53 protein-coding genes, 1 tRNA gene and 1 pseudogene (1 of these 55 running past the window's edge) are annotated in these 57,671 nt (G+C 39.8%); 25 read left to right on the forward strand and 30 right to left on the reverse strand.

Going from position 1 to position 57,671, the window contains the following annotated elements; all coding sequences use genetic code 11:
- Positions 1-184: 184 nt before the first annotated feature.
- From B2400_RS15795 to B2400_RS15810, 4 genes are all read right to left on the reverse strand, one after another.
- Complete coding sequence (locus B2400_RS15795) at positions 185-430, reverse strand: hypothetical protein (protein WP_293934809.1); 246 nt, start codon at positions 428-430, stop codon at positions 185-187.
- Positions 431-535: 105 nt separating this feature from the next.
- Positions 536-1,852, reverse strand: coding sequence for a hypothetical protein (locus B2400_RS15800; protein ID WP_149526038.1), 1,317 nt, complete (start codon positions 1,850-1,852; stop codon positions 536-538).
- A gap of 4 nt (positions 1,853-1,856) precedes the next feature.
- Positions 1,857-3,893 carry a hypothetical protein gene (locus tag B2400_RS15805; protein WP_293934812.1) on the reverse strand — a complete coding sequence of 679 codons (2,037 nt, stop codon included), beginning with the start codon at positions 3,891-3,893 and terminating at the stop codon, positions 1,857-1,859.
- A gap of 29 nt (positions 3,894-3,922) precedes the next feature.
- Positions 3,923-4,594 (reverse strand): hypothetical protein, encoded by a 672-nt coding sequence (locus B2400_RS15810; protein ID WP_149526040.1) that lies wholly within the window; start codon positions 4,592-4,594, stop codon positions 3,923-3,925.
- Positions 4,595-5,042: 448 nt separating this feature from the next.
- Between B2400_RS15810 and B2400_RS15815 the strand changes: the two genes are divergently transcribed.
- Together B2400_RS15815 and B2400_RS15820 are read left to right on the forward strand one after the other, a co-directional pair.
- A complete protein-coding gene (locus tag B2400_RS15815) occupies positions 5,043-5,462 on the forward strand; it encodes a hypothetical protein (RefSeq protein ID WP_187773833.1) in 420 nt (139 codons plus the stop codon).
- On the forward strand, positions 5,446-5,997 hold the full coding sequence (locus tag B2400_RS15820; protein ID WP_149526042.1) for a hypothetical protein: 552 nt from the start codon (positions 5,446-5,448) through the stop codon (positions 5,995-5,997). Before B2400_RS15815 ends, B2400_RS15820 begins: the two co-directional genes overlap by 17 nt.
- 117 nt (positions 5,998-6,114) lie before the next feature.
- Here B2400_RS15820 and panD read toward each other — a convergent pair whose 3' ends face one another.
- From panD to B2400_RS15835, 3 genes are read right to left on the reverse strand one after another with little or no spacing between them, the layout of a single operon-like run.
- Positions 6,115-6,483, reverse strand: coding sequence for an aspartate 1-decarboxylase (gene panD / locus B2400_RS15825; RefSeq protein WP_149526043.1), 369 nt, complete (start codon positions 6,481-6,483; stop codon positions 6,115-6,117).
- 17 nt (positions 6,484-6,500) lie between these two features.
- Entirely contained in the window at positions 6,501-7,550 is a 1,050-nt protein-coding gene (locus tag B2400_RS15830; protein ID WP_149526044.1) for a DUF6695 family protein, read from the reverse strand.
- Complete coding sequence (locus B2400_RS15835; RefSeq protein ID WP_286652457.1) at positions 7,547-8,524, reverse strand: PLP-dependent cysteine synthase family protein; 978 nt, start codon at positions 8,522-8,524, stop codon at positions 7,547-7,549. The genes B2400_RS15830 and B2400_RS15835 overlap by 4 nt, the downstream gene beginning before the upstream one ends.
- Positions 8,525-8,700: 176 nt before the next feature.
- On the opposite strand from B2400_RS15835, the gene B2400_RS15840 reads away from it, so the two are divergent.
- The gene (locus tag B2400_RS15840; RefSeq protein WP_149526046.1) at positions 8,701-9,003 is read left to right on the forward strand and encodes a hypothetical protein; all 303 of its coding nucleotides are present in this window, start codon (positions 8,701-8,703) and stop codon (positions 9,001-9,003) included.
- Between the two features lie 16 nt (positions 9,004-9,019).
- Here B2400_RS15840 and B2400_RS15845 read toward each other — a convergent pair whose 3' ends face one another.
- Both B2400_RS15845 and B2400_RS15850 read right to left on the reverse strand, forming a co-directional pair.
- Positions 9,020-9,208 carry a ribbon-helix-helix domain-containing protein gene (locus B2400_RS15845; RefSeq protein WP_149526047.1) on the reverse strand — a complete coding sequence of 63 codons (189 nt, stop codon included), beginning with the start codon at positions 9,206-9,208 and terminating at the stop codon, positions 9,020-9,022.
- Between the two features lie 41 nt (positions 9,209-9,249).
- Entirely contained in the window at positions 9,250-10,122 is an 873-nt protein-coding gene (locus tag B2400_RS15850) for an SPFH domain-containing protein (protein WP_293934818.1), read from the reverse strand.
- A gap of 263 nt (positions 10,123-10,385) precedes the next feature.
- Between B2400_RS15850 and B2400_RS15855 the strand changes: the two genes are divergently transcribed.
- Positions 10,386-10,458 (forward strand) — tRNA-Lys (locus B2400_RS15855).
- A gap of 144 nt (positions 10,459-10,602) precedes the next feature.
- On the opposite strand, the gene B2400_RS15860 is transcribed toward B2400_RS15855, so the two are convergent.
- Positions 10,603-11,046 (reverse strand): hypothetical protein, encoded by a 444-nt coding sequence (locus B2400_RS15860; protein ID WP_293934820.1) that lies wholly within the window; start codon positions 11,044-11,046, stop codon positions 10,603-10,605.
- Positions 11,047-11,099: 53 nt separating this feature from the next.
- Positions 11,100-11,498: a hypothetical protein gene (locus B2400_RS15865; RefSeq protein WP_293934822.1), complete on the reverse strand. Its 399-nt coding sequence runs from the start codon at positions 11,496-11,498 to the stop codon at positions 11,100-11,102.
- Positions 11,499-11,987: 489 nt separating this feature from the next.
- Here B2400_RS15865 and B2400_RS15870 point away from each other — a divergent pair, with 489 nt between their 5' ends.
- From B2400_RS15870 to B2400_RS15885, 4 genes are all read left to right on the forward strand, one after another.
- A complete protein-coding gene (locus B2400_RS15870) occupies positions 11,988-12,197 on the forward strand; it encodes a chloride channel protein (RefSeq protein ID WP_286652190.1) in 210 nt (69 codons plus the stop codon).
- Between the two features lie 47 nt (positions 12,198-12,244).
- Positions 12,245-12,688 carry a DinB family protein gene (locus B2400_RS15875; protein WP_293934825.1) on the forward strand — a complete coding sequence of 148 codons (444 nt, stop codon included), beginning with the start codon at positions 12,245-12,247 and terminating at the stop codon, positions 12,686-12,688.
- 51 nt (positions 12,689-12,739) lie between these two features.
- Positions 12,740-13,360 (forward strand): hypothetical protein, encoded by a 621-nt coding sequence (locus tag B2400_RS15880; RefSeq protein WP_293934828.1) that lies wholly within the window; start codon positions 12,740-12,742, stop codon positions 13,358-13,360.
- A 165-nt stretch (positions 13,361-13,525) separates the two neighbouring features.
- Positions 13,526-14,440: an NADP-dependent oxidoreductase gene (locus B2400_RS15885; RefSeq protein ID WP_293934830.1), complete on the forward strand. Its 915-nt coding sequence runs from the start codon at positions 13,526-13,528 to the stop codon at positions 14,438-14,440.
- Between the two features lie 264 nt (positions 14,441-14,704).
- Here the strand turns inward: B2400_RS15885 and B2400_RS15890 are convergent, their stop codons facing one another.
- Together B2400_RS15890 and B2400_RS15895 are read right to left on the reverse strand one after the other, a co-directional pair.
- Positions 14,705-16,279 (reverse strand): ADP-ribosylglycohydrolase family protein, encoded by a 1,575-nt coding sequence (locus B2400_RS15890; RefSeq protein WP_293934833.1) that lies wholly within the window; start codon positions 16,277-16,279, stop codon positions 14,705-14,707.
- A 296-nt stretch (positions 16,280-16,575) separates the two neighbouring features.
- A complete protein-coding gene (locus B2400_RS15895; RefSeq protein ID WP_293934836.1) occupies positions 16,576-17,904 on the reverse strand; it encodes a MutS-related protein in 1,329 nt (442 codons plus the stop codon).
- A gap of 279 nt (positions 17,905-18,183) precedes the next feature.
- On the opposite strand from B2400_RS15895, the gene B2400_RS15900 reads away from it, so the two are divergent.
- Positions 18,184-18,909 (forward strand): metallophosphoesterase family protein, encoded by a 726-nt coding sequence (locus B2400_RS15900; RefSeq protein WP_293934839.1) that lies wholly within the window; start codon positions 18,184-18,186, stop codon positions 18,907-18,909.
- A gap of 3 nt (positions 18,910-18,912) precedes the next feature.
- On the opposite strand, the gene B2400_RS15905 is transcribed toward B2400_RS15900, so the two are convergent.
- On the reverse strand, positions 18,913-19,479 hold the full coding sequence (locus tag B2400_RS15905; protein WP_293934842.1) for a hypothetical protein: 567 nt from the start codon (positions 19,477-19,479) through the stop codon (positions 18,913-18,915).
- Positions 19,480-19,744: 265 nt separating this feature from the next.
- Here B2400_RS15905 and B2400_RS15910 point away from each other — a divergent pair, with 265 nt between their 5' ends.
- The 3 genes from B2400_RS15910 to B2400_RS15920 all read left to right on the forward strand — a co-directional run bounded on the left by B2400_RS15910 (position 19,745) and on the right by B2400_RS15920 (position 25,046).
- Positions 19,745-21,604, forward strand: a complete 1,860-nt coding sequence (locus B2400_RS15910; protein WP_293934845.1) for a heparinase II/III domain-containing protein — start codon at positions 19,745-19,747, stop codon at positions 21,602-21,604.
- Positions 21,605-21,686: 82 nt separating this feature from the next.
- Entirely contained in the window at positions 21,687-22,937 is a 1,251-nt protein-coding gene (locus B2400_RS15915) for a glycoside hydrolase family 88 protein (protein WP_293934847.1), read from the forward strand.
- 258 nt (positions 22,938-23,195) lie between these two features.
- On the forward strand, positions 23,196-25,046 hold the full coding sequence (locus B2400_RS15920; RefSeq protein ID WP_293934850.1) for a glycoside hydrolase family 2 protein: 1,851 nt from the start codon (positions 23,196-23,198) through the stop codon (positions 25,044-25,046).
- Positions 25,047-25,126: 80 nt separating this feature from the next.
- Here the strand turns inward: B2400_RS15920 and B2400_RS15925 are convergent, their stop codons facing one another.
- Positions 25,127-25,933, reverse strand: a complete 807-nt coding sequence (locus B2400_RS15925) for a hypothetical protein (protein ID WP_293934853.1) — start codon at positions 25,931-25,933, stop codon at positions 25,127-25,129.
- Positions 25,934-25,946: 13 nt separating this feature from the next.
- Positions 25,947-27,494, reverse strand: a complete 1,548-nt coding sequence (locus tag B2400_RS15930; RefSeq protein ID WP_293934855.1) for a TPM domain-containing protein — start codon at positions 27,492-27,494, stop codon at positions 25,947-25,949.
- Positions 27,495-27,708: 214 nt separating this feature from the next.
- Between B2400_RS15930 and B2400_RS15935 the strand changes: the two genes are divergently transcribed.
- Both B2400_RS15935 and B2400_RS15940 read left to right on the forward strand, forming a co-directional pair.
- Complete coding sequence (locus tag B2400_RS15935) at positions 27,709-28,272, forward strand: DUF4230 domain-containing protein (protein WP_293934858.1); 564 nt, start codon at positions 27,709-27,711, stop codon at positions 28,270-28,272.
- 23 nt (positions 28,273-28,295) lie between these two features.
- Positions 28,296-28,895: a class I SAM-dependent DNA methyltransferase gene (locus B2400_RS15940; protein WP_293934860.1), complete on the forward strand. Its 600-nt coding sequence runs from the start codon at positions 28,296-28,298 to the stop codon at positions 28,893-28,895.
- Here the strand turns inward: B2400_RS15940 and B2400_RS15945 are convergent.
- The 3 genes from B2400_RS15945 to B2400_RS15955 all read right to left on the reverse strand — a co-directional run bounded on the left by B2400_RS15945 (position 28,892) and on the right by B2400_RS15955 (position 32,088).
- Positions 28,892-30,100, reverse strand: a complete 1,209-nt coding sequence (locus B2400_RS15945) for an MFS transporter (protein WP_293934862.1) — start codon at positions 30,098-30,100, stop codon at positions 28,892-28,894. The genes B2400_RS15940 and B2400_RS15945 overlap by 4 nt on opposite strands.
- A 232-nt stretch (positions 30,101-30,332) precedes the next feature.
- Positions 30,333-31,280, reverse strand: coding sequence for a DUF5106 domain-containing protein (locus B2400_RS15950; RefSeq protein ID WP_149526073.1), 948 nt, complete (start codon positions 31,278-31,280; stop codon positions 30,333-30,335).
- A gap of 124 nt (positions 31,281-31,404) precedes the next feature.
- The gene (locus B2400_RS15955; RefSeq protein ID WP_293934865.1) at positions 31,405-32,088 is read right to left on the reverse strand and encodes a hypothetical protein; all 684 of its coding nucleotides are present in this window, start codon (positions 32,086-32,088) and stop codon (positions 31,405-31,407) included.
- 273 nt (positions 32,089-32,361) lie between these two features.
- On the opposite strand from B2400_RS15955, the gene istA reads away from it, so the two are divergent.
- Positions 32,362-34,056, forward strand: coding sequence for an IS21 family transposase (istA, locus tag B2400_RS15960; protein WP_293934868.1), 1,695 nt, complete (start codon positions 32,362-32,364; stop codon positions 34,054-34,056).
- Positions 34,057-34,082: 26 nt separating this feature from the next.
- On the forward strand, positions 34,083-34,799 hold the full coding sequence (gene istB, locus B2400_RS15965; protein ID WP_149524271.1) for an IS21-like element helper ATPase IstB: 717 nt from the start codon (positions 34,083-34,085) through the stop codon (positions 34,797-34,799).
- 264 nt (positions 34,800-35,063) lie between these two features.
- Here the strand turns inward: istB and B2400_RS15970 are convergent, their stop codons facing one another.
- Entirely contained in the window at positions 35,064-35,702 is a 639-nt protein-coding gene (locus tag B2400_RS15970; RefSeq protein WP_293934871.1) for an MraY family glycosyltransferase, read from the reverse strand.
- Positions 35,703-36,416: 714 nt separating this feature from the next.
- Between B2400_RS15970 and B2400_RS15975 the strand changes: the two genes are divergently transcribed.
- The gene (locus B2400_RS15975; RefSeq protein ID WP_149526096.1) at positions 36,417-37,307 is read left to right on the forward strand and encodes a DUF3078 domain-containing protein; all 891 of its coding nucleotides are present in this window, start codon (positions 36,417-36,419) and stop codon (positions 37,305-37,307) included.
- A 115-nt stretch (positions 37,308-37,422) separates the two neighbouring features.
- Here B2400_RS15975 and B2400_RS15980 read toward each other — a convergent pair whose 3' ends face one another.
- Positions 37,423-39,039 carry an ABC1 kinase family protein gene (locus B2400_RS15980; RefSeq protein ID WP_246172217.1) on the reverse strand — a complete coding sequence of 539 codons (1,617 nt, stop codon included), beginning with the start codon at positions 39,037-39,039 and terminating at the stop codon, positions 37,423-37,425.
- 194 nt (positions 39,040-39,233) lie between these two features.
- Here B2400_RS15980 and B2400_RS15985 point away from each other — a divergent pair, with 194 nt between their 5' ends.
- Both B2400_RS15985 and B2400_RS15990 read left to right on the forward strand, forming a co-directional pair.
- Complete coding sequence (locus B2400_RS15985) at positions 39,234-39,851, forward strand: hypothetical protein (protein ID WP_149526098.1); 618 nt, start codon at positions 39,234-39,236, stop codon at positions 39,849-39,851.
- Between the two features lie 454 nt (positions 39,852-40,305).
- Positions 40,306-40,896 carry a YceI family protein gene (locus B2400_RS15990; RefSeq protein ID WP_293934876.1) on the forward strand — a complete coding sequence of 197 codons (591 nt, stop codon included), beginning with the start codon at positions 40,306-40,308 and terminating at the stop codon, positions 40,894-40,896.
- A gap of 267 nt (positions 40,897-41,163) precedes the next feature.
- Here B2400_RS15990 and B2400_RS15995 read toward each other — a convergent pair whose 3' ends face one another.
- Positions 41,164-42,021 carry an aminotransferase class IV gene (locus tag B2400_RS15995; RefSeq protein WP_286652021.1) on the reverse strand — a complete coding sequence of 286 codons (858 nt, stop codon included), beginning with the start codon at positions 42,019-42,021 and terminating at the stop codon, positions 41,164-41,166.
- Positions 42,022-42,046: 25 nt separating this feature from the next.
- Positions 42,047-43,078, reverse strand: a complete 1,032-nt coding sequence (locus tag B2400_RS16000) for an RluA family pseudouridine synthase (RefSeq protein WP_293934881.1) — start codon at positions 43,076-43,078, stop codon at positions 42,047-42,049.
- A 95-nt stretch (positions 43,079-43,173) separates the two neighbouring features.
- On the opposite strand from B2400_RS16000, the gene B2400_RS16005 reads away from it, so the two are divergent.
- From B2400_RS16005 to B2400_RS16030, 6 genes are all read left to right on the forward strand, one after another.
- Positions 43,174-44,100, forward strand: a complete 927-nt coding sequence (locus B2400_RS16005; protein WP_293934883.1) for a 1-aminocyclopropane-1-carboxylate deaminase/D-cysteine desulfhydrase — start codon at positions 43,174-43,176, stop codon at positions 44,098-44,100.
- A gap of 58 nt (positions 44,101-44,158) precedes the next feature.
- On the forward strand, positions 44,159-45,445 hold the full coding sequence (locus B2400_RS16010; protein ID WP_293934886.1) for a BamA/TamA family outer membrane protein: 1,287 nt from the start codon (positions 44,159-44,161) through the stop codon (positions 45,443-45,445).
- Between the two features lie 86 nt (positions 45,446-45,531).
- Positions 45,532-47,625 carry a TonB-dependent receptor gene (locus tag B2400_RS16015; RefSeq protein ID WP_293934889.1) on the forward strand — a complete coding sequence of 698 codons (2,094 nt, stop codon included), beginning with the start codon at positions 45,532-45,534 and terminating at the stop codon, positions 47,623-47,625.
- A gap of 27 nt (positions 47,626-47,652) precedes the next feature.
- Positions 47,653-48,228: a Crp/Fnr family transcriptional regulator gene (locus B2400_RS16020; protein ID WP_293934892.1), complete on the forward strand. Its 576-nt coding sequence runs from the start codon at positions 47,653-47,655 to the stop codon at positions 48,226-48,228.
- A gap of 62 nt (positions 48,229-48,290) precedes the next feature.
- Positions 48,291-48,731 (forward strand): carboxymuconolactone decarboxylase family protein, encoded by a 441-nt coding sequence (locus tag B2400_RS16025; RefSeq protein ID WP_293934895.1) that lies wholly within the window; start codon positions 48,291-48,293, stop codon positions 48,729-48,731.
- 294 nt (positions 48,732-49,025) lie between these two features.
- On the forward strand, positions 49,026-49,337 hold the full coding sequence (locus tag B2400_RS16030; RefSeq protein WP_149526107.1) for an antibiotic biosynthesis monooxygenase: 312 nt from the start codon (positions 49,026-49,028) through the stop codon (positions 49,335-49,337).
- Here the strand turns inward: B2400_RS16030 and B2400_RS16035 are convergent.
- The 7 genes and pseudogenes from B2400_RS16035 to B2400_RS17905 all read right to left on the reverse strand — a co-directional run.
- Complete coding sequence (locus tag B2400_RS16035; RefSeq protein ID WP_293934898.1) at positions 49,322-51,085, reverse strand: ATP-binding protein; 1,764 nt, start codon at positions 51,083-51,085, stop codon at positions 49,322-49,324. The genes B2400_RS16030 and B2400_RS16035 overlap by 16 nt on opposite strands.
- Positions 51,082-52,206: a sensor protein KdpD gene (locus tag B2400_RS16040; protein ID WP_293934901.1), complete on the reverse strand. Its 1,125-nt coding sequence runs from the start codon at positions 52,204-52,206 to the stop codon at positions 51,082-51,084. The genes B2400_RS16035 and B2400_RS16040 overlap by 4 nt, the downstream gene beginning before the upstream one ends.
- A gap of 14 nt (positions 52,207-52,220) precedes the next feature.
- A pseudogene (locus B2400_RS16045) lies at positions 52,221-53,300 on the reverse strand (porin).
- Positions 53,290-53,877, reverse strand: a complete 588-nt coding sequence (locus tag B2400_RS16050; RefSeq protein ID WP_293934904.1) for a potassium-transporting ATPase subunit C — start codon at positions 53,875-53,877, stop codon at positions 53,290-53,292. The pseudogene B2400_RS16045 and the gene B2400_RS16050 overlap by 11 nt, the downstream one beginning before the upstream one ends.
- A 10-nt stretch (positions 53,878-53,887) precedes the next feature.
- Positions 53,888-55,897 carry a potassium-transporting ATPase subunit KdpB gene (gene kdpB, locus B2400_RS16055; protein WP_293934907.1) on the reverse strand — a complete coding sequence of 670 codons (2,010 nt, stop codon included), beginning with the start codon at positions 55,895-55,897 and terminating at the stop codon, positions 53,888-53,890.
- A 10-nt stretch (positions 55,898-55,907) separates the two neighbouring features.
- Positions 55,908-57,596 (reverse strand): potassium-transporting ATPase subunit KdpA, encoded by a 1,689-nt coding sequence (kdpA, locus tag B2400_RS16060; RefSeq protein ID WP_149527704.1) that lies wholly within the window; start codon positions 57,594-57,596, stop codon positions 55,908-55,910.
- Between the two features lie 11 nt (positions 57,597-57,607).
- Positions 57,608-57,671, reverse strand: partial view of a potassium-transporting ATPase subunit F gene (locus B2400_RS17905; RefSeq protein WP_149527705.1) — the 3' portion only. It continues 14 nt past the right edge of the window; the window shows 64 of its 78 coding nt (coding positions 15-78); the start codon falls outside the window, past its right edge — the gene reads right to left on this strand; it ends in the stop codon at positions 57,608-57,610.

Raw genomic sequence — 57,671 nt, forward strand, 5'->3', positions numbered from 1 at the left:
GTATTTAGTAGTTAGTACTTATTATTAAGACTTAGAGCTACTTATTAAAGGTGCATGTTTTGATTTGAGAGAAGATGGGAATTGCTGAAATTCTTTGTCTATTTTTTTGATTTTCTGCACTACCCTAAAAGAAAAAGAGGTTATCTGCAATAGATAACCTCTTTTTATATATTTCTCAAAACCATTAATTGTACCAATGTACGCTTGTATGGTGATGTCTTCCGTTATGGCCGCGATTGCCGTTATTCCCCTTCTTGCCTTTATATTTTTTCTTTTGTTGTCCTGGAGCAAAATGCTTAGCAGATTTTTTACCGTAAATCTTTTTTGCCTGCCCTGGAGGCATCCCGTGTGGGTGATGTCTGTGGCTATAACAAGACGCTGCTGTCAAAGCTAACATAACCACCATTATTAATCCAATTATCCGTTTCATAAGCATGTGTTCTATTAATCTAGTAGATGTTACCAAATACTCTGCCATTTATTACAAGAATTCGGTAGTTTCTTAATTTAATAGACTTGCTAACCGCGAAAAGGATTAATCATTTAATAACTGGAATAATGCATGAATTTTTTCTTTGGGCAAAATCAGATAGCCATGTAATTGCATGGTACGTTGATCTCTTGCGCGTCCTTCCAGTTTAATTTTTTGCCAACGATCAAAAAATGGAAGCCAACTAAGATGTCTGGTCACTGAAGGCGATTTTGAATAGTTTAGATTAAAAACAAGCTTCGCTTTATCGAAAATAGTATCTGTAGAGCCTTCTTTCCCAGTGAACAAACTGATCAAATCAGCTTGATTAGACTTATTGAATTTATAGAAAAGCTTTTCTGGTAAATAACCTAGCAGATGAGGCGATGCTTTTAAGCGTAGCAATAGATTCGGAGCATCTATCTCCTGAAGCTGTACAACTTCTTTCATCTCGAAATTATCATCATATTCATAAGAAACAATGCTCTCTTCCTGTTTAACATCTTGAGCAAGCCAATGTAAATCTGCATAACCGCCATAATACTGATAAATGCTATCAACAGGGACATTCAAGCGATGCAATAAACTGTCTTGCGCTTTTATCCATTCACTTAAGTCGGCATCTAAATAAGCACTCAATACTGCATTGGGTATTGGTTTGAGTTGTTTTGGTGCATCGGATAATCGCCATTTATCAGATTTCAGTAAACCATCTACATGGACACTACCATTTAAGAAGTCGAACGTAAACCAGTTTTTGTCGACATTTGACCAAAGGATATCACCTTTGCGATCTTCGGTATGTTGCTTAGACCAGTTTAGGGCATTCACCCAGGTGCTTTGATTATCTTGTAATAAAGCTCTCAGCTTAGGCGACTGATCGGTACTATCTCTGCCGATGGAAAACGCAATACGTTCATCGTTCATCAGTAATGCTAAGTTTTTCTTTTGAAAATAAGAAAATCCACCCTCTACAGCGGTCGAAACTGAATCTAAATCGATCCTCATATTCGATTTTAAAAATCGCTTAAACCGATTGATATCGCTTACTCGTTGTACCGTATAATATTGATCGGATTCTTTCTTATCGGAAAATAAAAATAGCGTAGATGGGATGGCCAAGCCTGTTTCCCACAATTTCGGTTTCTTGACGCGAGTGCTGTCTCTTTTTCCGAAGAAATAAGTATTCGGGTTACTTATTGCATTGCCCATTAGTTCCGATACCAACCCGTCCACATTTAACTGTATTAAAGCTTGTGTATTTGATGGAATCATAAGATCCTTTGCCTTCGAAGCACGAATCTCCTTATAGATAAAAAGACTTATAGCTAGCACAGCTATAAGTCCAGTTAATATGATGAACGTCTTTTTTAACCACTTCATTCGCTTAGTCTTCCAAATCTAAAGTCCAATTTTCGATTAAATTTACTAAAAATGATAATGCGTTTTTCTGTCCTTCCGGAAATTCTATCGAAAGTTCACCTTGCATAGAATTGCCTTTGACTTTTGAACCTACCATATAGATATTTCCATATTTGGACAGATCATCTACTGATTTCTGAACCGAACGGTGTACTGGAATATCAAGGTCGGTTAACATTGCTGGTAGTTTCGGCGTATTAAATAAGGCTACAACTGGGTTTTTCTTTACCAAATTGATGAAATCTCTATCACCGGTCGCTCGGAAAGAACCATCTTTAATTGCCTGCAACTTCGTTAAGTCATTGCCCATAAACACGATACCCTTGTCGATTAATAGGTAAGGTTTAATCGTTTCACGAGAGCTTACTTTGAACTCATATATTCCATCGTGATCGATCAATCCTTCTTCGCGCAAACCAATCTTCACAATTTTTTCAAAGATGCTTACGTCGTCAGACGAGAACATCCAAAGAAAATCAGGTACTGCTTCGGTTTTAGTACGTTCAACTTCCGTATAGTTATAATCCTCATCGTATTCGTAGTCGGTATAGGTAATTTCCTTGTTTGTCACGCCATTTAAAACAATCAGGTTATCTCCTTTAAAGACTTTCGCAATGGCTTTCTCATCCAATAGGATCGCGAAGGAAGTCGCGAATACATCGACGATTTCAGAATAGCGATTGTCGTTATCTTCCCCAAATACACGGGTGACGATTTTCGGAAGATGCTTTAAGTATGCTTCTGTATTAAGATTTAAAGTAAGAAAACCTAAGGCGTTTTTATCCAAATATTTATAGAATTTAGGATTAAACTTGTTTTGATAGATTTCTTTATAATACTTCGCCATCGTTTTATCGAACGCCAAGTCACCTTTCAAGCTCAATTTGTTACCCTCGATAACAGCAGCACCGCTGACAGACTTATAACCGTAGTCGAATGCTGGGCGCATTCCTAGGGTGCTGTAGAGCATATCTGTTGGATAGTAATACTTGTAAAAGTCTGCTATATGGTCCATCTCGAAACGGATCAGTTCATTGTCCTTAATATTACGTAGGTTCTTCGAAGTATGGCGTTCTACTTTACCAGCGATAATATCGTTTATCTTTAGATCAACCCAACCGCTCACCAATACATTTTTTATGGAGTCATTGTGGTTTTCAATCTTGCGATATTCCAAATAGTAATCATCCTGATACTCGTCGCGTTCCAAAACCGAATCAACGTATGCATATTCATCTTCTTCAGTTTCCATGGTTGCAGGAGGTATTCCTGCTGGTGGCGGTGCGACCATTATCCCTACTTCAACTCCTTCCGCAGCCTCTTCTGCAGCTTCCGCAGCCTCTTCTGCAGCTTCAGCTACGGCCTCAACAGCAGCTTCTTCCTCTTCTTCCTCCCAAGCTTCCCACTCTACTTCGGTTGTATCTGCGGGAATTACTGGCGGACCTGGTATTCCAAATTCCTCAGCAATGGGATCCCCTTCGTGTTCCAGGAAACCATAGCGCTGCTTAATATCATCTCGCTTGAAGTAATTGTCCATAGCAAGACCTCCTAAGATATAGATGGTATTGTTATCCCAACTGATACGTAACGTTTTATCCGAGCTGTAGATGGTCGGTAAACCATTGACTTGTACAATTTCCTTCTCTTTGGGAAGCAATGCTTCAAATTTAGCTTTATCAGATAGCGGGAACAGTGCTCCCAAATACTGGACGCTATCCGTTGTAATTGAATTGATGTAGGCATTTGCGCGGATATCTATTCCCATTTCTTGGATATCTTTTGTTCTCAATGGGTTGTTTTTACCCATCACATTGTTAAAGAATCCTGTGCGTGATAGAATGCGATTAACTTGCTCGGCATCAACATGTTTAAAGAATGCTTTACCATTGATTGCAAGAACAAAGTTCGATTCGCCAGGAACCTTATTGATCAAATCTTGGGAAAAAACTGGGCTTGCAAATCCGATCGCCCCAGCAATCAATGCCATCTTTAATTTATTCATATGTATATCTTGTTAATTTTTATCTGGAATTATTGTAATACTATACTGTTTGCCAAATTTACCTGACCGGAAATAAGGCTTGGAATGCTTGTTTTTAGCATGACCGCTTTCTTATTAGGTGATATTTTCGCAACACTGCTAGCCTGCTTTGCCACGGAACGATCGAAGCGATAAATGCTCGTATAGAAAGCTTGATCGAATGACTTACGATTTTCAGTTTGAAGTTTTGAGAACTCTTTTTTCGCGTCAGCACTATGCTTGTAGCTTCGAACAAAGGTTTTAGTCTTTGTATCATAGGCATAGCTTGTATTCTCGTTAAAGCGAGATTTAAAATGGGTGCCTAAGGTTTTAGTGTAGGCGTTTAAAGCTTGAACATTTTGAAAATCACAAGAAATACTAGCTATATAATTATTGAAATCTAAACGATAATTGACGTTCGAGATGCCTTTGGTATTCTTAAGTAGATTTACCATCGTATTTACTTCTTTCCGGATTTCTGACTCCGAAGGGATTTTAATGCCATCTATTTTGTCCAGCTTCATGAGCGAAGCAGCCTTAGTCTTGCTCTTGCTAAGGTTTAAAGTTCCCTTTATGGTACCCGATCCATTTGCTTTCATATCGATTTCCTCGACGATATCAAAACAAGAACTCAGGCTAAAACAAGCAACAAAAAGTAGTAATCCAATTAGTAATTTTTTCATAGAATTTGAATCTAAACGAAAGTACAAACATTTATATAATGCTGAAATCACTGTTTTCAGTGAGTTTTTAAACTTAACAATAAAAATGTGAATTAAATCTCTCTTAGTTGACATATTTATATAATCTAAACAGAGAAAACTGAGAAAATTAACGAATTAAGCTAGCAAACTATCTACATGTAGAAGGGATACTACATTCCACTTCGATATTCCCATGCATCGTAGCCAATATTCTACTATATCGGAAACATTTTGAAAGCCGACAAACTGAATTTAATTATTTTGATACTTTTATCCGATAACAACAATAGATTGCTTGAAAAAGTCTTCCGCTATTGTTGCTGCCGGTGAAAATACACTATGGAATACAAGGGTAAACCATGGAGAATCTCTCCACTAAATAATAATTAAAATGAAATATTTCGTAAAAAACGGAAATGAGTACAAGATGAAAACACCGTGGGGGCTATATTCTCCGATAGTCGGCGGTTTTGCATTAATGACGATTCTGAGTTTTGTTAAAGCGCCAGAATCTACTTTATTTTGGTGGCTTTTAGCTATGACAATTTTCCTGATCATTTCTTTTCTAAGAAGATGTTTTATCATTGATCTGGATAAAAAACACATCAAAGTTAGACAAGGACTTTTCGGAATTGGCGACACTATTCTTATAGACAATCAAGAGGGCTTCACGGTGCATGAAATGAAACAACTGTTCATTACAACTAATGTAAGTCTAATGGCGCGTTATGTCAACAACAAGGGAAAGTATCGCGAAATACAACTTGCACAAGGAATTTCGAAAAAAATGATTCAAAATCTCCTAAATGAAGTGGAGGAAATATTAAGCAATGAGCATCAAGGATAAACTAAATCTTATTAGGCAAATTGATTCTATATCGTTTCAGCCCAACAAGGGTATCAAAAGAAATCTATATTGGTCGGCTGTTGTCGGTTTTATTGCTTTCGTTGCACTGACGATATTCTGGCAGCAATTAGGCGTGGGTGGTCGGTTAGTTTGCGGATGTATCATTGCATATGTTATCATTTTTGGATTTATTGATATTACCTTTCGTCTACATGTGCGCTATACATTCGACAAAGCCAGCAATGCTATTTATAAGGAGAATCCGATTTTGGGTAAGCATAGAATCATGAAATTGGATGAAGCGACGATTTTTCAGAGTTCTGAAGTCGGCGAGTGGCACTATAGCCTGGGCAGAAGGAAGAAGGAATTCCTAAAAAGTTATACGATAAGTCCGTCATTTTTCGAAAGGAAAGCTTCAGAATTAGAAGCCGAAGAATACGAAAGAGAAATTTTAGTGCCGATAATTGAACTTATCGGTGGTGACAATGTTCTTTCACCCCATTCCGCCAGAAAGGCAGCAACAAACCATAAATAAGGTTATTTGAATTTAAACAAAATTGGGAGAGCTCGCTCTCCCAATTAAAATTTTAGACCTTTCCGGTAAGCATTATTACTACTTTTCTTGATCAGTCGACTATAAGAACGAATTCTGCTAGTACTCGTATTTTTCAACCGATTTGATCTGGTTATTTCCTTCCGTGAAAACTAAAGTTGGCTGATAGGAATCCGCTTCATCCGGGCTCAGATTGATAAAAGAAAGAATATGCACCGTATCGCCTACTTTCGCGTGTAGGGCTGCACCTCCATTCATACAAACCTCACCAGAACCTCTTTTCCCAGGTAGTACATAAGTCATAATACGACTTCCATTAACGGCATTGTTAATATAGACTTGCTCGTATTTCAAGATACCTGCTGCGTCTAATAAATCAGCGTCAATCGTGATTGAGCCATTGTAAGCAACATTTGCTTCTGTCACTTTAACCGTATGAATCTTTGCTTTTAATAGGGTTACTTCCATTGATAAATGTATTCTTTTTAAATTGATTGTTTTATTTGATTGCTATGCACTTCTTTCGCAAGAAATGTAATGTTATTTTCTACTTGTTTGATGATATGCTGCTTATAGTGAATATCATAAGTAAACTCAAAGTTAGCTAAACTATCGAACTTCCCTATAGGATTCACAGCAACGGTATAATCAACAGCACCTTTGTAATTGTACTTTGTAATTTCATAGTGGTCCCCTTGCTCCGAAAGCGCGAACCAACAGCCCTCTCCCAGCCCACCGAGCCAGGTGGCATGTTTTGGAACATGCGCCGGACGAGCTGGCTCGCCCAGCAAGCCTAGAACAGCATCTTGTGGGAGATCTTTTGATCGTTTGCTGGAAAAATTATCAGTCAGTTGATTGACTTGAAATTTCAACGACTCCTTACGGTTCATTTTCCATTCCTCTAAATGTTGCTTTGCATAACAATATACAATGCCATCTAGGTTAGCATTGACTACATTGCTCGTAGGGCTAGCCTTTAGCGACTCTGGGTATAATATTTTTGAAATCCGCTGGTCGTCCTGCATCATCCCTTCGACAAGAATTTGAGCAACATAGCGTGAACAACTGTTATTTCTAGCGGCTAAAGCGCCGTAAAGTACTGGCCCCTTGTTGACCAAGGCTTCTGCATATGCCGCTGCTTTCTGAAAGCTTATATCTTGAGACACAGAACATAATAGTCTTCCTCCGCCATGTGTTGCTTCTTCCATCATCGAAAGTTCTGCTAGAATCTCCTCTAAGTTCATCAGCTCTTTCGCAGTGGAAAATTGGGCAAGGGTATGTACTTTCAGTCTAGGATCGAATGCTGCCGAGCGCGCGCGTCCGTAGCCACGGGGACAGATGTATCGACCAAAGTCAAAGTACTTTACTTGTCCAGAATTTCTTTCAATCAGCAAGATAGCCGCATGTCCAATCCTGAAGTTCAAGTTTTTTACAATACCTAATGCTTTCAACACTTTAAACCACAATTCATCACCCCGCGCCGTTTGATCTGGCCAGGCAATGGGAATAGCGATATCTTGATAGGTATGCATCATAATATATCAAATGCTTTAGTGGTTTCCTGTTGATTGTTATTGTATAATTTCTGTAAATAACGATCTCCATGATCTGGAAAATATAAAACAACATGATCATCATGCTTAAAGTTCATGTGACTCAAGTTCTGCTCGACAGCAGCCAACACTGCCGCACTGGAGAAGCCTATCAATTGATCCGTATCAGCTCTATAATCTTGCGCAGCGCGCTTTGAAGATTCTGCGTCTATTTGATAAATTGCATCAACCGCCTGTACATCGAAAGTTCCTGGTATAAAAGTTCTACCAATCCCTTCGATCGCGTCGTGAACTACACCCGTGTTTTCTACTTTACCATGTTCTAGAAAAGTTTGATATACGGAGTTCGTAGGCTCCACGCCTAATATTTTAATATTTTTCTTTTGTTCCTTCAAATATCTTCCGATTCCTGAAATAGTACCGCCTGTACCAACTCCTGCAATCACGTGGGTGACTTGATGATTGGTCTGCTCCCATATCTCCGGACCGGTTGTTTTATAATGTGCCTTTATGTTCGCTGAATTGTAATATTGATTAGTAAAATAAGCGTTCTCGTGGTTGGCTGCGTAAGCCTGCGCTTGATACTGAGTTGAATTGAATACATGTAAGCCAAATGAGTTATCACAGATTTCAATGGACGCCCCATATGCTTCCAATAACGCCCTCTTTTCTTCGGAACAGGACTTAGAGACGAAAATCTTTGCTCTGCATCCCAATTCTTTAGCCATCAGAGCGATACTGATTCCAGTATTCCCGCTACTCGCCTCCACAATTGTCCCTCCGGGCTGTATTTTATTCCCTTTGATTGCCTCTTCTAACATAAAATACGCAGCCCTGTCCTTAGATGACTTCCCAGGATTGCAGCTTTCATCTTTGATATAGATGTTGGTGCTGAACTTATTGGATAAGTGCTCACATCGTCTCAAAGGTGTATTGCCAATTTTTTTTTCGATCAAAATGCTTGTTAAGTTTAAATTTGATTTCTCTGTAAATAAACGTGTATTACCTGATATTATTTCACAAAAATCATTCTACAGAATTAATAACAATTAATTCGTTACAAATGTTCTTCATTTTGGTCCATGTTTTTCATTACACCGATTTTTCATAGATTTGTTTCAAATGAAAGCATATGAAACCAAAAACCATCATAGTAGCTATAGTTTTAGCGCTCCTAATAGTTATCTTATTCAATAACAAAGAAGAAGCCAGTTTTTGGTTATTTGGGGAAATTAGAACGTCGAAGTTATTCATTCTAGGAGTCTTTTTCCTGATTGGTGTTGTCGTAGGCGGAATTCTGTTCCGGAAAAAAAACAAGCATCCGAAAGAGTATGGAGTCACAAATCCCCATGCGCCGATACAGTCCGACGAAGAGTTTTTAGGTCAGGATGATGGTTTGTCGGATGAAGACCGGGAATATATCCGTAGAGATTAAACAAATAAAAAAGCGATCAGGAATTATCCTGATCGCTTTCTTTTTTAGATTTAACATTTGTTTTTTTTAGCCTTCCAGCTTTCTGAAGGCTGGAATGGATAAGGTATTCGACTTGGCCATTGACACTTCTGAATTCATCGTGCGCCCACTTTTCCAATTGTTTATATAGTTCGTCATCAACACGGATTACAAAACTCTTCTTCATGATATCATTTTTTTAAATCGTAGCCTACTCCGGCCAACTGTCTAGTTATATAGTGTTCCAGCATTGACTACGGGCTGGGCCGCCTTCTCGCCGCATAATACGACCATCAGGTTGCTTACCATAGCTGCTTTTCTCTCATCGTCCAACTCCACAATATTTTCCACAGACAGCTTCTTCAAAGCCATATCGACCATTCCCACAGCACCCTCAACAATCTTTGCTCTAGCGGCAACAATAGCGGTAGCCTGCTGGCGTTGAAGCATAGCGCCAGCGATTTCTGCAGCATAGGCTAAGTGAGTTATGCGGGCTTCTTCAACGATTACACCAGCTTTCGCTAAACGCTCCGTCAATTCCTTTTCTAGGATGGCATTTACTGCATCTCCGCCTTCGCGTAAAGTAATCTCGGCATTTTCGTCTTCAAAGTTATCATAAGCAAAGCTTACCGCCAAGTGGCGAACTGCAGCCTCACTCTGCACGCGTACATAATCGTTATAGCTTTGCACGTCATAAGCTGCTTTGAAGGTATCTCCTACTTTCCAAACGATTACAGCAGCAATCTCGATTGGATTACCCATCTTATCATTCACCTTTAGGGTATGCCCCTGTAGATTTTCTGATCTTAAGCTTATTCGTTGTGCCGTAAAGAACGGGTTGATAAAAAATAGTCCGTTGTCTTTAATAGTTCCCTGATATTTACCGAACAAGTTCAATACCCTTGAGTGATTGGGATTTACAATCAATAGTCCCTTGATGATTACAATGAACACAATGAACGCTAAAAATACTAGAATAAGTCCTAACATTTTATTGTCTGTTGTGACGGCCATGTATAGGGAATACACTCCTCCTGCAACTGTTAACAATAAGATTAACAGTGCTAAATAGCCTGATGCGGGTTTGATAATTCTTTCCATCTTATTAGATTAAAGTGATATTAATTTGATATCACTAATATATCAAATATTTTACAAGAATTATGTATGTGGGTGTAATTATTTTTTAACTCCGCTATTGAAGAAGGTGGTTCACAGCAGCTTTAAAGCATGAAATTTTATTCCTTTTAAAATGAGGGACTTTCGACTTTTTTGTAAAAAAAAGCTGCTCAGAATTTGCAATTAAAGGCAAAAGCGCTACCTTTGCATCACTTCAAACAACGAAGGGTACTACAAAAGTACAAGATTCCGTAGCTCAGCTGGTAGAGCAATACACTTTTAATGTATGGGTCCTGGGTTCGAATCCCAGCGGGATCACAAAAAAAAGCTTCAATCATAAATTGAGGCTTTTTTTGTGACCGCCGGATGCCAAGCGAAGCGCTCTGGGCGTTAGATTGTATCTGAAAAAATGATTAGTCGTTATTATTTTTCTTAAGAGCAGTCTCCAAGCATAAAAAACGCTTAATTCTTTTGTTCACAAAATGTGGCCAGATGTATAAGTGCTTTTATCAAACGTTTATGAATGCCAGAATCTCCCCCTTTGATCGGTATGTTCGATGTCTTTTCATTGGTATCATCCAATAAGTTAGTTTGTTTAATAATGCGTTTATCCGCACTAATATATAAGCCTACAAAGGCTTCCTCTTCAACAGTCCATTTTTTTGCTTCACTTGGGTTAAAATTATATTTATAAAGAGGCTTGTCATTATCATCATTCTTTTCGATAAAAGTAATACTACATGGAGTTACAATAACGTCTATGAATGAATAACTTACTATTCCACCAGTACCTCCGTATTCTTCTAAATTCTCTTTAATCCATGCTATGGTTTCTTCTTTGGTTTGAGCAAAGCCTGTTAGATTAAATAGCAATAGCATTGCTGTGATGATTGTTTTAGTATTCATATTATTTGAATTTTATGGTTTTTTTCAGAAATTCCGATAAATTCTATTAGCATTTACTTATAATACTTGTGCAATTTTTCATATTCTGCATCATTATAAATAAACATAAGGTTAGCGGAATACCATAATTGAATTTTTCCTGATTCATACATAATGACTCTCCAATCTTCATCATCAATAGCCTCATAGGCATCATAAACCAAGTATCTTCCTTCATGATCTTGCTCTAACCTCCTATTTCTTAAGGTCAGTTTAAACAGAAGTTCTCCATCGTGGCTCATCGTGGCATTGTTTTTTCCATCCCAAGTAAAGACGGCTCTTTTTTTAAAAACTTTATTTACCCCATTGTAAATTCTTAAGTGATAATCAAAGATTAATTCTGATTCTTGTGCGTTGGCAAATGCAAAAAAGCATACCAATATAGCTGTGAAAATTGTTTTTGATGTTTTCACGATATTAAATAATTCTCTCTATGTGCTTAGCAAAAATAATTTTTAAGCATTTATCAAAAAATAACTAGAGGTAGTCATTTTTATAACTTGTCGACTATGGATTGTAGCTAATAAAGCTCTCCTGTGGTAAACATTCTGGTTTTTGATTAGTACCTTAGTTCATGATAGTGATTATATAGTCTTGAGAACTAAGGTTTAGTTAAGTTTAAAAAACTGTGGACTTGTGTGTCAGTCCACTGAATTTGGATTTCTCATTGAAGGACTTTAACTTTAGTATCTGAACTGAGCTTGCAGGACTATTGGGAGGTGGTTTGCGCCCCCCCCACAGTGTGGAATTGCCCATCGTTTTCCTGAACAGCTCAGTTTCAATCACTTCATAAATATTAACTTCTCATTCTTTATTCTTACTATTCTTACAGTTGGTTTAATGCCGCAGTTGTTACCAACGTGAGATAGGATACCAAAAAAACTTCTATCCTATTTTAGAGTATAAACTTTGCTGTAGTTGGCGCCGCTGCTACCTTATCTGCATCGATTTATGCGCCATTGACAGCCCTAGTATTGGTTTGTAATTTAGTTCCTAATGGATATCAACTTTTTGTTCCCATTCTGATCGCAACTTTTGCAGCGAAATACTTCGCTAGATTAATCTTACCGTACAATATCTACACTTACGATTTCCATCTAAACAAGGGATAAGTAATAGAAAGAATTCTTTATCTTCATGTCTAATAAATGCACCAAACATGAAAGATTTCTTTAAAGAACTTCTAGAATATAGCTCCTATTACAATCGACAGTTAATTGATGTTATAAATCAAGACCCTTCACAAGTTTCTGAAAAAACCACTTCTTTAATGAGCCATATGCTGAATGCACATTACATCTGGAACTATAGGATTGCTGGAGAAAAACCATTATTTGCAGTATGGCAGAATCAACCGAAGGAAGTCATGCTGGAAATCGAGTTGACGAATTTCAAGTCTAGTGAAGATATTTTGGAGAACTATGCATTAGACCATATTGGCATATACACAAATAGCCAAGGACAGCAATTTGAACGCAATGTTCGCGATATACTGTTTCATATCATCAACCATACAACTTATCACAGAGCGCAAATTGCAAGCGATTTTAAAGTAATTGGTTTAACTCCTCTCCTGAACGCTTACATTCATTACAAACGTTAAGTAAGGTTTTAGAATTCCTTGAATGAATGGACATAAAATTACCTCAATATCATGAAGCATCTTGAATCACATTTTATCGAGCTGTATTCAAAATACGGAACCGATAATAAACTTATCAAACAGTATTGGACTGCGCTAAAGCATCAGTATCTTTCCAACGGAAGATACTACCATAACTTACACCATATTGAAGCAATGCTAACAGAATTGGAAGCGGTAAAGGAAATGCTAGTGAATATTGATTTAATCTGGTTTGCTGTATTTTATCATGACGTTATTTACACACCCCAATCTAATAGTAATGAGGAAGATAGTGCTATCTATGCGAGAGAGCGACTAATCAATACAAGCCTAAATAATAAACAAATCGATCTAATCGTGGCGTTGATTTTAGCTACAAAAAAACACGAGCTTCACCAAGAATCTGACTTCAATTACCTAGTTGATGCAGATCTTAGCATTTTGGGGAAGCCCTGGGAAGATTACTTGCAATACACAAAAAATATACGGAAAGAGTATGCGATATATCCTGACATAATTTATCTGTCCGGACGTCGTAAAGTCTTAAATCACTTTTTAGCCAAAGACCAAGTTTTTAAGACTCATTGGTTTCAGGAACGATACGAGGAACAAGCGAGAGCCAATATAGCAAGAGAATTGGCATTATATTGATGTGTAAGGATAGATCCTTTAAATAATACTTGAACATTAATCTATTTACTCCAGCACTGTAATTTGCTCTAAACTAGTTACCCCCAGTAAACTAGTAACCCTCAAGTAAGCCATGCTACATCAAAAAATCTGATAGTTACCTTTGTATATCGAAACGAAAATAAAATGGAAAACAACACCCATACATCTAAAGTACTTATCGCAAAATCATATGGACCATCAGATGTCCTAGATTTTCAGGAAATCACATTCGATACCCTACCACAGGGCTTTGCAAGAATCCGTGTCAAGGCAGCAGGGATCAATCCCATCGATGCAAGACGCATGACCGGCGAGTTTAAGCACGCTGGATTACCGCAAACATTCGGTACAGAATTCACCGGAGAAATCATTGAGATCGCAGACGACCATAGTGATTTTAAAGTAGGTGATGCTGTTCTGGGCTCTGGAAATGGTTTTACCCATGCTACGGTAATCGATGTTCCTGTTGGAAACCTTATTCGTCGTCCCGAAAATATCGCGTGGGAAGTAGCAGGCTCTATTGCTGGTGTTGCACAAACAGCAACAACAGTGCTTGATGAAATTGGACCTATCAAGTCATTATTAGTACATGGCGCGTCTGGCGGTGTCGGTTCTATCATCGTTCAATTAGCGAAAGAAAGAGGTATAACCGTTGTAGGAACGTCATCAAAAAGAAACCTGGAATACGTGAATTCCCTAGGCGCTACCGCAGTAGAATACGGAGACGGATTAACAGGACGAATCAAAGAAGTCTTCCCGAACGCATTCGATGCATCCATCGACATGGTCGGAAATGAACAAGCCACACAGGTGTCTCTTGAGGTCGTAAAAGAAGACGGAGTTATCGGTACAATTGCAGGAAAACCGACTTCTTCAAAACGTGTAGTACCTTTCTGGGTGAAAAGAAATCCACAAAATTTACAACATGTAGTCAATGGCATCGAAGCTGGAAAATTTACCTGGGAAATCGACAGTACATTCCCATTTGAAAATGCAGCAGAAGCCTATAGCAAGATATTAGAAGGTCACACTAGAGGTAAAATTGTGCTAACGTTCTAATAACAAACCCCTATAAATAACGCGAATGAAAAAGCCAGGTCAGTAGACTTGGCTTTTCTTGTATAGTTGTTCAACAAAGGATGTACTACCCTACTTCAACCTACTCCCCTTTTAAAAACCCTTTCAAACCCAATACAAACCCAAAGCAGACCCAACTGGAAAGGGCTTTCATTGGGCTCTAAATAGCCTATGAAAGCCCTATAACTAAAGGTTGATTATTTGAATTCCCTTATTCGTCTTCGGCATAATTCTCGACGATGTTATCTAATGAGCTTTGCCCTCATGGAAATGAATCCCATCGATTGGTGCGTCAGAGTAGATAATCGCATCGGTCATTCGAATGTGATACCCTTTTTTAGGGTTCGTTACGACGACTTTTACATTATGTTTTCCTTTTGGTAGCTGATACTTCCAGAAGATTTCGTGCTTTCTCGTTTGGTAATCCGTTGGCATTTTCGTGCGTTCCACTTCTTTGCCATCGATGTAAACCGTCAATTCAAGCGTGTACTCTTCCGTGATGTTTGCATCTTTAGCAGCATTTCCCTTGATCACGATGCCCGTTCCGGTGAAATCGAAAGCATGTTCTGACGTCAGTTTTCTGCTGCCCAAATTCATACGCTCAATCGGATAGGTTCCCTCGAACGCTTTTTCATAGCGAACAGCCTTTGGTTGCTGTACATTGATCACAATCTCATTAGCCCCTACTTTACCACCATTCCTCTTAATCATCTGAATAGCATGTTTATAACCAATCTCGTAAACCTTATTTAAAGAAATATCGGTGTACTTGAAGTTGATATCTTCGGCTTCTTTAAGTCCCATTTTCCAATAAGTCGGAATTTTATCATAGCCTAATATAGTCCCCAAAACACCTCCAGCATTCGAAGGATTACAATCGGAGTCCTGCCCTGCTCGCGTCGATATCTCTAGCGTCTTGGTGAAGTCACCCTCCCCATACAATAATCCAAGTACGATATAGGCTGCATTGATCTTTGCATCGATATTAAATGGGCCAAATGCTCCGTCCGGACATCCATGCGCTTCTGACCATTTCTTCTGCAGCTCGAACCAGGTTTGCTTCCAATCATTCGGATATTGAGCATGCCATTTGATCACGTCTGCTATACATTTATAAAAATCACTCTGCGCTGGCACGGTCTTCAAGGCTTCCTTGACTACGAAATTGACATCATCAGAGATATAAGCGATAGTGTACAATGCTCCGACATAAACACCGCCATACCATCCATCGCCGTAATTCATAATATGGCCAACTTTATCCGATATATCAGAAGCCGAATTCGGCATGCCGGGGTTCATTAACCCTGCAAAGTCAGCTTCGATTTGGTAATCGATGTCATCAGCATGTGGGTTGTTAAGCCAATGTCCCGACTCAGGCGGCATCACACCATTCAATATATTATAGCGGGCCGCTTGATTTGCATGCCAAAGAACATATTCCGCATTGGCGAAAGCGTTAGCAAAATCTGCCGCCGGTGCGTCAATTCCTTTCTTCTCGATTACATCCACGAAGGTGAGATCCATATAGACATCATCGTACAGCCCTGGCCACTCGATCATGGTTTTCTTGATATAACCATCATACCAAGGAATCACCTTATTATCCGGAATATAAGTGCCCTTATATTTAAATTCAGTTGGGCCACCAAAGGTTACACCTATCACTTGACCAGCCCATCCGCCTTTAAGTTTATCCTTTAATACTTCGGGCTTCATTTTCGCTTGCTTCGGAAGACTGTTTTGCGAATAGCTGGCGGCCGTGAAACAAACTGCACATAAAGCAAGAGCGATTTTTGGAATAAAAGAGTTTTTCTTCATAGATTTTTTGGTTTTACAGCGTTAGCATTATGGCTATACGCAAGGCTAATACCATAAAAGTAAATGAAACCCTAATCAGAAAAAGACATATTTTGTACAAAATTGATAATTACAAATTGGCATCTACAATTTGTATTTGCTTATATACAACTATATATCAATACGATAAATCCTGAAATAATCAAACTTTACAACATTCCCATTAGCAAATGTCAAGGGTGATATAATTTTCAATTCTAGAAAATTATGTATTGATACGTTTTGAGCCTAATGATAGGAATAAATGGTCGCCCACCCTACTTATCCCCCTTTAGCCGATCAATAGAAGTAAATACGCCACTTTGCTTTAAGAGCCACATCCCTAGCTTCTCTTCAGCAATACCAGGGGCAATCTTATACGTAAATACTGGCAATCCATTTTCATCACCTTCTATCTTCATCCGCATAAAATCAATGGAAGGCACCTCCTGAAGCTGTTTGGAGAGCTCGGTAATATGCGATGACACAATTACATAGGGGCCATCGACTTCCGCAAGGCTTTTCATGACATCAAGAATAGCATTTGACGCATCGCTATGATTTGTCCCTTTAAAAAGTTCGTCAAGGATAATGAGCGCATTCGAATCCACTGGCAATTGATCGACGATTTCCTTTAAACGGATCGCTTCCACATAGAAATGGCTATACCCCAACTCTAGATTATCTTGCAAATTGATACTCGTAAATACCCCGTCGATAAGATCGGTTTGTATAGTATCTGCAGGCACAGGAAAGCCGATATGCGTAAGGTAAAGTGCGGAGGCAATAGATTTGATAATCGAGGATTTACCCGCCATATTTGCCCCTGTCAGGAACCAAATCTTCTTCTCCTGTTTCAATGAAATATCATTTTTTACGGGCGCTTTATGAAAAATATGATAAACACCTTCCATCTTGATCTCGCCGGTTTCATTCTTAGGGTAAACTTCTGGATAACAGAATCCTAAGCTTTTTGATATTTTGGCTACAGCCAGGTAGGCGTCCACTTCAAAAAAGAAACGTATCAACTTCTTCAACTTTGGAGCTAACTCATAACGAATTAATCGGTCGAGCGATTCAATATTAAATATATTGACTTTAAGTTTGTCGGTTACATGCTTTTTCCCTTTATATATTTGGTTGAGGCAGTCGTTCGTCAAATTGATCATTTCCGTCATGTCCTCATAAACCTGATGTTTGTTGACTTCCTGATAAAACTTCATCGACGAGATTAGAAACTCTGAGGCTTCTAATATAGAGCGCTTTCGATAATAGTATATTGGGGAGCGAACACCGAGGAAGTCAAGAAAACTTATGCCATGACTCGCGCCCGAGTGGGAAGCATGGATATACTTCTCCAAATCCTTAACGATGACACGATAAAACGGAAAATCTACATTTGCAACAGGTTCTAGGCGACGAATTTTCTTCTGTCGATCCTTGATACCTTCAATATTGAACAAGGGCGTGTAAAAGACATCCCGAAAGTAATCCTGCCCACCCTCAGTAATGGCTTGATCAAAAAAATCATAGATTGTTCTTCCACTATAATCACGCAGTTGAATATCTTTTAAGGTTTGTTCGTCGATTAGAAAGGTTCCTGCCATAAGTATTCCTAATATACAATTTATTGTTTTTACTTAAATCTTTTTTTAAAACCCTTAAAAACGGTTTTAGTTAACTTATAATTATGAGATGCAAAAACACGACATTCTCCATAATTAAATCGATAAATAATAATTACAAAATATTGATTTGCGCGAACAGCGAATAAGTGATAAAGTGCTGAAATTCAGTAAAAAGCGCGTATCATTACCTATAATCGATAGCAGTAATTACTGATTTTAAAGCATATTTACCGAAATTCAGATAACATTTTGGTCAAGATGAGAATAGCGATCATTTCGGATATACATGGAAATCTACCAGCATTGATTAATGTGCTAGACGATATTCAGGCTAGAGAAATCCAGCAAGTCTATTGCTTGGGCGACCTGACAGACTTTGCACCCTGGCCAAATGAATGCATTCACTTAATTAAGACATTAAATATCCCTTGCATACAGGGAAATCATGACCAATGGATCGCAGAAGATAGTGCTATAGTCTCTTTGGCGCATCATTCTCCCGAGGAAGCAAGAGTGAGAGAAATCGCTATCAATCACAGCAAAGCTATCGTTACTGGCGATAATAAAATCTTTCTAGGTGAACTCCCTTTTCAAATTCGATTGGATTATAGAATTGGAAACAAGCATTGGCAGATATTGCTGGTTCATGCTCATCCCGACAGCAATAATCAACACCTCTATGAAGATGAGCCCGATGAAACCTTTGCATTTCTGTTGGAGCGAGAGCAAGCCGATGCATTAGTCATGGGGCATACACATTACTCCTTCATCAAAGCAATCGACACCAAATGGGCTATCAATTGTGGATCGGTGGGTCGATCAAAAGAAGCGAATAGAGACGCTTCCTATTTGATTATTGAAATTTGCAAAGACCGCATAGTCCCAGAGATCATACAGTTAGATTTTAATAAATCGTCCGTAAGGAATGCTATAAAAAATAGTGACATCCCCGATTTCTATGCGGACTTTTGGGACGCTAAATAGTAATTATTCTACAGTCAGACCCTTGAAAACAAACGCTTCATTTCCTGCCCCAGAACCTATTTCAAATTTCAGCATGGCAAGCTTAGGGATTTTAACTTCCAATGGGAAAGTCATTGTAAAAGCATAGGGAATATCAATTTCTGGCTTGTCAACAAATAAATGCGTCGTTCCATTCATTGCAAAATCAGTTTTAATAATTCTTCCTTCAGGAGTAATTATATGAATATCATGCGCCTGTATCGGTCTGTATCCTGTCGTAGCGGTATGTTGCTTAATAATGCCATTTATGAAAATATTGTTAGCATCGGAATCAAACTGTAATTTATTGAGGATGACTTCGTATGTTTTCGATTTGATTTTCGGTTCAGATTGCTGTAATTGTAATACGCCTTCGTAATAAGGAATGCGATCTTCGAGCTTGTGAACTGCAGCTTGCAGGCCATTAATCTGTGAATTTAAGTTTTCGATTTTTGCATGCAATTGATCTATTGTGAGTTTTTCCTGTCCAAAAGAAACCGATGACAATGCAATAATAAAAGCAGTTGTAGAATTAATAGTTTTTAGAAGCATAATAGTATAGTGTAGTGGAGTTAAAATTCTATAGAAAATTAGCAAGTATAACCAACAAAAAAGAAAGTTTTCAGAAAAAAAGTTTTCTCAATTAACAATTCACAGTCACGAAGCGTATGAAATCGATTTCGTTACTTTTATCTCGTTATATCTATATGTAATAGTATTTTAGAATAGCGAATTGCATAACCTTTTTTAACCAATTGAAATGAGCCGCTTCCTTCTTTTTATTTTTATTCTGTTGATAGCTATTCCTTCAAAAGGAATGTTGAACCCAAAAGTCGAGCTAAATTTATTGACGAAAAGCTTTTCAGAAGAAGATATACGGAAAAGTTTATCAAGCTCAAAAAAATGGGCTCCCTATCCGGATTACCAGGATCGTCACGGCTGGAAAGCTTTAACCCTTTCTGTCTATAATACTTTGATTGAAGAAGGTGAAGCTTGTTTAAAGTACCAATGGCAAGTCGTCAAAGCGACAGATTACCTTGCGTTTGAACGTAACGGCTCTCGAGTAATTATGGAAAAGCCTATGAATGAAAATGCAAAGGCTTTGAGCAAGTTATTTCTTGCCGAGCTTGCTGAGGGCAAGGGACGATTTCTCGATCAAATCATAAATGGGGTTTGGTACTTCACAGAAATAAGCACCTGGTCATTATCCGCACACGTCCCGGGGTATCAATCTTCCAAGCGAAGCTTGCCGCAGTCGGACACTCATGTGGTTGACCTTGTTGCAGGTGATATGGGTTCTATGCTCTCATGGATTCATTACTTCTTTAAGGCAGAAATGGATAAGGTAAATCCGGAGATTGCTTCCCGTCTAAAAACGAACATTAAAGCGCGTGTAATACAACCTTATTTGACACGAAATGACATGTGGTGGCAGGCCTTCGACATAACGCCAGCACAAGTGGTTAACAACTGGAATCCTTGGTGCAATTTCAACGTACTGACTTGCTTGCTTTTAATCGAAGACAATGAACAGCAGAAAGTCGCAGGGATTTACAAAACGATGCAATCGGTTGATAAATTCATCAACTATATCAAGCATGATGGCGCTTGTGAGGAAGGCCCGTCCTACTGGGGACATGCTGCAGGAAAATTCTACGATTATCTTATGATCCTTTCATTGGCTACAGGGGATAAAGTCAACTTCTTTGATCAACAAATGATCAAAGACATGGGCGAATATATCGCCCAGTCCTATATCAGCGGTGATTCATGGGTTGTTAATTTCGCCGATGCCTCTGCAAAAAGTACTGCCGATCCGCTATTGATCTACCGTTATGGCCGTTCGGTTAACAGCAAAGAAATGCAACGATTTGCCAAATACCTTCACGATAAGGAGCCAACGAAATTTAGATTTGGCAGAGATGCCTTTCGAAGTTTAGAGGATTTAGCGACCTTTCAACACATTGCTCTGGAATCTTCCTCCACTCCAACAAACGCTTATAAATGGTATCCGGAAACAGAATTTCTCTATATACGAGATCAAAACCTATTCTTTGCCGCCAAAGGCGGATTCAACAAAGAAAGTCATAACCACAATGACGTCGGCAGTTTCCTGCTGTTCTTGGGTGAACAACCGGTATTTATCGACGCGGGTGTCGGCACCTATAATAAAAAAACATTTTCGAAGGAACGTTACGATATCTGGACGATGCAAAGCGATTACCACAATCTTCCTCGAATTAATGGATATCAACAACGCTTTGGCGCACAATATAAATCACAAAACAACAGGTTTGACGCCAAAAAGCGGGAATTTGAGCTTGAGATTGCTGGAGCCTATCCGAAAGAAGCTAAGATCAACTCTTGGATACGCAAATATAGAGTCGAGAATAAAGGCTTGCTAATTACCGATCAGTTTGATATTGAAAGTCCACTAACGGAGCATGTTATTCATTTTCTGTTGGCAAAAGAGCCAAGGTTAAAAACCGGAATTGTGGAACTTAACGACGGTGCCCATGCCCTATCTTATGATAAGTCTTTATTCGACGCATCGGTAGAAGCAATTGAGCAGGATGATATTCGATTAAGCAAAGTTTGGGGCAATCAGATTTATCGCCTAAGCTTGAAAGCAAAGACGACAACAAAGAAAGGAGTCTACCGTTTCAGTATAAAATAAGAAGCAGAAGGCCCGCCGAAACACCTTAGTGTATCTTCTGTTGACGAAATAACCCACTAACATCTGACCTATGAAAATAAGCTTGAACAAATTAAAAACTATCCCTATTGTAGCCGCAGCAAGTGCTGTTCTTTTTATCAATATGATTCCAAGCCAAACGAATTTTATTGATAAAGCTTTTAAGTCGGCGGAGAAGCAATATGAATCTCTTTGTAAGGAAGCTGAGGTCTTGAAACGATTCCCACGCACCATAGATAAAGAGGGCAAACTGAAAGGAACTGATGAATGGGATTGGACAGGAGGATTCTTTCCGGGCTCATTATGGTTCTTATACCACCAATCAGGAAATGAACAAACCAAAGCAGAAGCGATCAAATGGACTGAGGATTTGGAAAAAGCTAAAGATCTAGACCAGCATCATGATATTGGCTTCGTTATGTATTGTTCCTATGGAAACGGAATAAAATATTCAAATGACCCTACAAAGATTAAAGAATATCAAGACATTATCATTCATTCGTCAAATACCGCACTGCGTCGCTTCGATCCGAAAGTAGGTTTGATAAAATCATGGAATAAAAAGAAAGCTTGGGATGAAAAAACGGTTTGGGAATACCCTGTCATAATCGACAATATGATGAATCTGGAGATGCTCTGCTATGCCTCTGACTTAACAGGCGATCCGAAATATAGGAAGGTCGCGATATCTCATGCCGATAAGACCATGAAGAACCACTTCCGGAAAGACTACTCTACGTACCATGTTGTTGACTATGATAAGAACGGAAAAGCAATTCATCATCAAACGAATCAAGGCTATGCCGACGAGTCGACTTGGTCGCGCGGACAAGCATGGGCAATATATGGATTTACCATGATGTACCGAGAGACTAAAAAAGCCGAATATCTGAAAACTGCGCAGCAAGCCGCTAAATTCTATATTAACCATCCTAATATACCGTCTGATAAGATTCCTTATTGGGACTTTAATGCACATCAGGATGGCTATCGTTCCGACGTTGACTTTCCAAAACGTCAATTAGATTATATCCCGCGAGATGCATCCGCTGCTGCCATCGTTGCATCAGCATTGATTGAACTTTCGACATTTTCTAAAGCAAAGGATAAAGCGCTATTTTTAAGTTTCGCAAAGGAAACACTTGAAACCTTAGCTTCTCCTGCTTATTTCGCAGATTACGGTACGAATGGCGGATTTCTGTTGAAACACAGCGTTGGAAGCCAGCCCCATAACTCGGAAGTCGATGTACCACTAACGTACGCTGATTATTATTTCCTAGAGGGATTGACGCGCTTAAAAGAACTAAAGAACTAATTTATTCAGAATACTTGTTTTCTTACTGTACACATATCTTTATTGGTCTGGTCGCAGAAGCGATTAGAGGTTGAATAGTTTGGCCTACAGCACAGGATAGCTGTTTGAACTAATCTGGTTATTTTAGTTATATTGCATTAAGAAACCTATTTTTCTGAAAGTGTCTGTTTTCAAAGACGATCAAGAACTTTCAATCTTGTTTGTGCTTCAATGGAAACGTGATAGTTTTAATCAAGCATATACCTAAACAAATCACTTATGATTAGAAGATCAGTTATACTCTCCTGTCTAATGGCAATGACTCTATCCTACGGGCATGCCCAAGAATGGAAACCCTCGGGCGATAAGATTCTGACGGAATGGGCGACTAAAGTCGACCCTAAACAACCTCATCCGGAATATCCCAGACCTCAATTGGTAAGATCCAACAACTGGCAGAATCTGAATGGTCTTTGGAAATACGCAGTTACCGATATTTCTGTATCGCAATTACCAACGAATTGGGATGGAAATATACTCGTTCCTTACGCTATCGAGTCTGCGCTATCTGGCGTTGGGAAGAGCCTGAATAAAGATCAAGCTCTTTGGTATACAGCTGATATCGTTCTTTCCAAAAAACTAAAAAATGAGAAAACGATTCTTCATTTCGGCGCAGTGGACTGGCAATGCGAAGTTTTTGTCAACGGGCAGTCTGTTGCGAAGCATGAAGGTGGATTTAATTCCTTCAGTGTCGATATCAGCAAAGCTCTAAAAAAGGGAAGCAAACAACAAATAGCAGTTCGCGTTTGGGATCCTACAAGCGACGGTCCTCAACCAAGAGGAAAACAAATAAACAAACCACATTCTATTTGGTACACCCCTGTTTCCGGTATATGGCAAACAGTTTGGTTAGAATCAGTACCCAAATCATATATCAAAAGTACCCATCAAACTCCTCAAGTAGATCAATCCAGCTTAACATTCTCTGCAGATATTGAGGCTGCCCAAGCGGGCGATCTTCTACACATCATCGCCTACGATAATGGAAAGAAAATCGCGGAATCATCAAATGCGCCTACTGAGACTCAACAGCTAAAGCTAGAAAATATCAGCTTATGGAGCCCAAGCAACCCAAAACTTTACGACTTAGAAGTGAAGCTGATGCGGAAAGGCAAGGTCGTTGACCAGGCTAAGAGTTACTTTGCGATGCGTAAGATTTCGAAAAAAACTGATCGGAAAGGGATTGAGCGAATGTACCTCAATGATGAGTTTCTCTTCCATTACGGTCCCCTAGATCAAGGTTGGTGGCCCGATGGATTACATACAGCACCAACGGACGAGGCGCTTAAATTCGACATAGAAAAAACCAAGGAAATGGGCTTCAACATGATCCGTAAGCATATTAAAGTTGAGCCTGCTCGTTGGTACAGACACTGCGATAGTATCGGAGTTTTAGTTTGGCAAGATATGCCAAGTGGAGACCTAGGGGGCAACAACTGGGACATGCACCCCGGTAAATTCCGCGCGGGAAAGCAAGATAAAGACCGAACGCCAGAGTCAGAGGCTATATTCAAGAAAGAGTGGAATAGCATCATGACACAGTTGCATAACTTTCCAAGTATCGTAGTGTGGGTGCCGTTCAATGAGGCTTGGGGACAATTTAAAACGAAAGAAATCGTAGAATGGACCAAGCAAAAAGATCCTTCTCGCCTTGTTAATGGAGCAAGCGGAGGAAACTACCTTGCTCCTGGCGATATATTAGATCTCCACAACTATCCTGAGCCCGCTATGCCAGATCCTGCTAGATTCGGTAAAGACTTTATTTTGGCAAACGGTGAGTTCGGTGGATTAGGTTTGCCCATTGAAGGACATACCTGGCAAGCAAAAGATAACTGGGGATATCAATCCTTTAAGAGCGTTGCAGAACTAAAGAAACGCTATTCGGAATTGATTACGGATCTAACCAAACTATTACAGCTAGGACTTTCTGCAGCTGTTTACACACAAACTACAGATGTAGAGATTGAAACCAATGGTCTCATGACCTATGATCGAAAAGTCATCAAGATTCCTACAGCAGAACTTAGGGAAATTAATGAGAAGCTCTACGACAAGAACTTGATCAACTAGATTATCTATAGCATAACAAATCTTTAGTAATGAGGCATTTTAGTAAACAGCCTCATTACTGTCTTTCTTTTTTAAGACAACTATTTAATGAGCACTTTGAAGAAATGCATTCGTTCATCTTCAACGTCTCCAAAAAAATGATTACGGAAATAAAGCTCCTTATCCGTTTTCCAAAACACATCGATTAAGGTGCAAAGATCGAATCCATAATCAGAAATGCTTAATGGTAGTTTAGCAAGTAGCACATATCGCTTACCTTCCTTTTTCTGAATAAAATATTCTGAACATTCCTGGCCTGGAAACCACCCATTAAGGCGATATTGCCCAGACGGCGATCCAACGATATAGGCAGGATTTCCAACTAATTCCACATCGGCCAAACGTTTTTCTAAATCGATAGAGAAATCGGACGTATGACCTCCTTCCATCAGGAGAATACGTTCCGACGGATAATAACGGACGAAACCAGCATCCCAAGTATATTTTAAAAAGTTCGGGTTGATCGTATCGCCATTATTGAAGCGAATAAAAGCGATCGATTCGCCTACAATATTCGAGTCTACTTTAAAACTGTCATTCCAGCCGCCAAAAGTTACCTCGCCTTTAAGCATTTCCTTTGCGATGGAAAAATCGCTAATATAAGGAATCGTGTCTTGCTCACTCGGCACTTTCGATAGCGCCTTAGCTTTGAAAAAGTCAATGGAATCGATTATAGACAAGGATAATGTGTCATTCTCATAAACAATTTCTCCTACAGAAACAGAGTCTACAACCGACACAACCTGTTGTACCTCAATTGGCTGTTTATCCTGTTTTTTATTCTTGTACGCTATGAATAGCAGGACTAACAACACGGCTATGGGGATATTTATTTTATAATTTTTCATCGATGTTATCTTTTTACCATCTACCGCCAGCTCCACCACCACCCGATGAGCCGCCACCAAAACTTCCACTTGAGGAACTACCTCCCCCGGAAGAGCCACTCGATGAACTACCGCCCGAGGAACTGCTGCTACTTCTCACCTTCTTGGGAATGGTATAAGTATCGATGACTACGCGATAACTGCAATTCTCACAATCATCAACTTTTTCACCTTTTCCAGTCTTGCTATAGGTTGCGGCAATAATCGTATGCCGCTTCCCTTTTCGCAGGGTAAAAAAATGGCAGTGCGGACATTCCTTAAAACTAGATTTAATATCCCAAGGTATAAGCGTAATCTTCTTCGTTCGAAGATTTTCCCAAATTTCATAGCTTCGAGATTTGATACTTTCTTCCTTCAAATTTCCTTTACTAAGATAAGTCTTGATTTCCTTCTCCGACAGATCCCGATTGACACGCTGCCAATCTCCAGAATTATCTGGTGGAACAAATCGCTTTCTATCTTTTGCTTTTCTTGATATGATACCGACTAAATCAAACCAAGCTAGCGGCGATAAGATCATAGGAATAAATGTGAATGTCAGAAACTTATTGATAGCTTTTGCCCTTTCCTCCGTATCAGTATAGCTCTTACTAATGCTCGTGCGGGTATAGGTTATTTTCATTGCCAGAATGATTCCCCCCAGTACGAATACAAAATAAGGTAAGTGCTTTTTTTGATATATGAACTCTAGGTTATTGAAGACGAAAGCAAATAAAAAAACCGTAAGAAACATTAAAATTCCCATACATCCCAATCCTGCAAATATGGGGACATAAGGATATTTTTTGTTCGGTTTCTTTATGAGTCTGGATGAAACAAAGTGAACCACTAAATAGAAGAAAGCGAACATTCCCAACACTAATAGTGAATTCTTAAAATATACATTTCGAAAGCTCCAAAACGGCGTTGCTTCCGGTAAACGGGCTTCCAGCTCTTCTCTGATATCAGGCGACATAAGAACCTCGCTGATGATAGTAGCTGCATCCAGCACCCCTTGATCGTAGTCGCCGACTTGAAATTTAGGTACCAGATACTTTTCCCCAATTCGCTTTAAATAAGCGTCTGGCATCACTGACTCCATACCATAACCGGCTATGAAACGATACTCTCGACGATCAATCGCCAGAAACAACAGTAGCCCATTGTCCGCGTCCTTCTTTCCAATCCCCCATTTGTTGAATAGGTCTAGCGCAAATTGAAAGTCACTATCTCCTTCGTAATCATTAACAACAGCAATAGCAAACTCAGCGCCGGTCAGCGAATCAATAAGCTTGGACATGCGATCAAGTTTGAAAACCGTTTCTGAAGACAGAACAGCGTTCGGATTCGTCACGTAGAAATCTTGTCCCTGTTTCTTCGGACTTGGTAGACTTTCTACGGTAAAACGTTCAGGAGCGATTTGCCGTGGCTCTTCAAATACCTCAGGTGCCGAAACAAGTTGAGCCGGTGCAAATATAGGCCAGCAAAACTGTATTAAGAGAAAGACGAATAATACGAGATTCTTGTTTCTAATAGATAGCATATATGATTAAATATCTATATTAAAACTACTCATTATTAATGATACTTTTCATTTAAGTTATGGCGATATTTTTAAGGATTAAAAGTTACTGCTATTATGTCATGTTATGCTAGATAACTGTAAATACTTAGTTACCAACACAATCTTAACCTCGTCTTTACAGTCTAATAACACAAATAATAGATTGTGGTCTATTATTTGACTTAAAGGAAGTATGATGACAAAACTATTAAAGGTAATTATCTTATTGTTGGTTGTGGTTGGATTAGGATGGTTCATTTGGCAAATCAGCAAACCTAAAACAAATACGGTAAGCAATCATCAAGTATTACTAGAGCGCATAGAATCTATGGGCAAGTTGGAATTGGTGAAATATCGACTATCGGATGTCGTAGAACATAAGGTGATCTCACAATTTCTTCCAGACGCTAGTGTGTTGCTTATAATCAAGGCTGACGCTGTTGGTTGCGTGGATTTAAGTAAACTGAAGTCGGAAGACGTTGAAGTATTGGAGGACTCTGTCCATATAAAGCTACCCAATACAGAAATATGTTACGTAAAGATTGATCATAAAGAGTCGAAGGTTTATGATACGAAGATGGCATTTTTCAGGGAAGCAAATATGGTAGACGAAGCATTCAAAGCGGCAGAAAATGAAATTACGAAACAAGTGAAAAAGTCGGATATTCTTGAGCAAACCAAGAAAAATGCAGTCGATATATTCAAACCCCTTATGGAAGGATTAGGATATAAGAAGTATAGCATCGGCTTTGAATAACATACGCTACGAAAAATAAGAATATGAAAAGTGATGTCTTCAAGAACTATGATATCATTGCTGATTGGTTCTCAACAAATCGAAGTAAGGATTTAATGGAAAAACCCTACTTAGATCGCTTGATTGAGCATATCCCTACGAATTCACGCATTTTAGACCTTGGTTGTGGAACTGGCGAGCCCATATACGGATACTTCAAGGAAAAAGGTTATTCGCTATGCGGAGTTGATGCAAGCAGCGCTATGCTTGCAATCGCGCGAAGGAACTTTCCGGATGGAGATTTTATTCATCAGGATATGCGTGATCTTGATATAGATGAAAAATTTGATGCTATTATCGCATGGCATAGCTTCTTTCACCTCGCGCAGCAAGAGCAACGCGACATGTTTCCACTATTCAAAAAGCATCTTAAAATAAAGGGCATATTGCTATTCACGAGTGGTGCTGACGAAGGCGAAGCCTGGGGAATGAATAGCGGCCAAAATCTCTATCATGCATCATTGAGCAAACAAGAATATAATTCTCTACTCAATGAGCAAGGTTTCTCGGTCATTCAGCATGTAGTATCAGATCCTAATTGTGGCGGTGCCACCATATGGTTATGCCAACTGAAGGAGGATTAAGCATCTTTGTATTTAATCTTCTTCATATCTGGAAGAAAATAAGCCACAATCCCCAAAAGAGGCAAATAGGAACATACCAAATAGATACTTTCCAAGGAAGTTTTATCAGCAAACCATCCTAAAATCGCAGCCCCTAGGCCTCCCATTCCAAATGCGAAGCCATAGAACAACCCGGAAACCATTCCGATTTTCTTTGGAAGCAGTTCCTGCGCATATACAAGGATGGACGGAAATGCTGATGCCATGATTAAACCAATAACAGAAACCAGAATACCGGTCCACATTTCATTTGCATAAGGAAGCATCAAGGTAAAAGGTGCACATCCTAATACAGATAACCAAATTATGTATTTACGACCAATAAGGTCGCCTAAGAAGCCTCCGAATAGCGTACCGACCGCGATAGCGATAAGAAAGTAGAAAAGATAAACTTGAGCCGCAATCTCCGAAATAGCAAATTTATCCATCATGTAGAATTGCAGATAGCTTGTTATGCTCGCTACATATACATACTTGGAAAATATCAATAAAAGTAAAACCACGATAGACATCACAATTTTAGTCTGCGATAGGTCTGGAAGCTTGATCTGCTTCTTGGCTTGTGTCCTAGCATACTCTAAGACTTTGACATACCATCTTGCGATGTAGCTTAGAATTAATTGGGCAATTAACACGACGACGATAAACCATAGTATATTCCGCTGACCTGCCGGGATGACGAACCAAGCCAATAACAATGGCGCTAATGCAGTTCCTGTATTTCCACCTATCTGAAATATTGATTGAGCTAAACTTCGCTTACCACCTGATGATAAGTATGCTACACGAGAAGATTCGGGATGAAAGATGGATGACCCTATGCCGACCATTGTCACCGCGAACAGTACCGCATAGTAACTGTTGGCGAAGGACAAAGCGATAATCCCCACGAAGGAAAACATCATGGCAATAATTTGCGAATATGGCTTCGGGTGCTTATCTGTATACATACCCACGATAGGCTGCAATAAAGAGGAAGCCAATTGAAAACAGAAAGTTATAATTCCAATTTGAGCAAAGTTCAAATGGAAATTTTCCTTCAATAAGGGATATGAGGCCGGGATAACGGCTTGTATTAAATCGTTGGATAAGTGCGCCAAACAAATGGCAATCAAGATAGGATAAGAAGTCTTATTCGGATCGTAAGCGGTAGTTGTTTTAAACATGTTTCTTCCTTTAACTCAAATTTCTGCGACGAGAAATAATAAACTAAGTTCGACGTCGACAAATGTAGCAGATATATTGAATTAAACGAATTAATATGCTGTCTTTAACCTCGCAAGTCAACGATTTAGACGCAGGTATTACATTCTACTTTAAGAAAGCTATTTAAGAAAACCTCTATTTTAGTATTTCTTTAGATTAGATTGGTAAAATAGAGGCTAATATCAGCTAATGCTATAAGCCTTGAGACGCTAAGTAATTTCCTAAGGCGTTTAAGTCAGTATCTTTCAGAATAACTTTCTTATCCTTATCCAATAGATAAATTGTCGGAGAAGCTTTTAGATCATACAGCCCTTTATTCAGAACCTCCTGCCTTTCATCCACCCCATTGATCCAGTTTGAAGGAATGTTTGCAGCATAGTCATTCCATATTTCTAAATTACCCTCGGGATAGATAGCAAGGATCTGCATGTGTTTATTAGCAATCATTTGATTGATTGACTCCTGTTCTTTCAATACGCCTATTACTTGCTCACAATTGCTACAGCCCGGTTCATAAAACATAAGCAATATTAATGGGTTTTCAAGGTCGTGAAGCTTATTGATTGCCTTTTCTTTCGTTTGATAAATAAAATCTGTTGCTGTTGAACCCACTTTGTTCTTACGTGCAAGATCTAACAATATCCTATAACGCGTTTTCTCGTCCGCTGAGACCTTATCAGAGCTTGTATAATATTCGAGTACAGGTTCGTAATACGAGTCACTACGCATCGGCGAATTAGGGTCATAGAGATAGCTATCTAATTTCTTTTTGAAGAAGTCGAATCCTTTTTGTTCCTGCTTCGCTTGATCTAAGAAATCTGTAATTCCTTCCTTCAACTGTGATGGGGAAACAGCTGGGAAAATAGCAAGGTAATTCACGAAGGCTTGCTCAGCGTATTCAGAGTCGATTATCTTCGCCGTGTCGCTAAAATTGAAATTATCCCAATAGTGATTAAACAAATAATTGAGTTGCTCTTCCTTACTCGTTAAGTTAGAAGGTACTTGAGGAGGCTTGTACTCAGTCGATGAGTTATTTTCTGTATTTACGGCCGTATTGGACTTCTTCTCCTGATTACAGGATAACAAAATTCCAGCAATTGAGACGACACATAAGAGTAGTATTGTTTTCGGGTTTTTCATATTCGAATAAAAGCAAAGTGCGCTATAGTTTTTGAATGATAGTAAAGATAAAAATAGTCTTGTTCCAAAAAGAGTACCAAGACTATAGAATTAGATAAATGTAGTAGAATACTTATCCATATGTTTACCACAATTTCAAATTTATTCCCAGCAATGCAGCAAGGGTTACATCGAAGTCTCGTCCGCCATGTTCCCCATCAAAACCATCTCCATGTATGTTTCCGCGCAAATCCAGGTGGATATCTAAATGATCATTCAACCTAAATGTTTGTAAGATTCCCATTCCGGGGCTTAAACAAGTGGCTTTAGCATGGTCCAATCCGACGATAAGCCCTATCGAAGCAAATGGGATAAAGTTATAGGTCCGATTATAGTTATAGCCATGTAAATCATTTGACACATTTATTAACAGGTCAGCATTCCTACTGACATATTTTAGTCGCTGGTGCAACAGTCGTTGTTTTGGGTCGAATATCTTTCCGGTAGACAGGCTTCTATTTTTTGTCAAACCCTTATATTCTATACCTCCTATGTTCAGCCGTAAACCAAAACTATCATTAAACCGCTTAGCAGCGAAGATTTCGAACTTTGGACTAAACCGTTCTTCAATTTCGAGTTGCTTATCATGATCGCCAAAATAAATTGCAGCACCAGAGCTGAGACTGACAAACCAATAATCTTGAATGTTACTGAATCGTAAATTTCTGTATGTTGGTTTCTTTGGAGGCTCACTAGGATCGATGAACGTTTTTGATTGCGAAGTATGGCAAACACAAATTGCCAAGAGGGAAAAGAAGAACTTTTTCATGTAAAGAGAATCGGTAATTATTAAATTATTAGCTATGGGCATGTTACTTCTAAATTCGAGTTCGTAGCTCGCTAGAATATCAATCGTAAAAAACTATGTGGGGCACGTTATGTCTAAACAAATCCTGTACATTAATTTTAATAACTCCAAAGGTAATTGGATATTCTGGAGTAAGCTGACCCCAGCAATCTGGACGAAAAAGAAATCACCATCTGCATTTAGAGGCTGTTAAAGCATGGCATTCTGGCGGATATTGACCCCTCAAATAAGGGTTTGAACAATTTATTCTGGAGCAAGCTGACCCCTCTTTCGAGATATGGTCATTTTATTCTGGACGATGTTGACCCCTTTTGCACTCATGTTTCATGGGTTTCTGTTTTTTGGTTTATTTGGGCTAGACCTAATCGATATATTCCAATGGCCGGTAAATCAAGACCCATGAGTCAGATCAAACAGTTAATACGATTGCACAGGGAGAATTATCCCATTAAAACAATAGCCCGTCATCTATCCATCGGCAAGAATACGGTAAAGTCCTATCTAAAGAAGGTAACGGACCTGAATCTGTCTCTGGAAAGGATACTGGAGTTGGAAGATCCAGTTCTTGAGCGGATGCTCAGATCGGGGAACCCCGCCTATCGGGACGAGCGTTTCGAGTATCTAAAAGAAAGGCTTCCTTATTTTGAAAAAGAACTATCACGAATAGGTGTAAACCGGAGACTTTTGTGGGAAGAGTATTTAGTAGCTCATCCACAGGGATATAGCTATGCCCAGTTCTGTTTCCATCTAAAGCAATTACTGGTCTCACGTCGCGATGGAAGCATGATACTGGACCACGAACCCGGTGACAAGCTTTTCATCGATTTCTCCGGCAAGAAGCTGGGTTACATCGACCATGAGACTGGTGAAATCATTTTATGCGAGATATTTGTTGCGTGCCTACCATATTCCAACTATTGTTTTGCCATGGCCGTTCCCAGTCAGCGATCCTCCGATTTTCTCTATGCACTGGACTGCTGCCTGCAGTTTCTTGGAGGGGTCCCCAGAGCGATTGTCCCGGACAACCTCAAGTCAGCCGTCATACGAACCGATCGGTATGAACCAGAGATCAACAGGTCCATGGAAGATCTGGCAAACCATTATGATACGGTCGTAGTGCCTGCAAGACCTGCCAGGCCCCGGGATAAAAGTGCCGTAGAGAACCATGTGAAGATCATCTATACCCAGGTATTTGCCCGGTTACGCAACAGGCAGTTCTTTGATCTCCCCTCACTCAACCTTGCTATCGGAGAGTGTATCGAGAGATTGAACCAGACCAGAATGCAGGACAGGAACTATTGCCGTCAGGAACGGTTTCTCAGCAACGAGCTATCCAGTCTCAGACCGCTTCCCCGCGACCGCTTTTCGATGAAATATTATACGACCCTCAAAGTGGGAACCAATGGACATGTACATCTCAAAAGGGACAGGCATTCCTATAGCGTTCCTTATGTCCATATTGGCAAACAGGCCCTAGTGGTCTATACTGAGCGTTTAGTCCACATCTATATTGAGAACGTACAGGTAGCCCTGCACAGCAGGAGTTTTGTTGCCAACAAATACTCGACGCATCCCGAACACCTTGCTTCCAAGCACCAGCAGTATGGAACCCGTTCGCCAGATTATTATATCAAGCGCGCTCTGGATATCCATTCGGACTTTCACTTACTGGTCGTTCGGGTCTTTGGACAAAGTGACCGATATCCGGAACAACTCTACAGAACGTGCGAAGGACTCTTTAGGCTGCACCGTAGCTATGGGGAAACATTCTTCAAAGCATGTGAAATTGCCTTAAGGAACGACATGCTGTCCTATAAGTTCCTACAAAGAATATTGGAAAACGGAATGGTGGAGCAACAGCAAGAGGGGGCGGATAACAAGCAATTGCCACAACATGAAAATATCAGGGGAGCATCCTATTACTCATAAAAATGAACTATAAAACTTAGAAACAGATGAATGTAGAACAACAATTGAACACGCTCCGCTTCCATGGAATGGAGCGTCAATGGAAAGCGATGAAAGAAACACGGCAGATCGGAAAACTGGCTCTGGAAGAAGGCCTTACCCTGTTGCTGCAGGCCGAATCTGACAGTCGCTTCGAACTGCGGTTCGAGAGGTTAAAGAAGAATGCAGCCTTCCGTTACCAGGCCTCTATTGAAGAGATCAATATGGATCCATCCAGGGGGATCGACAAGATCCAATTGATGGACTTGGCCACAGGCCAATATATCGAAAGGGCCGAGCCGATCATTATCGTTGGTGCAACAGGCTGCGGAAAATCTTTCATGGCGTCTGCTCTGGGGCTCAGGGCTTGTGCCCAAGGTAAGAGAGTCGCTTACTTCAGTATGCAAAAATTGCTTTTGAGAACAAAAATGGCCAGGTTGGATGGATCGATCCACAAGCTTCTTATGAAACTCTCCAAGGTAGAACTGCTTATAATGGATGACTTCGGCCTGGTAAACCTCGACCAACAGCAAAGGATTGACCTGATGGAAATCATAGAGGACAGACATGCCAAATGTTCAACAATCATTGCAAGCCAATTACCTGTGGCCAGTTGGCATGCTGTGATTGGGGATGATACATTATCGGATGCTATTCTGGATAGGATAGTTCACACATCCCACCGGATCGAACTTAAAGGTGAAAGTCTAAGAAAAAAGAAGTAATATTGTCAGGCCATTTGTAGGCAATCCTGTAAACCAAAAATCAGGGGGTCAATATTGCCAGAAAGGGGTCAACATGACCAGAATATCCACCCAATTCAAAAGGGCTTTGATATGGTTTTATATTGGGTTTACATTGGGTTTGAATTGGGTTTGAGTGGTATTTGTCCTTTAGTTAGATGGACAATAAGACAGTAAGATTTTAAACCATTAGACAATTAGAGCAATGCTGGCCGATGATCTGTTGTTTTGCGCCTATATGAGACGCTACGAAAGTAAAGAAGCCGTCTTTTTGAGACAGCTTCTTTTACGTTTATACAGAAAAATTAATCTATGCTTTTTTGAAAGTACCAGACAACTTACACAAACTAACCCTGAACAAAGTCCATCAAGGCCATCTATCAAATTGATTGCGTTAATAATTAACACAATGACAAATACCGTTAAAGGCATTCCAATCCAAAATGGAATCTTCACAATAAAACCAAGCCCATACAAATCATTTATCCATAAACCCGAAAGGGGCAACAGCGAAGCAACTAAAATTTGTGTGATAAACTTCCATTTATAATCAATCCCTATTAAATCATCCCCAATACCAACCATTGACAGGATTACCCAACCACAAATCAGCATCATAAAATGTGATAAAAATGCCCATGACTGTACATCAATGCTAACTAAACTTGTTTTAAAAACCAATGTCATAGTAATCACGAGCAGCAGGCATTGAATTGGAGCAAAGGAAACGCCTCCTAGACGAGGGATAATACGGTGATGGATTTTGCGAGAATCAATCGGATCAAAGAGTCGCTTCTTATAGGTTACCAGCATGATAAAAGGAATAAATGCCCTATTCACCACAATGGCTAGTATAAAAGGAATAAAAACAACTAATAACTCCAAAATAATCTATTTAATTTTAATAGTCTCTTGGGAAATGTCGACGAAGACTACTAATCTCAAGAGAACAAATGGAAAAACAGACTGCAATAAAATCTAAAGAAATCGCCTTTTTAAAATTTTGCTGATGTGATATTTCCCATAAGTGACACAAAAATACGCTTTCAATCAGCGTACACTTAGTGAATGGCTGGGCAAAAATATATTTGTAGCAAACAACCGACAGATTAGGGAAATCCGCCATGCAACTAAAGAAAAGCTAACTTATTTAGGGTCGAGGCTGCCTCGCGCACTATTCAAAAGTAATCTCAGCAGTAAAATTCATATTGATTAAATATAAAGTTAATGTAAAAATTTCAACCTTCTTTTAATGAAGAGAACTTATTCACTTCCGTAAATACACATATATTATCCTAGTTGGTAAAATCTTTAAGCTGAATATTATTTAGCAAGAAATTGAGAATACAGCAGCGAGAAAACAATCACTCATATTGTGAATAAAAGCAAAAGTTACAAGTAAATTGTTTGCAACAGATGTAGAATAGTAATAGACCGAACAGACGTTCAAACTCTTTAAAAACCTACTAACCAACCCCTTAATCCACCCCAAAACATCAACTATCAAGCAACTATTTATACAAATAAAAAATAAATTGAAAATATAAAAATCCGCATTTACTATTTTTGCCCTCAATTGTAAATAAAAACACAACGAAAATGAATCTACTAAAACTCGTAAGCCTATCATTTGCGACTGTATTTACGTTAAATGCTTCTGCACAAGAAGCAACAGTACCCGCAGCTGATACCACTAAAACTTGGACAATTAAAGGTGAAAACGCCTTTCTAATCAACCAGAGCTCCTTTTCTAATTGGGCAGCCGGCGGTATCAACTCGCTTGCAGGAAATCTAATCTTCAACTACGATTTTAACTATAAAAAAGATAAATGGTCTTGGGACAACAAAGTCTTAGCGGCCTATGGACAAACTTTCCAGAAGGAAACAGATTGGCGCAAAAACGATGACCGCTTCGCTATCAATAGCCTTTTAGGATACCAAGCTGCCGAGAAATGGTTATACACGTTTTTCTTAAACTTCAATACACAGTTTGCAAACGGATATGAATACGACGGCAAAAATATCGTCGACACGATCTCCAAATCCTTCGCACCAGCCTACCTAAGTTTCGGACCGGGTATCGCTTACAAAGCTTCTGACAACTTCCGCGTCAACCTCTCTCCTGCCGCTGCTCGTTTTATTATTGTCGGTGATAAGAGCCTACGTCCGCTTTACTCTGTCGATGTAGATAAATGGTCAAGAAATGAGTTCGGTGCTTCGCTTGACGCTTACTATAAAGTCAAGTTGATGGAAAACATCGCGCTAGAAAACATATTAAAACTATATTCTAACTACTTACAGGATCCTCAGAATGTCGATGTGGATTATACGGCGAACCTTTCGATGCAAGTCAATAAACTAATTTCAGTAAATGCAGCTGCCCAATTAATTTACGACGATAACATTGACGTGCCAAAAAGTGACGGAACTAAAGGCCCAGGTCTTCAAGTACGTCAAGTTTTAGGCGCTGGAGTAACTTATAAATTTTAGAATCTACTCAACAGCGTACGGTAATTACATCTATAAAATCGAAAAGCTGTGTCTAATCCCAAATCCCTACAATAAAGGAAGAGCGATTTCGACACAGCTTTCCTATTTAAAACTCTTATTTACTTTTATAGAGATGGTTTAATAATGCGAAACAAATAATAAAGCTAGCTATAAAGCCAATCCAGGATAAAACAGGGATTCCCCAAAGTAGATATCCCACTCGCCCGTGCGCCAAGATACTAGCGCCGACTCCAAAGGTCATAGCAAGAATAGACAGCAAAAACTTATTCCCCATGCGATGAAGAATCAGCTGAAGATTATCAAAATCCTGCATCTTGTGGTTTAAAGTCACCTTATCATTCTTCACTTTATCCAATAGTTCCAAAAGATCCACCGGAACTTCCGTTAACACATCCTTTGCAAACTTAGCTTTCTCTTTTAGCTGCTGGATAAGATAATCCGCAGACAATTTATCCTGCGCTATCTTTTTCGCAAAGGGCTCAATACTCTCCGGAACATTAAGGTCCGCGTCTAGTTGTCTACCTGTACCTTCTAAGATGGAAACGCCACGTAGTAAGATATAAACAAAATCAGGAAGCAATATGTGGTTGCTCTGTAAAACAATATTCAGCTTTTGCAACATGACAGAGATATCAATATCATCCAACGCATTCTGCTTAATCATCTCGAATATCTCATAAGCATCCCTTTCGAGCCTTCGTTCGTCTTCAATATGATGAATTACAGCAAGCTTTTTAATATTTTTAATTAAACTCTTAGCATCGTTTGCCAGAAAATCGAGCACCATCGCTTCGATGATATTGCGATCCTCCGGAATCATAAATCCCATCGCACCGAAATCAAGGAACACAACTTGCCCCCTTCGATTAATCAATACATTCCCTGGATGCGGGTCCGCATGGAAGAAGCCATGCATCAATACCTGCTCTAAATAAAGATCCAATACATTTTGCAGAACAGACTTTGTGTACAATCCATAAGAATGGAACCCTTCTAAATCGTTCACCTTGACCCCATCGATAAACTCCAGACAGAGGATACGGTCAGTACTGTATTTCCGATGCACTTTCGGCACATATACATCCTTATTTCCGGCAAAATTCCTTCTAAATCGTTCAATGTTGTTCAGTTCATTCGTGAATGACAGCTCATTCAACAAGGAACTTTCAAATGAAAGTACGATCTGATATAGGTTCATCTTGTAGATCACTTCATACTTCCGCTGCAAAAGCTGCACTAGATCTTTAATAAAATCTAAATCCGCACGAATAATCTCATCAATACCTGCTCGCTTAACTTTCAACACCACATCCTGCCCATTGATGAGCCTTGCTTTATAAACCTGAGCAATTGAAGCTGACGCGATAGGTTTCAACTCTAATTCTGAAAAGTGAGCGTCAACATCAATCTCCAATTCCTCTTCCAAGACCGCACGCAAATCAATCTCACTCAACATCACATCATCCTGAAGCTTGATAAGCTCTTCCTGCAAATCCTTAGGGATTATGTCAGGACGATTACTCAGCAGTTGCCCTAACTTAATAAATGTTGGCCCTAATTCCTCAATTGCACTGCGAATACGCGTGTTAAAATCATCTTCGAAGATTTTGCGAGCATGATTATTCCAAAAAAGAAAGCTATCGGGAAGGATACGATCCAAATTAGACCTTGATATAATCTCATCGAATCCATGTTTTGACAAAATCTTCAAAATTTGTCCCACTCTCTTAATTTTCTGAAAACCGTTAAATTGCATCGAAATTCAATTTTTATCAAGTTACTAAATATCTATAGGACAAATTCTATTCCTAAGTTGTTTTCTTGTCAAAATCTCTTTCGCTGATTTAAAGTTTGATTATCTTAGAAATCATATAATTTTAAACACTACGATTAAATAGACCCACCATGTCCATAATAGAGAAATTAGCTAGTCAACAAGGATTAAAGGATGAAAGTGCAAATATTAATCTGGCCATTGAGATAGTGAAATCGGGCGATGAAATAGGCTTGCGAGAACTCATACAAGGGTTAGACGACAAAAGAATACAAAATGATTGTATAAAAACAATATATGAGATTGGAGAGCGCAACGGTAAACTCCTCGTTCCTTTCCTATCCGTGTTTATAGATTTGCTAAGCAGCAAAAACAATAGATTGCAATGGGGAGCAATGTGCGCTATCAATAGCGTAACTTTGCACATCCCCACCGAAGTATTTGCTTCCATCAGTCGTTTGGAAGAAGCTGCAAACAAAGGATCGGTAATTACTAGAGACAATTTCGTGAAGATTTTAACGAAATTAATGGGAAATTCTGAGCATCAGGAAATGGCTTTTAGAAAATTGTCCCAACAGTTAAACAACGCGCCAGCCAATCAATTTCCGATGTATGCGGAAGAGATAATGACAACGATCCCAAAAGAGCATGTGGCGGAATTTAGAAAAATACTGGAAAGCCGAATGGACGATCTCCCCAAAGAAAGCCAGAAAAAGCGGATTGATAAAGTACTAAAAAAACTGAAATAAGCCGATTTTCATTTTAACCTTACTATCGTATCCATTTTGTTATAATTATTCGGAATTAGACCAACATTAGCAAAACCATTGCTAAACCTTAATTATGAAGCCTTTAGGGATACAAGCGCGAGCCTAAACAAGAAAACATCAGGAAATTACTTTAAAAACAATTAGTAATTAGTTAAATATTATCATATCTTAACAATCTCAATTAAAATATTGAATAATGCCTGTTCACTATTTTAAAAAGAAAAGTATTGATATTATGGTTTTTATTAAAGATTAAATAAAGACCGAAGAAAAAGGAAGGGTTGTTTCCAAATCAAAAAACAACAACGTTCTGATAATTTTATGACAAACTATCTCCCGATTTTGTGATTTATTAACATAGGTCAATGTATGGTATCTTAATAAATGAAATATTTGCAATAACATTTAGGAAGTAATATTAATAAATAGATTTATGAAAACAATTTTAACATTCGTTGCCTCATTACCTTTCATCACTAATGCGGCGTTTGCACAAGTAAAATGGTCGGTGGACCCGGCACACACTAATGCGAGATTTGAAGTAAAACACCTGGGTATAGCATTCGTCGATGGTTCGTTCAATACGCTCTCAGGAGCAGCTGAAACAAGCGATAGTAGCAATTTCAACCAAGCGAAAATCTCGTTCGAAATTGATGTAAACAGCATTGATACCCGCGTAGACGCTAGAGATGAGCACTTAAAAAGCGACGACTTTTTCAATGCTGCGCAATATCCGAAAATGACGTTAACAAATGGCGTCTTGACAAAAGGTAAAAAAGGTCAATTCGTGTTAAAAGGAGACTTGACAATTCGTGACGTAACGAAACCTGTAGAATTTCAAGTAACACAAAACAACGGAATTATCACCGATCCATGGGGAAAAACACGTGCTGGCTTTACAGCAACAACAACCATAAACCGTATGGATTATAATATAAAATACAATGACAAGTTACCTTCAGGCGTACAAGCTGTAGCCTCTGACGTGAAAATCATTGTAAATACTGAATTAGTAAAGAACTAAGTGTACATATACCTAGAAGTAGCCTAGTGCTACTTAATAATGGAATTCCACACTAATTTCCATTATGCACAAATTAGAGGCTACCATCAAAAATGGATAGCCTCTTTTTCTGAAAGTGTAAGTTTTCAATGGCCATCAAGAACTTTCATGCCTGTTGGTGTTTCAATGGAAACATGAAAGTTTTTTCTGAAAGGGTCTGTTTTCAATGGCCATCAAGAACTTTCATTCCTGTTGGTGTTTCAAAGAAACATGAAAGTTTTATTAATATTATTCTTCGATATCATAGGTCCATGCCGCTAAGCGATCCTGAAACACTCTGGAAATCTTGTTAAAGTAACGCTTTTGCTTGTAACCCATAACCCATTGTATTCCTTGAGTGGCATTTGTGCAGAATATCTCGTCCGCCACTTTCATGATATCAGGCTTAATCTCGGCCTCTACCACTTCAATGCCTTCAGATAGCGCGATATCCATTACGACGCGACGCATCACACCGGCAATGCAGCCTTCGGTCAGCGCGGGAGTATATAATACCTTATTATAATAAATGAATATATTGGACGTCAAAGCTTCACAGAGATTGCCTTCCTGATTCAGGATAAATACTTCGTCGAATGCGTGTTTCTTCCGAAAATTACCAGCCATTACATAAACCAAAGCATTATTCGACTTCAATTTAGATAGCTCACTATAAGGCTTTTTGAAATCCGTATATAAATCAACGATTAAGCCCAACTTCTTATCGCGCAGACTGTCCTGTTTCCTTTCCACCTGTAATACGTAGCCTGCTTTATTCGACTCCGGACCATAAGTTCCGGCACCCATTCTAAAAACGATCAAACGAACGCGAAGCGTCTGCCCCATCATGTTATTCTTTCGAATCAGCTCTTCCGTCTTGTTGCGAACAAAAAAGGTATCAAATACTCCTGTATCTTCAAATTGCAGTAGAGACAAGCCCTCTTGTAAGCGCTCAATATGGAAGTCTAAAAAGCGTATATCGCCATCTTTCCATAACATCGTCTCAAACAATCCATCACCGTATCGAAAAGCGCGGTTGTCAACGCTTAATACAGCCATATCCTCCGGCACTAAACTGCCATTAAAGTTTATATATTGTATTGGCATAAATCTTCTATTCTATCTGTTTTATCTAGTCTTGTGTGTTTGTACTATAATTTTCCCATTTCTCTAATGCTAAACGGAAATCCTCTGGTATTGGTACCTCAAATTGTAAAAATTGTTTTGATTTAGGATGCTCAAATCCTAAACTCTTCGCATGTAGCGCTTGGCGAGGCAATAGTGCGAAACAATTTTCCACAAATTGTTTGTATTTGGTAAAAGTAGTCCCCTTTAAAATCTTATGCCCTCCGTAAGACTCATCATTGAACAAGGGATGTCCGATGGACTTCATGTGTGCTCGGATTTGATGTGTACGACCGGTTTCCAATTGACATTCAATCAACGTCACATATCCCAAACGCTTCAGCACCTTATAGTGCGTTACAGACCATTTCCCTTTTTCAGGATCATCATACATATCCATAATACGACGGTCCTTCATATTTCGGCCGATATACCCCCTCACAGTGCCGTCTTCTTTTAAATCGCCCCATACTAAAGCCACGTATTTACGAGCAATAGAATGGTCAAAAAACTGCTTAGCTAAATAGGTCATTGCCCATTCACTTTTTGCTATAACGAGCAAACCCGAAGTGTCTTTATCAATACGATGGACCAACCCGGGTCGACCCGTATTTCCCGGCAATGTCGGTAACTGATTTAAATGGAATGTCAATGCATTGACCAATGTACCTGAGTAATTATTAAAACCTGGATGAACGACCATACCCGCCTCTTTATTAACCATTAACACATCGTCATCTTCATAGATAATATCCAACGGAATATCCTCCGGATAAACTTCCGTATCTCTTGGCGGATCAGGAAGAACGATCGTGATCAGATCCAACGGCTTAACCTTATAACTCGCTTTGACAACCTTCTCATTCACCAAAACGGAACCCGAATCAATTGCATTTTGAATACGATTACGCGACGTATTCTCCACACGATTCATCAAGAATTTATCTAAGCGTAAAGGTGCCTGCCCCTTGTCAGCCACGATGCGTAAATGCTCGAAAAGCTCTTGTTCGTCCTGTTCTAAATCTAAATGTTCCGTCATAGCCACAAAAGTAATGTTTTTCACCTGATGTACATAAGCGACATAATTTTAAGCTTAACATATCCTTCAAATAGATTAATCCTTAACTTTACAACATGCCGATAGATTTCCCAATATACAGCCCGGTTCAACGAATCCTCCACCCACTTTTCACGCATCATGAAGTTGAAGTTTTTATAAAAAGGGATGACATGATACATCCCTTCATTTCTGGCAATAAATGGCGAAAACTAAAACTTCACATAGAAAAAATAAAAGCTCTAAGCATCAAGACATTGGTGACTTTCGGTGGTGCCTGGTCCAATCACCTATTAGCAACTGCCGCGGCGGGTGCCCAATTTCAACTTGCAACGCACGCATTCGTTCGCGGTGAAGAAATAAACAATCCTGTCCTTGCTTTATGCAAGCTATTTGGAATGCAACTTCATTTTGTTGATCGCAGTGCATATAAAGACAAAAAAGCGCTCTTCAATGCAAATTTTAATGAAAATAACGCTTTGTTTATCGACGAGGGAGGCCGAAGCGAAGAAGGAGCAGTAGGTTGCGAATCCATCATTGAAGAACTGGAGGATACATTTACAGATATATTTATTGCAGCCGGCACCGGAACGACGGCAGCGGGCATTCTGAAAGCACTAAATATAAAAGGTTTAAATTCAACACTACATTGCATCCCCGTATTGAAGGGCGGAGATTTCATTAAGCAGGATATATTAGACTGGGGAATAGACATTGACAATTTAACGTTGCATACGGAATACCATTTCGGAGGTTATGCAAAAACGAATCCTGAACTATTGCAGTTCATAAAAGACTTCGTCGCCGATACGGGAATTATGATCGAACCCACTTATACCGGAAAGATGATGTATGCGCTGTTTGACCATATCAAAACCGGAAAAATTCAAGCTGAAAGTAAAATATTAGCAATTCATACCGGCGGACTTACTGGATTTCTAGGAATGTATGAAAAATTCGATAATTTAGCGCCTGTAAACACGCTAACAAAAACAATTAAATAATGCAATTGTTATCTTGAAAAGCGCTGACGAATAAAGCTTTAAACCACGAAAATCTGCTATGCGCGTATTCCTAATCACCTGCTTCCTCATTTTTATTTTCCTAACGACGAACGCCCAACAGATTGAAATTCAAGATACCATAAGCAATAAGGAACAAAAAGATACCGTCCGCAGCACCGAGGAGCTCTACGATATTGTGGATCTGTTCAAAGATATTATTCCTTCGAAAAAACCTAAGGATCAAAAACCAAAGAAAAGATCACCGATTTCTTATTTGCCAAACATTAACTACAACCCATCTATTGGGGCACAGATTGGCGTTAAAGCCGTTGGCGGAAAAGTCCTAGGAAACCAACCAAATACCCAAATGTCGATTGCTGCGGCAGCACTTAGCTATACGACAAGAGGAATTATAGTTGGCTATCTAATTCATGATATTTATACGCCATCTAACAAATGGAATATTAAAGGAAATGTCATGGTCGCTAAAGCTGTAGGTCTTGATTATGGTTTAGGAATGGGAACAGCGCTCGACAACCCGACTGAAGAAGAATTGATAATCAATAATCCCGACAGACAGCGATTCGTCAATAAGTTCACTGCCTACACGATCAATGAACGTATCTACAAACAATTATTCCCCGGTGCATTTGTTGGTGCCGGCGTTTTCTTTGAACTAAAAAGAGGATTGGAAACAATCGGCAGCGCTGAGAACATGTCGCCTACTGAAATATATAGCCGCTGGAACAATTTTAACCCTGTAGATATAAATAATAACGGTTTAATGCTCAATATGCAGTACACCACACGTGACAATCCTAATAGCGCACATAAAGGCATGTATGTGGATGTTGTATTGCGCATGAACCAAGAATGGATGGGCAGCGAGCATAATGCCTATCAATTGCAGACAGATTTCCGTAAATATTGGCAATTGTCGTCTAGCAGACCCAATCATGTCTTAGCTTTCTGGAATTTCGGATCTTATAAACTCGGTGGAAAACTTCCTTATGTAGATCTCCCTGGAACAAGCAAAGATCCCTACGCTAGAAGCGGGCGCGGCTATACAATGGGTTATTTCAAGGGACTTTCCTATTTCTACTCCGAATTAGAGTATCGATATCCTATTTTACGAAATCAATTCCTGAGTGGCGTTGTCTTTGCCAATGTACAAAGCACGAATGACCAGATGGGAACAAAATTATTCCAACAGTGGCAACCGGCAGCAGGTGCAGGTCTTCGTCTGTTATTTAACAAAGCAACCCGCACAAACTTATGCATCGACTATGCTTTCGGTAAATTTGGACAAAGAGGCCTCTTCTTAGGCTTGAATGATGCTTTCTAACTCATAGAAACCGCTATTTTATTCGTGTCCGGATTCCAAATCCTCACTTATTTTCGGTATTTTGCGAGCAAATCAGCCTTGAAATCATGTTTGTATTTTCGAAAAAATCACAGTTACCTTTCCTTGCCCTTACCTTAGCTGCTTATAATAGCGTCGCACAAACAACCACTCCGGATACCAGCTTATCCGAAATAGCGCCTATTGAGATTAAAGCGCATTTCAATTCCCAAGCGATGCTTGATCTAACGAGCTCAGCAAGGGTGGTCAGCAAACGCCTCCTTGAATCTCAAAATACGAATACCATACTGAGTGCAGTGAACAGCACCCCAGGGGTACGTATGGAAGAACGATCTCCGGGAAGCTATCGCTTAGCGCTTCGTGGCAGCATGATTCGCTCACCGTTTGGAGTAAGAAACACCAAGGTATATTTGGACGAAATCCCTTTTACAGATGCCAGCGGAAATACTTACTTAAACATCATCGATCCGGTAGGAATAAATCATATCCAGATAATAAAGGGCCCAGATGGATCCCTATATGGCCCAAATACTGGCGGTGTACTGCGGATAATTCCAAACGGATTGGCAATTCAAAGATCCAACGATAAATCACTACTGCTCAGCGCTGGCTCTTACGGACTATTTCAGCAACAATTAAATATAGAACAGCAGGTTAACGAAAAATACAGCTTCGCTTTCAGCCAAGCCTTTACCCGTTCTGACGGCTATAGAACCCAAAGCGGGATGAATAAAAAATTCTTCCAGACCGAGCATCAATGGAACTTCAACGAGAAAGGCCAGCTTAAGTTTTTAGGCCTTTATGCCGATCTTGGCTACGAAACACCCGGTGGATTAACGGAAGCACAATATTTGGAGGACCCAAGACAAGCTAGGCCGGCTGGTGGACCATTCCCGAGCGCCGCGGATCAAAAAGCAGCCATATATAATAAAACTACGATTGGAGGAATTACACATAGCTATCAATTCAATAAAAACTTACGTCATGTAATTGCATTATTTGGAAGCTACACAGATTTCAAAAATCCATTCGTGACGAACTACGAAACACGTATCGAAAAGAATCTTGGCATTCGAACGTACTTCTCCTACGAGGACCATGACATTGAAAACTTACATTGGGAAATGCAATTGGGAGCGGAAGGACAAAAAGGCTGGTATGACATCAAGAACTACGAAAACAATTTTGGTGAAAAGGGAACCTTAAACTATGACGACCATTTAGAAAATTTTCAACATTTCTATTTCTACCGCTTAAGAGCGAAAATTGCTCAACGATTCATAGCCGAGGGATCCATAGGCTTGAACCTAAATAATATTGATTTTAAACAACAAGCGCTAAATGCAACTGAAATTCAGGGGGCTAAAGATTTCAAAAATAGCTGGATGCCCAGGTTAGGACTCTCCTATTTAATCTTACCAGAATTCGCCCTGCGTGCATCGGTATCCAAGGGCTATTCAACACCGACCATATCGGAGGTTAGATCTTCTGACAATCAAATCAACCAGAACCTTAACCCGGAAGACGGAGTCAATTACGAAGCAGGAATCCGCTATGAAACGAAAAACCGTCGCTTTATTGCTGATTTAGCAGCTTATCAATTCAATATGAAAAATGGAATCATTCGGCAGTTAAATGAAGAGGGAGCCGAATATTTTACGAATGCAGGAGAAATGACGCAGAAAGGTGTGGAAGCGAGTGTTTTGGGACAAATCATCAGCTCTGATCAAAACTTCTTCGTGCACAGTCTGATATTATCTTCCAATCTCACCTTTCAGGACTATCAGTTTAAAGATTACAAAATTGATGATCAGGATTATTCCGGCAATGCAGTAACATCTATTCCCAAGTGGATTTGGGTAAATACCCTAGCTTTAGAACTACCTAAGAGATTTGAAATTAACATATTTCATAACCATACCTCATCAATTCCTTTAAACGATGCGAATAGCTTCTATGCTAAGAAATATCATCTTGTACAGGCGAAATTAGCATGGACAACAGGCTTGATGAGCAGATATAAACTGCAGTTATTTGTCGGAGTAGATAACCTGTTGAATGAAAAATACAGCTTAGGGAATGACATAAATGCAATGGGTAATCGTTTTTATAATGCCGCAGCCGATAGGAACTACTATGGCGGAATCAAGCTGATGATGTAAACTCGCTTAAAAATAATAGCAAAAAAAATGCTGAACTCTTTTCGCCAACATATTCAAAAATATCAAACGATAAGCGACGAACAATTCGAAGCGATACTATCGTATTTTGAAGTACATTCGCTCAAGAAGAAAGAGATTATTCAAGAGGCAGGACAGACGCAACTTTACAATTATTTTGTACTCGAAGGTTGCCTTCGCATGTACACTTTGCACGAAAAAGGTCAGGAAATCACGACAGACTTTGCATTGGAATCATGGTGGCTCTGTGATCAGAAAGCATATCTAGGAAAGATAGAAACAGACTGTTATATTCAAGCAGTAGAAAGCAGTAGAATATTAAGAATTAGTAGATATAAAGAGCAATTATTAATTAAAGAACAACCTTTTATACAATTTTATTTTCTTCAAATCTACCAGAAAGCGTTCGCTGCAGCGCAGTTCAGAAACAAATTATTCAAACTGTACTCCAAGGAAGAAATATTCATCCAATTCAATAACAATTTCCCTGATTTTGTACAGCGTGTACCACAATACCTCATCGCTTCCTATTTAGGTCTTACCCCAGAATACCTGAGCGAAATTCGAAAAAAGATGTTTTCTTAAACTAGCTTAAGATTTTCTTGTTTTTCACTTTGCAACTTTGCAATATCAAAAACAAGAACAATATGAAAGCTAGAATGAATATCGCTGAATTGGAACCTAATGGCTACAAACGCGTCCTTACATTAGAAAATTATATACAAGCTTCTGATCTGGATAAAACCCATCTCGAACTGATCAAAATTCGCGCCTCTCAGATCAACGGATGTGCGTTTTGTATCAATATGCATACGAAGGACGCCATGGCGCAGGGAGAAACAGCTCAGCGTATCTTCCTACTTAATGCTTGGCGAGAAACGAATATATTTACTCCGGAAGAGCGCACGATTCTCGCAATGACCGAAGAAGTGACCAAAATCCATGAAGCTGGATTATCAGAAGAAACCTACCAGGCTGCAAAATCACTATTTACGGAGAACTATATCGCGCAAATTATCTTAGCGATCGCAACCATCAATGTCTGGAATCGTATTGCCATTACGAGTCATACGCAACCGGAATTGTAGTAAACAAGTTCATGCTAGATCCCTTTTAAAGCCCTTTCAAACCCAATGATCAACCCTTTCAAACCCAATTCGAAGAGGCTGAACATTGGGTTTGAATGGGCTTTTGTGTGGTTATGAGCAGACGCTGTTATGACGGCACTTTATAACGGTCGAGGATAAGGAACAAGGCTATTTTCTGAAATTGTTCGTTTGCAAAAGCAATCGAGAAATTTAATCACTGGTGTCGATTCAATGGACGCTTGAATTTTTTAAGTAATATATTCCGTAGATTAGTGTATACCAACAGTAAACGACATGAAGACAATCACAAGAATATGGCATGGTATAACACGGAAAGAAGATGCTGATATCTACCTAAATTACTTAACCAGCACGGGCATGAAGGATTACCGCAGCACGAAAGGAAACCTCTCCGCAAAAGTGCTCCGACGAATCGATCATGATATCTGCCATTTTATGACCGTTACGGAATGGGAATCCACAAGCAGCATACAGGAGTTTGCCGGTGAACATTTTCAACGCGCTAGATATTATCCGGAAGATAAAAAGTATCTCTTAGAATTTGAAGAATTCGTAACACACTTCGAGACTTACGATTTCGAATAATGTAGGTTTTTGCTTGTTGGGATACTGAACGAAAAAGTGCTGCCGACGCCTACGCTACTTTCTACGGCGATACTTCCTCCTTGATTCTCAATAAAATCTTTGGCAATGGAAAGCCCTAATCCCGTCCCCGAGCGCATAGATCCAGGTATTTGAAAATAGCGATCAAAGATGCGATCCCTATAGCTGCTGTCAATTCCTTTTCCATGATCTTTAACCGAAAAGATTAATTTAGCGTCCTTTTTTGTCAGTGAAACGATGATTTGACTGTGCTCTGCTGAATAACGTATTGCATTTGTAATAAAGTTTGTGAGAACCCAAGCAGTCTTTTCCTCATCGATATAGACCTCAGGGAGATTTTCATCCAGCTCCGTTACGAGCTCTATCTGTTTTAGTTCGGCTTGCAATCGGGTAGCCTGAAGTGCGTAAGTAATAACCGGCATTGGGTTGCACCATTGCGCAAAGAGCTTAATATTTCCAGTCTCTACCTGCGACATATTGAGCAGCTCGGAGGTAATTCGCAGCAACCGTTCGCTATCATCCTTTATTCCCTCCATCAACTTTCGCTGATTTTCGCTTAGCTCGCCGGTCTTTGGGTGGTTCAATAATTCCAAACCCATTTGAATAGATGCTATTGGGGTTTTCAACTCATGTGATACTGTAGCGATAAAGTTTGTTTTAGCGACATCGAGCTCCTTAATACTGGTAATATTTTTAAGAATAATTACCTCTCCTACATGTTGTAATACCTGTTCTCCTGTTGGTACAATTTCGATGGCATAAACCTGCTTCTCAAAATAACTTTCTTTATTATCTACAAATATATTTAATGTATTATCTTCTAATGCGTGTGCCTGTCCCTCCGCGTGCTTTTCTGGAATTTCAACGATCCTTGCAATCAGATCGCTTGCGTTAGCGAGCTCCTGAAGGGGCTTCAACTTGACTTCTTCCCTGCTAAGGCCGATAAGTTGTAGTGCCTCATCGTTGATGAACAGAATTTCCTTCTTATCGTTCAATCCGATCACGGGATCATGCATACTATTCACCAGTGCCTCTACCCTCTTCTTTTCTTGTAAAATGTGATCTAATTTGCTATTTGAATATTCCTGCAAACGTTCAGCCATGCTGTTAAACGAATTTGCTAGATCGACAAACTCGGAGTCCCCTTTGAAGTAAAGACGCTGCGCATAATTCTGCTTGGCGATTTCTCGAATACTGTTGGTTAGTTTTTTGATGGGATCGGCGATATTGCTTGGTAGATTGACCCACAATACGAAGGCAATCAGAAAGCTTAATGCGCCAAGTACCGATATCAGCAAAAAAGCCTCATTAGCGAGTAGTTTTGTCTGATCGTTCTTTTTAACAATAGCCGCCATATTGACGTTCATCAGGTTGACGAGCTCTTCCCTGAATTCGCTAGCATGTTGTGGATCGGATGGATTGTCTAACAACCTATTCAGTTTCAATTCTAAATTTGCCGTAATCTCTTTCTCACTTAGTTCCGTGACATTCGTCTTTTGTTTTGCTAAATTGCTCCGTAGAGTTGTCGATGCGACCATATCCCCAGCGGTATATTGATCCGACGCACCCAACATATTCCTTGCATATTCTACCGACAGATAATTGGCTGCCAATACATTATCGGCTTCCCTTTTCAAGGAACTCACATACCAGGTACTTGCAAACGCAAGCAATAAGATCATTAAAAACAATAATCCGACACCTATATTTAATTTGGTTTTGATTTTCATGAGAGTATAATTAAATCGACTTCAATAGGTTCTAATTTCTTCAGTAGTTTCCTAAATAGACCCATCGTCCATAAAATTCTAAAAAATGACCAATGCGGCCGTCCAATACAAAGGGTCGTGATCTGCATTTGCAATACTTGCTCGACGATATGGCTCGGAACATCAGTTCCTTTAATTTGTATCACTTGCCCACCTAATTCCGTGGCCAATTTAAAATTATTAATTAGAAAACGTTGTTTATCGAGCGCGATTTTATCGCTGCTCTCCTTCGCCGTCTGCACGTAAAGGACAAACCATTCGGCATGATAATAACTCGCAAGTCTGGAAGTTCTCCTGATGAGGTTTCTTGCTCGCTTTTCGTCTGTACTGACACAGACCATAAAGCGCTCTAAACGTCTTTTCTTTGATCCGACCTGGTAGCGTTCATGCTTCTTGATGGCATGGCTTGCAACTTCCTTCACAGCCAATTCACGAAGTAAATCCAGATGCTCCGCTTGAAAGAAATTGCTCAATGCGGTTTGAATTTTGTCTACATGATATATCTTACCTTCCTTTAAACGCGCTATCAGATCTTCCACACTAATATCGATCAGTACCAACTCATCCGCCATATCGAACACTTTGTCGGGCACTCGCTCTTTTACTTCCATTTTAAGATAGGCAGATAGCTCGACCTGTAGACTTTCCATATGTTGTATATTGATGGCAGAGATGACATTAATTCCCGCCTCTAGGAGTTCGACAACGTCCTGCCAGCGTTTTTCGTTTTTGCTTCCTGGAATATTGCTATGTGCTAATTCATCAACAATTACGACTTCTGGTTTAAGCTTTAGTATTAAGTCCACATCCATCTCTTCCAGTTCGTTTCCTTTATAGAATAGTTTTCTTCTCGGAAGAACGGGAAGTCCGGTTATCAAAGCCTCAGTATCTGCCCGACCATGGGTTTCAATGAACCCAATTTTTACAGGAATACCATTACGCAATAGATTATGTGCCTCCTGCAACATGCGGTAGGATTTTCCTACGCCCGCACTCATGCCAAGGTAGATTTTAAACTTCCCGCGCCGTGCCTGCTTAAGCAAGTTCAAAAAATATTCTGCAGATTTACGTTGCTCTTCCATCTTTTTAGATCATTCTAAAATCGCCAGGTTAAGGCCGTAGTCAAGCTTCCATTTGCCGACTTATACTGATCTGCTTTGTACTTAAATATCTCAGCATCACTATGCAAATATCGAAATTCCGCTCGCCAGAACAAGCCATCGAACAAATGTAGATCGAAGCCTGATGAAAGACCCATTATCTCTGATGGTATAGGCTCAATGCTACCAAATATGACACCGTGGGCATCGTTGAAATACTCGATGCGGGCATTTATATTTAAGCTCTCTAATAATCTATATTGAGTCTGCAATCCGGCAGTCCAATAATTGGCAACATCGTTGTCGTTAGATCTATGCTGTATTGCATAATCAACTAATCCTAAAAAGCGAAGACGATCTGTCGCATCCACTTGTACAAAGAAATCATGGAATATGCGCAGGCTATCCGGGCCTTCATTGCCTATATAAGAGCTACTATTCAACAATACATGCTTGGACGGCCTATATTGTACTTGATGTCCGAAGGACAAACCCGTACTTGATTCGGGCAGTTGAATTCTTTGCCAACCATTGAGCGCCAATATAGCAAGGCTCCATTTTTCGTTTGCTGTTTGATAGCTCAACTTAGCCCCCGTTTCAAAATATGGTGAGTTCTCGGCCGAAATGCTGCGCGTTAAACTAATATTATCTATTCCTATGGCACTTTCCGGACCGATATGTGAAGGCATAATACCGGCCTCAATCCAGAAATTAGATTTCTAACTTAACTTATAACCTACATTAGCCTCAAAGATCATTTTATATACTCCTTCTTCAGCAGCGTAATTCGCATTCATATAAGAGCCAGCCGCCAAAGCTACCTGGCTTCGAACGCGCTCGCTCTGATAAGTTGCTCGCAACATAGCAAGATTGACAGCAAATTCGTCGCTACGGTTATGCGAATAGATGAAGGAAGCCTTCTGATGATTGGATGGCTTCTGGAAATCGTATGTATAGTAGGCCTCCAGGTAACCGTTAAGACTCAGCTTGCTTTGCAAACTGTCTTTATCCTCTTGTGCATATAGGGCAGTTGCACTGAAACAACAAAGCCCAGCGAGCCAACCTTTATTTTCCATGGTTCTCTCCTAATTTATTTTTCAAATTATCTAAAGCCAGATTGAGTTTCAGTACGTGGATAGTTTCGGGACCAAACAATCCCCATAGTACCTCTTCCTTATTTTGCGCTATCAGATTATTTACCTGCGGTGCAGATAAGCCTCGCAATTCCGCAATTCTCGCCACTTGTACATAAGCAGCCTGCACAGATATATGCGGATCTAATCCACTTCCGCTCGCTGTTACGAGGTCTACGGGTACTTGCGCACGCTGAACAGTAGGGTTCTTTTGAAGAAATGTGTCTATGCGTGCTGCGACCTCATCTAAATAAGCTTCATTGGAAGGACCTTTATTGCTTCCTCCAGATCCTGCTGCATTATAATCCACTGCAGAGGGACGTGATTGAAAATAATGATCTCCATTGAAGGCTTGCCCAATATGGTAGTAATACGACTTTCCCGCTACTTCAATCATTTTTTCCTTTCCTTTGGAGGCTTGGGTTTGAGCCAGCGCCCATATGAGAAATGGATAAAGCACAGCGAACAAAAATAGACAGATGACACTAAGTCGAATAGCGATTGTTATGTTGTATTTCATGATGTATGGATTAAAAAATAAGGGATAAAAGCAAATCAATCAGTTTGATACCTATAAACGGAGCGATGAGTCCTCCGAAGCCATAAATAACGATATTTCGTCGCAGCAGTGCAGAAGCACCGATGGGTTTATAAGGCACACCTTTCAATGCTAATGGAATTAACAGGGGAATCAAGATCGCATTGAAGATAATCGCAGAAAGTATTGCTGACTCGGGGCTTTTTAAATGCATGATGTTGAGGGGCTCGAGCGCGGGAATTGCCAGGATAAACAGTGCCGGAATTATGGCAAAATACTTAGCAACATCGTTAGCAATACTGAAGGTCGTCAATGTCCCGCGAGTCATTAGTAATTGCTTTCCTATTTCGACGATTTCAATCAACTTAGTGGGATCATTGTCCAAATCGACCATATTACCAGCTTCTTTTGCAGCTTGTGTTCCGCTGTTCATGGCGACACCTACATCGGCTTGCGCTAGAGCAGGTGCGTCGTTCGTGCCGTCCCCCATCATCGCCACCAACTTACCGTCTTGCTGCTCTTTACGGATATAGTTCATCTTATCCTCCGGTTTTGCTTCAGCGATAAAATCGTCCACCCCTGCTGTTTTTGCGATAAATGACGCTGTTAGGGGGTTATCGCCGGTCACCATCACCGTTTTTATTCCCATTTTGCGAAGTCTCGCAAAGCGTTCTTGAATCCCGGGCTTGATAATATCTTGCAGTTCTACGACACCTAGCACCTGTTCATTCTCGACAACCACCAACGGGGTGCCACCATTGGCTGCGATTAATTTTACCTCCTCTAAAATGTCATTAGGAAAGGAATGCCCTGCATCTTCAACGATCTTTTTGATCGCATCGGTTGCACCCTTGCGAATTCGAGTACTTCCAAAATCAATTCCGGAGCATCGTGTTTCCGCTGTAAACCGAATGGCGGATTCCACCTGCTTAGACGGATTTGAGAGGTCTATACCACCCAATTTAACGATAGATTTCCCTTCGGGTGTTTCATCAAACTTTGAGCTTAAAGCTGCAGCCTTTACCAATCGTTCTTTTGCAACACCCTCCGTCTCCTGAAACCGTGTTGCTTTTCTATTGCCTATGGTGATTGTCCCTGTCTTATCCAATAAAAGGACATCAATATCACCTGCTGTTTCTACAGCTTTCCCCGATTTAGTCAATACGTTTGCACGTAGCGCTCTATCCATACCGGCAATACCTATTGCTGATAAGAGGCCTCCAATCGTCGTTGGTACTAAACAGATAAATAATGAAATAAAGGCAGCGATGCTGATTCCGACATTCGCGTATTGTGCAAAAGGGCTCAACGTTACTACTACTAAAATAAACACTAAGGTAAATCCCGCTAAAAGTATAGTCAGTGCTATTTCGTTTGGTGTTTTCTGGCGTTTAGCGCCTTCAACCAAAGCAATCATCTTGTCCAAGAAACTCTTGCCTGCTTCAGCCGTTACGCTGACAACGATCTCGTCCGACAGCACCTTCGTTCCTCCAGTAACGGAACTACGGTCGCCACCTGCTTCACGAATTACCGGGGCTGACTCGCCTGTAATCGCGCTTTCATCGATGGTTGCCAGACCTTTTATTATTTCACCATCGGTCGGTATGATATCACCAGCAACGCAAATGAAACGATCGCCTTTCTGCAAAGCAGATGAGTTGATTGTCCTGCCATCAACAAGTTTGGCCGGGGTTTCCTCCCTAGTCTTCCGCAAACTGTCCGCTTGTACTTTCCCTCTGGCTTCCGCCAGCGACTCGGCAAAATTTGCGAACAATAAGGTCAGCAGGAGAATCAAGAACACACTGAAATTATAGAGAAAACTTCCCTGTTCTTGATTTCCGAAAAGAATGAGTAGACAAACAACCGCCATAATGGCTGTAGCAATTTCTACAGTAAACATCACAGGGTTTCTGATCATGCTGCGCGGGTCGAGCTTGACAAACGCTTGCAATAAAGAATCTTTTATTAATCGAGGATCAAAAAATGAATTTTGAGTTTTCATATCAGATCAATTATTTTAAAGTGAAATATTCAGCAATTGGGCCTAAGGTTAGTGCTGGGAAGAATGATAGTGCAGCAACGATAACAATGACTGCGAGAATCATAAATCCGAAAGTAAAGGTGTCGGTTTTTAATGTACCGGAGCTTTCTGGTATATGTCGTTTTGCAGCGAGAATGCCGGCTATTGCAACAGGACCTATGATAGGAAGGAAACGTCCGAATAACAAAACGATACCCGTACTGATGTTCCACCAATAGGTGTTATCTGCTAATCCTTCAAAACCACTACCATTGTTGGCTGCCGCAGAAGTATATTCATAAAGGATTTCTGAGAAACCATGGAAACCCGGGTTATTTGTGGTAGCAACGCCCCATGAAGGGATAGAACTTGTTAAAGCGGTTCCAACGAGAATTAGGAAAGGATGAAGAAGGGCAATGATCATGGCAATTTTCATTTCCTTTGCTTCCACTTTCTTGCCCATAAACTCTGGAGTTCGCCCGACCATCAGTCCACTGATAAAAACTGCGAGTACAATAAATACAAAGAAGTTTAAGATGCCTACGCCACAACCGCCATAGAAGGCATTAATCATCATACCGAGGAGCTCATTCATGCCAGACAGCGCCATACCACTATCATGCATCGAGTTGATTGATCCGGTGGAGATAACCGTAGTAACGATAGACCAGAATCCTGCTGCTACTGCACCTATGCGTACTTCCTTGCCCTCCATTGCACCATTATCCATGTTGATGCCCATCGCTGCAATAGCAGGATTACCTGCCTGTTCCATTTGGACATTTGGTATCACTAGACATATAAACCCAAACGTCATGACTGCGAATATCACCCAGGCGAACTTTTTCCTTCGTATATAATAACCAAAAGCAAAGATCATGGCGATCGGAATAATAAACTGTGCTACCATCTCGGTCATATTGCTCAAAAAACTGGGGTTTTCTAAAGGGTGGTTGGAATTGGCTCCAAAGAAACCGCCACCATTTGTACCAACGTGCTTTATGGCGACAAATGCAGCTACAGGCCCAGTCGATATGATAATACTATCTCCTGTAAGTCCGATCATCTGATCCTTTCCCTGATAGGTCATTGGAGTTCCCTGATACAGGAGAATAGTCGCAACCAACAAGGAGATGGGCAACAGTATTCGTGTACAGGATTTTACAAATAGTTGGTAGAAGTTACCCAATGTATCCGTCTGCTTTTCTCGAAATGCTTTAAAGAGCATCGCCGCCGCAGCCATCCCCACTCCAGCACTTACGAACTGCAAGAACATCAGCATACCCTGAGACAGGTAGCTGACACCGCTTTCGCCGGAGTAATGTTGTAAATTACAATTCACGACAAAAGAAATTGCGGTGTTAAAGGCTAAGTCAGGACGCATACCGGGGTTGTTATCCGGATTCAAGGGCAATAGATGCTGTAACATCAATACGGCCATCGTTAAAAACAACCAAAACAGGTTGATAATCAGTAAGGAACCCAGGTTCTCTTTCCATGTCATTTCACGATTCGGATCGATTCCGGAGAATTTATAGATTAGCCGATCTATTGGTCCAAAGACAGGGTCTAAAAAGGTACGTTCTGAAAGGTATACTTTTGCTATGTATCGTCCTAAAGGAATTCCTAAGAGCACCGTAATTAGGAACATGAAGATGACAGCAATAATTTCTGTGTTCATCATAATTAGTTTTAAAATTTTTCCGGATAGATCAGCACATACACGATGTACAGAAATACCATAATCGATATAATT

The organism is Sphingobacterium sp. UBA6645 (genome assembly GCF_002455685.1).
Taxonomy (GTDB): Bacteria; Bacteroidota; Bacteroidia; order Sphingobacteriales; family Sphingobacteriaceae; genus Sphingobacterium; species Sphingobacterium hotanense.

What these genes read in the sequence shown, in the direction of transcription:
- B2400_RS15795 (WP_293934809.1), bottom strand. Translation starts at nt 430, where the DNA reads ATGAAACGGATAATTGGATTAATAATGGTGGTTATGTTAGCTTTGACA.
- B2400_RS15800 (WP_149526038.1), bottom strand. Translation starts at nt 1,852, where the DNA reads ATGAAGTGGTTAAAAAAGACGTTCATCATATTAACTGGACTTATAGCT.
- B2400_RS15805 (WP_293934812.1), bottom strand. Translation starts at nt 3,893, where the DNA reads ATGAATAAATTAAAGATGGCATTGATTGCTGGGGCGATCGGATTTGCA.
- B2400_RS15810 (WP_149526040.1), bottom strand. Translation starts at nt 4,594, where the DNA reads ATGAAAAAATTACTAATTGGATTACTACTTTTTGTTGCTTGTTTTAGC.
- B2400_RS15815 (WP_187773833.1), top strand. Translation starts at nt 5,043, where the DNA reads ATGAAAACACCGTGGGGGCTATATTCTCCGATAGTCGGCGGTTTTGCA.
- B2400_RS15820 (WP_149526042.1), top strand. Translation starts at nt 5,446, where the DNA reads ATGAGCATCAAGGATAAACTAAATCTTATTAGGCAAATTGATTCTATA.
- panD (WP_149526043.1), bottom strand. Translation starts at nt 6,483, where the DNA reads ATGGAAGTAACCCTATTAAAAGCAAAGATTCATACGGTTAAAGTGACA.
- B2400_RS15830 (WP_149526044.1), bottom strand. Translation starts at nt 7,550, where the DNA reads ATGATGCATACCTATCAAGATATCGCTATTCCCATTGCCTGGCCAGAT.
- B2400_RS15840 (WP_149526046.1), top strand. Translation starts at nt 8,701, where the DNA reads ATGAAACCAAAAACCATCATAGTAGCTATAGTTTTAGCGCTCCTAATA.
- B2400_RS15845 (WP_149526047.1), bottom strand. Translation starts at nt 9,208, where the DNA reads ATGAAGAAGAGTTTTGTAATCCGTGTTGATGACGAACTATATAAACAA.
- B2400_RS15850 (WP_293934818.1), bottom strand. Translation starts at nt 10,122, where the DNA reads ATGGAAAGAATTATCAAACCCGCATCAGGCTATTTAGCACTGTTAATC.
- B2400_RS15860 (WP_293934820.1), bottom strand. Translation starts at nt 11,046, where the DNA reads ATGAATACTAAAACAATCATCACAGCAATGCTATTGCTATTTAATCTA.
- B2400_RS15875 (WP_293934825.1), top strand. Translation starts at nt 12,245, where the DNA reads ATGAAAGATTTCTTTAAAGAACTTCTAGAATATAGCTCCTATTACAAT.
- B2400_RS15880 (WP_293934828.1), top strand. Translation starts at nt 12,740, where the DNA reads ATGAAGCATCTTGAATCACATTTTATCGAGCTGTATTCAAAATACGGA.
- B2400_RS15885 (WP_293934830.1), top strand. Translation starts at nt 13,526, where the DNA reads ATGGAAAACAACACCCATACATCTAAAGTACTTATCGCAAAATCATAT.
- B2400_RS15890 (WP_293934833.1), bottom strand. Translation starts at nt 16,279, where the DNA reads ATGAAGAAAAACTCTTTTATTCCAAAAATCGCTCTTGCTTTATGTGCA.
- B2400_RS15895 (WP_293934836.1), bottom strand. Translation starts at nt 17,904, where the DNA reads ATGGCAGGAACCTTTCTAATCGACGAACAAACCTTAAAAGATATTCAA.
- B2400_RS15900 (WP_293934839.1), top strand. Translation starts at nt 18,184, where the DNA reads ATGAGAATAGCGATCATTTCGGATATACATGGAAATCTACCAGCATTG.
- B2400_RS15905 (WP_293934842.1), bottom strand. Translation starts at nt 19,479, where the DNA reads ATGCTTCTAAAAACTATTAATTCTACAACTGCTTTTATTATTGCATTG.
- B2400_RS15910 (WP_293934845.1), top strand. Translation starts at nt 19,745, where the DNA reads ATGTTGAACCCAAAAGTCGAGCTAAATTTATTGACGAAAAGCTTTTCA.
- B2400_RS15920 (WP_293934850.1), top strand. Translation starts at nt 23,196, where the DNA reads ATGATTAGAAGATCAGTTATACTCTCCTGTCTAATGGCAATGACTCTA.
- B2400_RS15925 (WP_293934853.1), bottom strand. Translation starts at nt 25,933, where the DNA reads ATGAAAAATTATAAAATAAATATCCCCATAGCCGTGTTGTTAGTCCTG.
- B2400_RS15930 (WP_293934855.1), bottom strand. Translation starts at nt 27,494, where the DNA reads ATGCTATCTATTAGAAACAAGAATCTCGTATTATTCGTCTTTCTCTTA.
- B2400_RS15935 (WP_293934858.1), top strand. Translation starts at nt 27,709, where the DNA reads ATGATGACAAAACTATTAAAGGTAATTATCTTATTGTTGGTTGTGGTT.
- B2400_RS15940 (WP_293934860.1), top strand. Translation starts at nt 28,296, where the DNA reads ATGAAAAGTGATGTCTTCAAGAACTATGATATCATTGCTGATTGGTTC.
- B2400_RS15945 (WP_293934862.1), bottom strand. Translation starts at nt 30,100, where the DNA reads ATGTTTAAAACAACTACCGCTTACGATCCGAATAAGACTTCTTATCCT.
- B2400_RS15950 (WP_149526073.1), bottom strand. Translation starts at nt 31,280, where the DNA reads ATGAAAAACCCGAAAACAATACTACTCTTATGTGTCGTCTCAATTGCT.
- B2400_RS15955 (WP_293934865.1), bottom strand. Translation starts at nt 32,088, where the DNA reads ATGAAAAAGTTCTTCTTTTCCCTCTTGGCAATTTGTGTTTGCCATACT.
- istB (WP_149524271.1), top strand. Translation starts at nt 34,083, where the DNA reads ATGAATGTAGAACAACAATTGAACACGCTCCGCTTCCATGGAATGGAG.
- B2400_RS15975 (WP_149526096.1), top strand. Translation starts at nt 36,417, where the DNA reads ATGAATCTACTAAAACTCGTAAGCCTATCATTTGCGACTGTATTTACG.
- B2400_RS15985 (WP_149526098.1), top strand. Translation starts at nt 39,234, where the DNA reads ATGTCCATAATAGAGAAATTAGCTAGTCAACAAGGATTAAAGGATGAA.
- B2400_RS15990 (WP_293934876.1), top strand. Translation starts at nt 40,306, where the DNA reads ATGAAAACAATTTTAACATTCGTTGCCTCATTACCTTTCATCACTAAT.
- B2400_RS15995 (WP_286652021.1), bottom strand. Translation starts at nt 42,021, where the DNA reads ATGCCAATACAATATATAAACTTTAATGGCAGTTTAGTGCCGGAGGAT.
- B2400_RS16000 (WP_293934881.1), bottom strand. Translation starts at nt 43,078, where the DNA reads ATGACGGAACATTTAGATTTAGAACAGGACGAACAAGAGCTTTTCGAG.
- B2400_RS16005 (WP_293934883.1), top strand. Translation starts at nt 43,174, where the DNA reads ATGCCGATAGATTTCCCAATATACAGCCCGGTTCAACGAATCCTCCAC.
- B2400_RS16010 (WP_293934886.1), top strand. Translation starts at nt 44,159, where the DNA reads ATGCGCGTATTCCTAATCACCTGCTTCCTCATTTTTATTTTCCTAACG.
- B2400_RS16015 (WP_293934889.1), top strand. Translation starts at nt 45,532, where the DNA reads ATGTTTGTATTTTCGAAAAAATCACAGTTACCTTTCCTTGCCCTTACC.
- B2400_RS16020 (WP_293934892.1), top strand. Translation starts at nt 47,653, where the DNA reads ATGCTGAACTCTTTTCGCCAACATATTCAAAAATATCAAACGATAAGC.
- B2400_RS16025 (WP_293934895.1), top strand. Translation starts at nt 48,291, where the DNA reads ATGAAAGCTAGAATGAATATCGCTGAATTGGAACCTAATGGCTACAAA.
- B2400_RS16030 (WP_149526107.1), top strand. Translation starts at nt 49,026, where the DNA reads ATGAAGACAATCACAAGAATATGGCATGGTATAACACGGAAAGAAGAT.
- B2400_RS16035 (WP_293934898.1), bottom strand. Translation starts at nt 51,085, where the DNA reads ATGAAAATCAAAACCAAATTAAATATAGGTGTCGGATTATTGTTTTTA.
- B2400_RS16040 (WP_293934901.1), bottom strand. Translation starts at nt 52,206, where the DNA reads ATGGAAGAGCAACGTAAATCTGCAGAATATTTTTTGAACTTGCTTAAG.
- B2400_RS16050 (WP_293934904.1), bottom strand. Translation starts at nt 53,877, where the DNA reads ATGAAATACAACATAACAATCGCTATTCGACTTAGTGTCATCTGTCTA.
- kdpB (WP_293934907.1), bottom strand. Translation starts at nt 55,897, where the DNA reads ATGAAAACTCAAAATTCATTTTTTGATCCTCGATTAATAAAAGATTCT.
- kdpA (WP_149527704.1), bottom strand. Translation starts at nt 57,596, where the DNA reads ATGAACACAGAAATTATTGCTGTCATCTTCATGTTCCTAATTACGGTG.